Consider the following 57,671-nt stretch of genomic DNA (forward strand, 5'->3'; position numbering starts at 1 on the left):
TTGGCTCTTCTACCTTTCGAATGCCGCTTGTCGTCTCATTTCTGCTGATTGGTTTCTTCATTTGGATTGCCGAAAATGTCACCACCTTTTTAGGAGCATGGCAATATCCAAATCAACAGCACGCTTGGTCTCTCGTACATCTTGGGAAAATCAGTTCTTGGTTTTTACTTGTTGTCATCAGTATTGTGCTGGTGATCGAACAGCGCAAACAAAAAAACGTTCAGCCCATTTGACCTGGCTGAACGCTTTTTTCAATCTCGATCGACTTCCTTGCGGAGATCATCTGCGACAAATTCTACATTCGTTCCAATGATGATTTGTACGGAGGTTTTCCCTGAAGTCAGTACCCCTTTGGCACCTGCTTTTTTCAATGTGCCTTCATTTAATAAATGTGTATCTTCTACTGTTAAACGTAGACGAGTGGCACAATGATCAATCGTGGTGATATTGTCTTTGCCGCCAAGTCCCTCTACAAGCATACTCGCACCTGCCGTCTTCGTATCATCGGCTGCAATATCTTCAATGTGATCATCTTCCCTGCCTGGTGTTTTGAGCTTTAACAGTTTAATGAGGAAATAGAAAACGACAAAGTACACAATGCCATAAAGCACCCCAACTCCGAGCAGCATGAGTGGTTTTTGTGCGATGCCAAAGCTTAAAACGTAATCAATCGCTCCTGCTGAAAAGGCGAAGCCACTATGAATTCCAATGGTGTTCACAATAAAGAGCGAAAGACCTGTTAGCACAGCATGGACACCATATAAGAGTGGAGATAAAAACATAAATGAAAATTCAATTGGTTCAGTGATCCCTGTAATAAATGACGTAAGCGCCATCCCAATCATCAAGCCAGCTGTAGCTTTTCGCTTTTCAGGCTTTGCGGTCACAACCATGGCTAGACATGCCGCTGGCAGACCGAACATCATCACTGGGAAGAACCCGGTCATAAAGACACCCGCACTTGGATCTCCTTTAAAGAATCGCGCTAAATCCCCTGTTGCCCCGCTGAATTCCCCGAATTGAAACCAAAATAAGTTATTCAGCACATGATGAAGCCCTAATGGAATGAGCAATCGGTTAAAGAAACCAAACAGCCCTGCACCCGTCGCACCAAGACTTAAAATCCATTCCCCTAAACCATTGATCCCGCTTTGAATCGGAGGCCAGACATATCCGAAAACGGCTGCTAATAGAATGGTGAAAAGTGCGGTCATAATCGGCACAAGCCGTCTTCCGCTAAAGAACCCTAAGTATTCCGGCAGTTTTGTATCCTTGAAGCGATTGTACACATACCCTGCCAATAGCCCGCATAAAATACCGCCCAATACCCCCATATTGTTCGTTGAGTTAATCGACGTTGTACCAGCTGATAAAATAAAATAAGAGATCGCACCTGATAATGCCGCTGCCCCATTACCATCCTTTGCAATGCCGATCGCTATACCCATTGCAAAAATTAAAGCCAAGTTTGCAAAAATAGCATTCCCTGCCGCATGAATAAACGGGATATCGAATACATCCTCCCGCCCAATAGCCAAAATAATCCCTGCTGCCGGAAGCACAGCGATTGGAAGCATAAATGATTTGCCTAGCTTTTGAAAAAACTGAAACACCATTTGCCTTCTCCCCCTTTGTCTTCATCATGACCAAACGTTCATGATGTTCATAAAAAATATATCATATGCACATCTAGTTATCTATACCAATTTGTCCACATTCATTTGACATTCCGCTCTTTACTCTTTTCGCGTAAAATGTGGTAAGCTATTGAATAGAATGAAGTTATAGAAAGCGGGAATGAACAGTGATTGTCAAACATGATCATGAGTTAGAAGCCTTAAAAAAAGTCGGTCGAATTGTCGCTTTGGCAAGAGAAGAAATGAAAAGCCAAGCGAAACCAGGCATGTCTACAAAAGAATTAGATTTGATTGGAAAAAAAATATTAGAAGAGCATGGGGCCAATTCGGCGCCTGAAAAGGAATATGACTTCCCTGGAACGACTTGTATCAGCGTGAACGATGAAGTTGCACACGGTATTCCAAGTGAAAAAACCATTTTACAAGAGGGCGACCTCATCAATATTGATATCTCAGCAGAGCTGGACGGCTATTATTCTGATACCGGCATTTCATTCGTATTAGGTACAGGTGATGCTCGTCTTGAAGCATTATGCCAGTGTGCAGAGGATGCGTTCCTCGAAGGATTAAAGCATGCAAAGGCCGGTAAAAGACAAAATCAAATTGGCCGTGCAGTCTACAATACAGCCAAAGAACAAGGATTTACCGTCATTAAAAACCTAACAGGACATGGCATCGGGAAAAGTCTGCATGAAGCACCCAACCATATTTTGAACTATTATGATCCATTCGATAATGCTTTGTTTAAGAATGGCACAGTGATCGCCTTCGAACCTTTTATTTCAACAAATGCTGAATCGATTTATCAGACTGATGACGGCTGGACATTTAAAACACCAGATAAAAGCCTAGTGGCACAGATTGAACATACTATTGTGATCACAAAAGACGAACCCATTATTTTAACGAAGCTGTAAGCCAGCAGGTCCCCTTCTTCACTGGAGGGGTTTTTTTCGTTTCCCTTTCACGAATCTGTCACGACTAAACAAAAATGCCTGTGGTAAAATAGGCAAAGATATGCGAAAGGGGTCTTATTTGATATGTGGTTCATCATCATAGGAGTTATCTTTTTGATAGAAAGTATCATCTTAACGGTTGTAGGTATTAAGAAAAAACAATCCATGATGACTTATCTTGGTATTGTCATCATGATTATGACGGTCGGCATGATCATCGTTACCCTCAACCCGCCAAATTCATAAATGATTATTTCCAGCATATACATGGATCATAGGCAGATAGAATCAGTTTTCATTTCTTAACCCCTGCACACTTTTCACGTCCTTTTTTGAGATGTTACAATGCAGGCAGTTTCAATTGAAAGGAGTTTTCTATCATGCATTATGGTAGCAAAGGCTGGTATGTCGAAGAATTAAAGAAGCTTGGTGTGACCAAGCATGAAGGAAGAAAGCTTCAAAGCTTAAAAACATATTTCCTTGCAAATCTTCTTGAGCAAAAGAAACCTAGCTCATAAACGCTTAAAGCCGTACATCAGCATAAGGTGTACGGCTTTTTTTAAATGTGCTGAATTCGTTTTTCTAAAGACTTCCTCACCACATCTGCTAAGGCATCTACTTCAAGAACGGCTTTCAGCCTCTCTGGACTTGTTTGACGATATTTGACTTCGTTCACTTCATGGACTGTAATGTGATGGGGCGCTTTTTCTACTAATACAAGAGAACCATCAGGCGGCACTATGCCTTCTTTCAGCACCCGTAAATAAAAGCCGGTATACCCCGTTTGCTGTACTTCCTTGACAAGCTTCATGTTAGCGTGCTTAAAAGATAGTTTCACACACGGCTGTCTTGGCTGGCTCACTTCAACAAGTGCTTCTCCAAGTTGAAAGACATCGCCAATACGCACCTTCGTCTCGACTAGCTTGCGCACTGTCAGATTTTCGCCAAACGCAGCTTCCTGTAATGTAACCCCTAAAAATTGCTCGAAGTAAGCATAATGATCATATGGAAAGACGCAGACTGCTTTATCATATCCTCCATGATGAACCAAATCACCTTGGCCATCTCCCTCAAAATTGACCTTACTCAAAAACACAGGCTCATGAATACGCTTTTTGTTGATGGCTGTTTTGATTTCTTTTCCGTTCTCATAGGTCGTGATGGGTTGTCCTACTTGGATTCCTACTATGTCATATCTCTTCTGTCCCACGATGACCATCTCCTTTGGTTGTCTCATGCCTATTATTTTACATCGTTAGACAATTAAATCATAGTCGATGCGTGAAGGTCAGTTACATGCTATGGTACGATGAGAAAAAAGGAGAGATGACATTGATTCATTATCATGCCATTGTCGCAGGACGGGTGCAGGGAGTCGGTTTTCGCTATTTTGTTCAAGGAGAAGCCGTCAATCGCGGGATGAAAGGCTGGGTACGCAACACAGATGAAGGTCATGTCGAGTTAAAGGTAGAGGGTGAGCAGCAAAAGGTGCTTGATTTCTTAAAGACCGTTCGAAAAGGAAGCCCTTTTTCAAAGGTCACAGATATGCAGATGGAGCCGCTCACTGAGTTAGCTCATTATAAGTATTTTCGAATAAAGTAATCAAAAAACCTAGCTCTCGCTAGGCTTTTTCTGTCCCATGGTAGGGCTTTTCCTGATAAAAATAATTCGGCTTCACAATGGTATTGTCGTAATGCTTGTGGAAGATGTGGGTAGCAGCTGGTGATACTGGCGGAATCAGCCATGTCCAGTCCCCAGTCAGCTTGCGGTCAGCCTTTTCTTCCTGCTTTTCAAACTGTTTGAATTGATGTGCTGCTGTATGGTGATCAACAATGGTCACCCCTGCTTCTCGGTAAGAATGGAGAACCGCCACATTCAACTCAACAATGGCTTTGTCCTTCCAAAACGCATTCTTTGTCGTGTCCAGCCCTAAAATAGAAGCAACTTTTTTCAGCATATTGTAGCGATTTTCATCGGCTAGGTTACGTGCGCCAATTTCTGTACCCATATACCATCCGTTAAACGGTGCCGCATTGTAATGAATACCGCCAATCTCTAATTTCATATCAGCAATAATCGGAACGGCGTACCATTTCAATCCTAAATCACGAAATCCTTCATATTCAGGATGGGTAATCTCGACTTCTTGGACGATTTCTTTCGGAAGCTCATACAGAACTGGCGGCTGATCCTTTAGCTGAAACATGAGAGGCAGAATATCAAAATGCGTGCCCTCCCCTTTCCAGCCATGGGCTTCACACAACTTTGTTAATTCAAGAGATGCCTCGTCGCCAATGATGCCATACTCCGTCTCATAGCCTGCATAACGAACGAGCTGATGATTATAAATGACGACTTCCTTTTGCGAATGATTTTCTGGAGGAAAGATCGTAATGGATGGTTTGATTTTCCCGCCATTTGTCGCATACTCAATATGATGAAAGAGTGCCTCTTTCACCTCTTCTTCTGTCTTCACATGCCGGCAGTCGTGAACATGCAAGGTTGACCAAAACAAACGGCCAATGCAGCGGTTGCTGTTGCGCCACGCCATTTTCGCCCCGTGCGCCAATTCCTCTTGTGTGTGAGTATACATCCCTTCAGAGTCAATTTCTTGTTTTATTTCATGCAGACGTGCTGCTTTCTCTTCATTTGACTTGCTTAATTCTTCATAGCATAAAGAAATAAAAGCTTCTGCTTCATTCCACAACGCTTCTTGATTACTCAAACATACTCGCCTCACTTTAATACGAATATATCCATTGTAGCGGTTTCTATTAATAAATTCACTGGTTTCAAACCATTTTTTATCATATCATCCGACCATTGTCCTTAGAGCGCGGATGAATCAATCCGTTTAAGGGTCTGCTCGAGCCAGCGGACATAGCCTTTTTCTCTTTCAATTGCCCTTGTCAGCACTAAGTAATGCCCAAATTGCGCTGAATGAAGCGATTCAGCGGCAGGGTCTTCCTCCGTTAAAGCGTGCAGCTTCTGTTCTAGCATGTCTATTTTTTTGGTGCGCTCTAGCAGTTGATGTGTAAACAAGTCAGCCGCTTCTTTGTTGTCCATGGAAGAGATGAAAAATGTTTTGAGCATGAATTCATCCTTTGTTGTTTCTGGTATCGGGTCTTTTGTCCTTAACCACTGATGCAATTCTGCTTTCCCTGCCTCTGTGATTTGATAGACCTTCTTCTCCAGCTTCTTTCCTTGTATACGAATATCAAATTCAATAAACCCTTCTTCTGTGAGACGCTTCAGCTCAGGGTAAATTTGGCTGTGCTTCGCGCTCCAAAACTGTCCAAGGGAATCCTTAAAATGTTTGGTTATATCATATCCCGTCAGCTCACACTGATCTAGTAAACCAAGAATGGCATATTTTAAAACTCTCATAATGTGCCTCCAACGCTTATTCTTTGACAATATTATACCATAGACTTTAAAATAAACATGTAAATCATGACATGTTTGAAATAACATCATTCTAATGAAAGAAGGAATAAACATGGATCAATTCGTTGGACTTCATATGATTTATACGTATGAAAATGGCTGGGAATATGAGATTTACATTAAAAACGATCACACCATTGATTACCGCATTCATAGCGGAATGGTTGGAGGCCGCTGGGTCCGTGATCAAGAAGTGAATATTGTGAAGCTGACAAAAGGCGTTTACAAAGTTTCTTGGACAGAACCAACTGGGACAGACGTCTCTCTGAACTTTATGCCTGAAGAAAAACGCATGCATGGCGTCATCTTCTTCCCAAAATGGGTGCATGAACGTCCAGATATCACAGTTTGCTATCAAAATGACTATATCGATCTCATGAAAGAATCTCGTGAAAAATACGAAACCTATCCAAAATATGTTGTTCCAGAATTTGCGGACATTACGTATATCCATCATGCAGGTGTAAATGACGAAACCATTATCGCCGAAGCACCATATGAAGGCTTGACTGATGAAATAAGAGCTGGACGAAAATAAAAAAGCGGCACGCACTGTGCCGCTTCTAGATTGTAGACAAAGGGCTAAAATGATGTTTATTTTAGCCCTTTTTTATTTAATGCCTAACGTCTTTTTAGATAGCAAGAACCGGTACACTGGGAGTTCATCGCCTACTTTTGAAGCAATAAACCCAGATGACATATAGCTGTCTTTTGATTCTGGTTCAAGGGCAAGTGACAATAAATTCGTTTGCGGCTGCGCCGTGATATATACCTTTGTCCCTTTTGGCAGCTGACGTTTCTTTTGGGTGAGTTTTGTTTCAAGCTGAATATCTGTTTTGCTCTTTTCGTCTCGTTTTGTTACTTGATAGGCTTGTACCGGTACTTTCACGCCGACAGGCAATGTGACACTCTTTAACCCTAAGGTTTCAAGCTTCCGTTCTACCCCTTCATGCCCAGGTAAAACGAGATAAGCTGTCGGTCGTTCTCTCGACATGACAGGAACAGCATCGCTCGCACTGTGAAAGCGTACAGGGACATTGATGGTCTGTCCTTTTTCAATATCCACCATTTCAAGCGAATCATCCACAGGCGCTTTGAAATCATCTTGAATAACCACTTGATCGTCATCATTTGATTGAAGTCCTTTTTTCACTAGCTTCAGTCGCTCCGTCACCATTTGCTGCTTCACCTGCTTAGCATGCTTCACCGTTGTTTCAATGATTTTTTCATGTGTGGTGACTTGTGCTGCGACGCGGCGGGTAAAATCCTCTCTTCCAATTCCAATCCCTCTGCTTTCTACAAGAAAGGATAGCGCTGGCGAGAGCGCCAAGGCATTTCGGCCAATTCGTGCATCCGTTCCGCCTTCATAGAGATCGATCTTTCCATCCTTTCCTCTTGTGCTTGTATAATATAAATCATTCGAAAATCCTTGATTTGTCAGCGTTTCACGGACGCCGCTCACATATAATTCATTTGACGTGAGCCGGATGCTTTCTGGAATATTCAAGTTCTTGCCTGATAATATCAGTAAATCGTGATATTTGAGGGCACCCGCTGAGCCGATATCATCAAACTGCTTTTGTCCCACATCGTATTCATGGGCATCAATGACTACTTCTGGTGCATACCGATTAAATTCTTGATGCAGGGCTGTGAGCTCTGGAGATTCTAATGTCATATGATCACGGTTTCCATCCGTTCCGTTTGCAAGCCTGCGGTCAAACGCATAAGAACCATCAGGATTGATTCTCGGGACAATGATCATATTCACATGATTGAGTATACGCTCTCCTTGTTCACCTGCTAATCGTTTTGCGATGACGAGAGCAGATTCACCGGAGGCTGGTTCATTTCCGTGTATTTGTGCTTGAAGCCAGATCGTTGGCTTTTTTGAAAGTGGAGAGATATGACGATCCTTTGTAAAGTAGAGAGCTGAAATGGACCGTCCTTCAATGGATGTTCCAATCTGTTTCTGCGTAGCGTAAGGACTTTTGCGGACAATATCACGTAAGAATTCTTGAAGCTCTTCTTGTGTCGTAAAGGCTTCTCCTTTTTTCTGAAAGGCAGGGGTGTCGAACGTCTTGTCAGGTTCAGGGTATAGCTTCTTCACTGAGGCCGGCTGTTCATAACTCTTTCCAAAATAAGGGGTATCTGCATGAGCTGAAGCTGGGCTCACCATCGACAAACTTCCTGCTATGAGGCATACAGCAGTAAAAAGAATCGTGCCTTTTCGGTTGGACATGCTATCCTCTCCCTTCGTTGATTTGCATTATAAAGAAAAAAACAGTAAAAGTGTCAGTATTTTTCAAAAATATATCTTTTGGAGGAACAAGAGTGTCTTTGTATAGGGCAAATGAATCGAGCCTGCTCGGCAATATGACCTAAAAAAAGTGCCTGCTCAAGTAGCAGACACTCTTTTATTTACCAAATGGAGATGGCCCCAATAAGTATCGACATGACCGTCATGGCGACGACTGCAAGTACAGCCCATTTCATGCCAAACTTCTGATGCTGATCCAGTGATACCCCAACAAGTCCAACAAGTAAATGAGTCGATGGAACAAGTGGGCTTAGCATATGAATCGGCTGACCAATAATAGAAGCTCTCGCGATTTCGATTTTATCAACACCGTATGCTGCCGCTGTTTCTGATAGGATCGGCAGGACCCCATAAAAGTATGCATCATTCGGCATAAAGAACGTAAATATCCCGCTCGTTAACGCAACAATGACTGGAATGAAGCCGCCAAGCTGCTCTGGAATGGCAGATACAATCGAAATCGCCATTTCATCGACCATTTTCGTTCCAGTTAAGATGCCTGTAAAAACCCCTGCCGCAAAAATCATGGAAGCAATGGCTAAGACGTTGGTTGAATGAGCCGCAATCCGTTCACGCTGCTGTTCAAGGTTCGGATAGTTCACGATAATCGCCACACAGAAAGCAAGAACAAATAGAACCGTTAAGCTGACTTTTCCTGAGACAAGAAGGAGCACCAATAACAACGTAAGCGTCAAGTTAAACCACCAAAGTTTCGGCCGCTTGATGTCATCCTGTAGTGCCGCTGCCATTTCATTTGCATGAATCGGCTGGTCGAGCTCAATGACACCAAGACGTTTTCTTTCAGACTTCCCAAGAAAGTATGCCACCACAATCATGCTCAAAACCCCTGCACCAATGACTGGAATCATCGGGCCAAATAAAAGTGAAGGATCAACGCCAAGTGCACTCGCCGCTCTAGGTGTGGCACCTCCCCATGGAATCGTATTCATAATCCCCATGCCAACTCCGGCAATCCCCGCTAAAATAATCGGACGGATGCCAAGCAGCGTAAATAACGGAAGCATCGCTGTTGTTGTAATCATGTACGTTGTTGTCCCGTCACCATCAAGTGCAACAAGCATGGTCAGGACAGCTGTTCCGACGACAATTTTTAATGGATCACCTTTGACAATGTTTAAAATTTTCGCCACCATTGGATCAAATAAACCAGCATCAATCATAATGCCAAAGTACAAAATCGCAAACATAATCATGACCGCTGTCGGCGCGACTTGCTGCACACCTTTGACAATCATGTCTGAAATTTCAGTAAAATGAAAACCTGCAATAAGAGCAAATGCAATTGGTGTTAACACCAATGCCGTTAAAACAGACATACGTTTCGTCATAATCAAAACCATAAATACAACCATCATAAGAAATCCTAAGATTGCTAACACTTTGTTCACCCCTTACGTTGTATACGCTTTCATTAAATGTTGGTATCCCATTTCCAACCCTTTCTGTCATGATATCTGACGTTGAAATTGAAGTAAATATTATGAATTTTAATTCTTTTTCGGTCGATAAATGCTTTTTGTTCATTTTGTTCAAACTTTGATTTTGATGGATTCCATGAAAAAAAGCGGTCTCACTCGACCGCTTGTTCTCCTTGGATAAACTGCTCATATCGCCTTAATTGCTCCTCCATAAAGATCTTTGCCTCTTTGCTGTTCATATAACGACTTGTCCAGCCCTTTTGCTTTAATTGCTTTTTCCAGGACTTCGTTTGTGTCATTTTTTGAAGAAGCTGATCCCATTCACGAATATCATGCTGATTCATTTGCTTTGGGCCCATCACACCACGCCAATGAGAGAAGATGAGCGGGATGCCTTGCTCTTTCCAAGTCGGCACATCTTCAAATCCCGCTAAACGCTGATTCGTTGTGGTTGCTACTAGCTTTAGCCTCTTCTTTTCATAATCATGACGAACTTCTGTAATCGTGGTAGTTGCTGCATCGACTTCATGATCTATGAGCGCTTGGAATAAATCATCTGCACTGTCAAATTTCAAAAATTGAATGCGATATGGATCAATTCCTGCCATTTCTGCCGCTCGTGCGAATGAGATTTGATCATCATTACCGAAGTCTGGGGCAAATCCAATTTTTAAGGAATCGGGTTTCTTCTTTAGTGAGTTTAATAGCTCCTTCCCATTTGAGAAAGGAGAATCCACTGGGACTGCGACGACCTGCCACTCTTCTGCCAAAATGGCGAGCGGTGTGACATCGTTCATTGTCATGTTACTGCTGCCAAGCAAATTACGGCTTAACAATAAGCTTGAATTCAAACTAACATAGTTGGTATCTCGCTCCATCATATATGTCCATCCTTTATCCACCGTTCCGCCTCTTTGATAAAGGATATTCACCGGCCGCTTCACCAGCTTTTCTTTCTCGAGCACTGATTTCATCACTTGAGCTGTTTGGTCAAAGCCGCCGTCAGGGACACCAGACACCACAATATATAATGGGCTGTGCTGCAGGAAAGAGTCGCCTCCCTTTTTTTCATTAAAGGTGAGCGTCATACAAAGACAGATCATAATGACAAGGCATATTCCTTTTTTCATCTTTTATGACTCCGCTTGCTTTATGGCAGGATAATATTTCCGTTCTGGTCTGCCAATGATTCCGTACGCAAGCTCTGCCCGGCATTCTCCTGTTGTCACGAGATACTCGACGTACCGTCTCGCTGTTGTGCGTGAAGCCCCCATCTTTTCTCCGAGTTCTTCCGCTGTAATCCCATTATTCTCTGATGCCATCAATGTTTTCACCTTGTCCAAAGTCAGCGAATTGATCCCTGTAGGCAGGTCCCTGCCATCCTTTTCTTTTGGCTCTTCTTGCATCTGTCCAAAAAACAAATCAATCATCGTTTGATTGACTTCATCCTTAGAATTGATGATGTCTTTTTTCTCTTTATATTCGGTTAAAACTTGCGCAAACTTTTGTGCGGTCACTGGTTTGATTAAATAATGAACCACTCCGTAATGAAGTGCATCTCTTAAAAGTGTCGTTTCTGTTGCAGCCGTGATAATAATCACATCTATTTCTGGATAGTGTTCTCTTAAAAGCGGCAACAGGTTTGTACCGAGCTCATCGGGCATATATACATCAAGCAAGATGAGGTCGACTTGTTCCTTTTGGAGCGCCTCCCACATATCTTTTGCACTCTTTGCCTTTCCGGCGATTTGAAATCCTTCTATTTGTTGTATATAAGATTCATGAATGGCTGCGATTCGAAAATCATCCTCCGCAATGAGTACCTTCATCACCATTTATTCCCCCTTTGTGCCTTTCGGTATGTATGCAGTGAAGATGGCACCGCCTTCTTTTTGGTTCGTCACTTCAATCCAGCCCCCAAGTTCGTTCAACACTTCTTTCACATTCGCTAGCCCGTAGCCTCGTCCTTCCCCCTTTGACGAATGGCCTCTTGTGAAAATATGTGAAAGTTCTTCCTCGTTTACTCCATCACCTGAATCAGATACTTCTATGATAATATCAAACCCAATATCTGTAATGAACAGGCTTACCTCGCGCGTCTCCTTATTTAGTACGGCCTCAAAGGCGTTATCTACAAGATTACCAATGATGGTAATAAAGTGAGATAGACTTAAATGTGGTGGAAGCGGCTCCAATGAACTATTTTCATCGATGTGGAAATGAACCTTCTTCTCAGATGCTTTCCCTAACTTGCCGAGTAAGATGGCTTGTATTTTAGGAGATCGAATTTGCTTCATGAGTAAATCGTGCTGACGGTTTTGCAGCGTATATTCTTCCTTTATTAAGTCGATGGCCTCATCCACTTGCTTCAGCTCAAGCAAACCTAAAATGGCGTACAGCTTATTTGAGAATTCATGCGTTTGTGCCCTCAGGTCTTCTGAATATTGGCTGACCTCTGTTAATGTATCCAGCAGCTTCGTCAGCTCTGTTTTCTCTCGGAAGCTCACAATTCCCCCAAAAACTCGATTGTCCTGGACCACTTTTTTCACATTTAAGACATAGGTTTTATCATTGACGACGGTTTCGATGTTCGGTTCAATCGTTTCTGCCTTTAAATAGAAAAGGAGATTGGCTTTTGGCAAGACTTGGTCAATATGAAGCGGCAGCTCGGATGAAACGCGCAGCATGTGTTCAGCAGATGTATTCATCATCGTTATCGCGCCTTTGCGGTCAAATGCAATAATCCCTTCTTTTATAGCAAGCAGCATCGCTTCTCTTTCTCGAAATAATGAAGCAATTTCGTGCGGTTCAAGCCCTAATGTATCTTTGCGAATACTTCTTGTTAAAAAAATCGCTCCGAATATACCAGGCAAGAGCACAAAAAGGGCAATATAGCTAAGCTTGATTAGTTGATGGGCTGTCGCTTGATCAATTTCCTTTTTTAAAAATTCGACGGTGACTGTGCCAATAATTTCTTCATGCTTGCCTGTTTCTTTCATAATCGGGGCACTGCCTCTGACAACGATTTCACCATTAGAATCACCCGTTGATATGGAGGTTCCCCCAAATAGCAGGGTACTTCTTCCTCTAAATACACTGATGGTTTTTCCTACATTCTCATGATTCGTATGAAAAAGGACCTTCCCTTTTTGATTGGTAATGAAGATGGCATGTGCTCTGACTTGATCCTTCATTTGCTCAAGCACTGCCTGTTCTTCATACTCAGACACTGATGAGGTGCCCACCGATGTTTTAATGGGCGGCATATATGAGATTGTTCTAGCGGTTTGCACCGCCAGCTGTTCAGCTTGCCGCTGCCTTTCTGATGTCTGCAGAAAACCAAAACAAATGGTCAATAACGCAATGACAACAAGCAAAAGCCCGATAATTAACCCCAAAATTTTCGTTTGTAAAGTGACTTTCCTTTTGCCCATCCTCACCTCTACAACCCCTAATTCAAGTAGATTCATCGACTAGACTCTAAGAAAATCATATCATTTTTTCTTACGAAGTTAAGAGAAAATTCATTCAAACAAAAAAGGACGACTCAAATCGAGTCATCCCTGTTTCAATTACGTGATAGATAAGCCTGCACTCGCATAGCCTGCTACAGTGTTAATTAAAGATAAGCCTGTTGCAGTCGCAGAGAAAACAACCAGTAATCTTGTTTCTGCTGTAACTGGCACATTCAGGCCGGTAGCGATTCCGTTTGAAATAGCACCAATAGTTAAAATCCCCGTTAATGGTGGTGCCAATGTGACACTCGCTACTTGAGTGAAGCTGTTATCTGGTGTCGGTGAAGCAAATAAGCTAGCTGTCACTGTAATACTCGTGCCGACTAAAGCCAATGCTGCCGTAGTACTAAAGTATCCGGCAAATGAAGTAATAGTGCCATCCCTTGGTACAGAGAATGCCATATTTAAAAGAGTACCTGCTGCTCCTGTTAAGTCGATGATACCACCTAGTATGCTAACGCCTGTTGCAGAGCTACCAAAGCCGACCAAACTAGAAGTTCCGACAAGACCCCCTGCAATTGTAGTCAAGACAGCAGGGGTACCTGATGCAAATGGAATAATCGCACTCGATCCAGTTGCTCCGGTTGCTCCTGTAACTCCGGTGGCGCCGGTATCTCCTGTTGCTCCAGTTACTCCAGTCGCTCCGGTGACTCCGGTGGCGCCGGTATCTCCGGTCGCTCCTGTGACTCCGGTGGCGCCAGTATCTCCTGTGGCTCCTGTGACTCCGGTGGCCCCGATATCTCCTGTGGCTCCCGTTACTCCGGTCGCTCCGGTGACTCCGGTATCTCCTGTGGCTCCTGTGACTCCGGTGGCGCCAGTATCTCCTGTGGCTCCCGTTACTCCGGTCGCTCCGGTGACTCCGGTCGCGCCAGTATCTCCTGTGGCTCCCGTTACTCCGGTCGCTCCGGTGGCGCCGGTATCTCCTGTGGCTCCCGTTACTCCAGTCGCTCCGGTGGCGCCGGTATCTCCGGTCGCTCCTGTGACTCCGGTATCTCCGGTCGCTCCTGTGACTCCGGTCGCGCCGATATCTCCGGTCGCTCCGGTGACTCCGGTCGCGCCAGTATCTCCTGTGGCTCCGGTGACTCCGGTGGCCCCGATATCTCCTGTGGCTCCCGTTACTCCAGTCGCTCCGGTGACTCCGGTATCTCCGGTGGCTCCTGTGACTCCGGTGGCGCCAGTATCTCCTGTGGCTCCCGTTACTCCGGTCGCTCCGGTGACTCCGGTGGCGCCGGTTGCTCCGGTAACTCCAGTCGCACCTGTATCTCCTGTTGCACCGGTCGCTCCTGTACCTGTTGCTCCTGTGATCCCGGTTGCTCCGGTAACTCCAGTCGCTCCCGTATCACCTGTTGCACCGGTCGCTCCTGTACCTGTTGCTCCTGTGGCTCCTGTGATCCCGGTTGCTCCGGTAACTCCAGTCGCACCTGTATCTCCTGTTGCACCGGTTGCTCCTGTACCTGTTGCTCCTGTGGCTCCTGTGATTCCGGTTGCTCCGGTAACTCCAGTCGCACCTGTATCTCCTGTCGCACCGGTCGCTCCTGTACCTGTTGCTCCTGTGGCTCCTGTGATTCCGGTTGCTCCGGTAACTCCAGTCGCACCTGTATCTCCTGTCGCACCGGTCGCTCCTGTACCTGTTGCTCCGGTTGCACCCGTTTCACCAGCAGCTGCTAACAATGTATAATCTGGTGACGTACCTGGCGTACCTGTTGGCGGCGCTGAATTCACCACATACGTACTTCCATCGAATGTCACGACTTGACCTACTGGATAGGTTGGGGCTACCGCTGGATCAAATGCCACGATGCCCGTTAAGCCTACACCAGTGGCTCCAGTTGCTCCTGCCGGGCCTGCTGGGCCTGCTGGGCCTGCTGGACCCGCTGGACCCACTGCACCTGCTGGACCTGCTGGGCCTCTTCTTCCTCTCCCGCCTGGCGGACCTTGAATCACACAAACACAAGGATCTTTTCCGCAGCAAGGATTTTTCACTGGTTTCCCTGGCTTTCCAGATTTCCCTTTCTTACAACTATCACATTCCCAGCCGTCATCCTTATACGCATCATACCAGCTTCCTTTTTGGTAGTGGTCTGTCGAATGAGTTGGATATGTCTTTCCGCATTGTCTACATCTTCTCATGGAATCACCCCCCATCCATCGTATTCATCATTCCTTGGAAAGGTGTATGTACACTTTTATTTTTATCAAGAAGTATTGAAAAGACCTTGCGCTCGATGCACAAAGTCTTACATTTATTAGAATTTTATTGTCATTTTGATATCTTTTCCAACCATACTATATTCAATATCTGCTGGACGGATCGCTTCTTTTAGTTTTTTCACCCCCTCTCCTTCAAAAAAAGTAGGTGCATGTTTTCCACCGATTAATAAAGGTGCCATATAAATGACGGCTTCATTGACTAGTGATTCTTCTAAAAAGGACGCACTCACATTTCCTCCTGCTTCAACGAGAACTGACATGACAGAACGTTCCTTCAGCATTCGTAACACGTCATGAATATTTGTCCGCTGCTCTCCGCTTGTGACATAGACTTGATGCCCTTTATCTACCAGCTGTTCATACTTTTTCTGATCATACATGTGCGAGGTGCAAATAATGGTTTCGGCCATATGATCTGTTAAACATTTCGCATGAAGCGGAATCCTTAATGTGGAATCTAAAATGACACGAATGGGCTGGGTCGCCATTGAATCTTTCACAATAAGACCTGCATCATCTTGAATAATCGTTTCGACACCTGTTATCACAGCATCGGCTTCTTGACGCAATTGCTGCACTTCTTTCCTCGCTTCTGTTCCTGTGATCCATTTGCTTTCAAGATGAGATGTTGCAATTTTCCCGTCTAACGAAATGGCTGATTTTAAGATGACGTAAGGAAGGTCTGATTGAATGAAATGAAAAAAAGGCACATTTAAGCGATCCGCCTCCTGTTTACATATTCCTTCATCTACTTCGATCCCTGCTTGTTTCAACATGGTAACCCCCTTACCTGCGACAAGCGGATTTGGGTCTTGCGTCGCAATGACTACACGTTTCACACCACTTTTGATAATGGCTTCCGTGCAAGGACCCGTTTTCCCATGATGCGAACAAGGTTCAAGCGTCACATACATGTCAGCTCCCTTTGCCTTTTCCCCTGCCATTTGCAGCGCATGAATTTCAGCATGAGGTTCGCCCGCCTTCATGTGAGCACCAATCCCAACAATCTCACCTTGCTGTACAATGACTGCACCGACAAGCGGATTTGGGGAGGTTTGCCCTTTCATTGCCTTTGCGTTGGCAATCGCCAGCTTCATATAAAAAACATCGTCTTTCATGTGAGTCTCCTTTCTTCTCTTTCAAGGGAAAGAACTCCTTCAGGAAATGAAGGAGTTCTATTCTCATGTGCTATATTTTTTCCATCCGTTTCTTTTCAGATCGATCATAGTAAGGCAAGGAATAAAAAAGTTTATATGATGCTCGTTGTTTACAAAAACAGCATTTGCGTAATTCATATTTATTAATGAGGAGCACATGCGGACAATTGAGTACAGTCAGGCCTTTTTTCATATGTTCCTTGCAAACACTTATCATGAGAATCCCCCGCTTACATTCTTTTTCTTAATGAGAGATTACTTCTTTCGGAAATTGTTCAAATAAGCGCAGTACTTCAGTATGTGTGCCATCTTCTCGAATATGATAAATCCCGCCGTCATATGAGCTTGCGTATACATCATTGCCTAATTGTCTGATGGCACTAATCCCATTCTTGGCAATTCTAATTGGGCCGGTATTGACATCTAGCTCTGGATTCCACACAACGACATAGCCCCAATAATCTCCGCTCACAATATAGCCAGAGTCTGTGACAGAGACAGATTTAATAGAATACTGGTGTTCATTATGCTGGTCTAAAATTCTTCCTGTATGCAAATCAAACAATCTCACATTCTTGTCACGGCTGACAATGGCAATACGATCTCTTTTACTATCAATGAATACATCATTTAACAGCTCTGTCGCTCCGATATATTTCGCTTTTAAAGACAAGCTCTTCTTATCTAAAAGACAGATGGTTCCTTCTACCGCGGCTGTGATGATATGATCTCCTTCTACTTTTAATGCTTTAACAGCACAATCGTGTGCTTTGGAACGGCCAATTTCCTTTAAATGTTCTGTCGAAATGACATGTACATAACCGCCGTAAGTTCCAATATAGAATTGCCGATCCTCCTCGTGGAAATACACACTGTTGACCGGCCCTGTGTTGAGATCAAACGAAACCATTTGCTGTAATGATTCATGAACAATATGCACCTGACTTGCATGATCTCCCCACGCATAATAGCTTCCATCTCGTGCGACAGCCACTCCATTTGTTAAAACGCCTGTCGATTTAGCGATTTCAATCCCGTTCTTTCTGAATTTTCCGTCATCTGATGCTGTGATGATATCTCCCGCATCAGTCAGCGCAATATCATTAATAGATGGTGTCGCCATTTCAATCTCATCTGATACAACTTTTCCCTTTTCAATAGACCATTCACAATACGTTTTTCCAAAACTGGCTCCTAGGATGGATTTCTCATCCTCCGTCCAGACAAGCGAACGCTCCCACTGATATTTATGAGGCAGCAACGTATCGACTAAATCCCCTGTTTCATAATTCCACAGCTTAATTAAATGGTCATAGCCTGCTGTCAGCAAGTAATTGCCGCTTGGAGAAAAGTTCACCCGCTTGACGCCCTGTAAATGGGCTTTAATGATTTTTTTCTCCTGTAAAGTAACCGCATCATAAATAATGACGGTGCCATCGTCTCTGCCAAGTGCGAACACTTCTTTTTGATTGCTGCCGCTGATTGTGTCCAGCTCATAATCAAACGGACCAATTTCCCCTACAATTTCTCCTGTATCGTACAGCCATACAAGAACGTAGCCATCATCACCTGTTGTATAAGCTTTATCGCCATGTATCCATACAGCTAATACATCTTTGCTATGTCCATGGAATTCTCTTAAAACAGCTCCTGTTTCGATATCCCACACTAAGCACCTTCTATCTCTAGACACCGATACTAGTAAGGTATCCTGTTTGGCAAAGGCGACGGCTTCTACATCATCTGCATGACCAAACAGGGTGCGAATTCGAGTATGAGTGTCTGTATCATACAATTGAATGGTGTAGTCTGACGATGCACTCGCTAAATACTTTCCGTTTTCAGAAAGAGATAAAGAGTTAATGATATGCTCGTGACTTCCAATAAACGTTCCTTCTCCTGTTGCCCGGTTCCACTTATAAATACAACGGTCATAGCCGCCAGTGTAAACAATTTGGTCCTGCTGAGTTGATAAAACAGATGTAATCGGTCCTCTATGCATGATTTTACACTCCCACCTTTATATGTTGTTTTTGACGAGTCACTATACGAAAACCAGTAAATCGGAAAACGGGATCTGGATGCTTCCCGTGTCTTCTGGCGACTCTGCATAAATCTCCGCCTCTTGCAAAGGAGCCGCCTTTTAAAATGTAGTAATTACTGCCAAGCGTCTCCGTTAAATCATCTACGACCTCGATGCCGCCATCGTATACATGATATTTGGTGTTGACCCATTCCTCGACGTTGCCCCCCATATCATAAAGACCAAATAAGGATCTGCCCTTTTTGTATTGACGGACAGGCGTCGTTTTTTCAATATTTGATTCGAACGTATTACATAAAGAAGGATCAAACTCATCTCCCCACGGGTATTGATTTCTCGTATTTCCCCGGGCAGCATATTCCCATTCTTCTTCAGTAGGAATCGACACGTCTATCCCAAGTTTCCCGCTCAGCCACTGGCAGAACGAGAAGGCTTCCTCGATATCCATGCCCCAAGCCGGATGATCTTTCCCGCCACCAAGCTCTTGATTCGTTAAGCTCTCCGGGTACGCCTGGCCTGTTTCATCACAGTAGCTTTGATACCATTCATTGGTGACGACCGTATCTGAAATAAAAAATTCATTGATATACGGCTGATAGGATGGAAATTCTTTGTACAGCCATTTTTGAAATTTTTTCTCACGGCCGTAGGTTGGATTGAGAAGCTTGTCCTTCCAGAATTCTGATGCCTTTTTCATATCTTCTTCATTACTTCCAATCGTTGCATAGCCGCTTGGGATTTGAATCCAATTGATTTCAGGTTTCACGCTTTTCTCCCGCCTTCTTTAAAGTAAACTCATCTACTGATTAATTAATTTTTTCTCATCGACCATATGCCCTGAGGCTGCTTTTGCCTTTAAATAGGCTTCATTATATAGAGAGGCTTCGACCGTATGATCAAATCGCAATACAGGAAGACCGTAGGCAGCAATGGAATCGACTTTATCTGGATTGTTCGTTAGGAGGTGCATTGGTTTCCCTTTGTTTAAATAGTGCAGAACAGCCGCTGCCTCCTCGTAATGCCGGTCATCATCTCCGCAGCCAATCAGGCGGTTGGCTTCAAATGTATCCAGCTTCATTTCCTGTAATTTATACGTCAATGCTTTCGCCATCAGCCCAATTGACCGCCCTTCTTGATTGGCCATATATACGAGCATGCCTTTACCGTAATCGGTGATTTTCTTCAGCGATAACGCAAGCTGTGGACCGCAGTCACATTTCAGTGACCCAAACACATCCCCTGTTTGGCAGACACTATGAATGCGCACTAGCGGCGGCACCTCATTTTCAAAGTCGCCAAATAAGAGACAAGAGGAAAAGGTTTGCTGCGCGGTACTCATTTGGACAATAGATTCGATCGTTGGTTTTGTCTCCCCTTCAACAGGTGCGAAGGCATACCATTTAAATGGCACTTCTTCATGTTGAATGGAGATCGGCAGGTTCACTGGCCCCACGAGCAAATAGTTTTTTTCTTGAAAGGTAAAATGATGAATCATTGATTGTAATTCATCTACAAACTTGTTCATTTGTCTCCCCCCTATTCATCGCTGCACCCAAGTCGACTCTCATAGCGCAGTGATGGAGTGATGAATATGTGTCCGCACTCCCTTAGCATATGTGCTCCTATTTCAAGCGGCACTCATGCCTAAAAAGAATATGGATGTGCGATTCCTCTCATCGTTCAGACCCTGATTGTCGCAAGAATGACTCCGTTCCCAGCTCTTCTAGCGATGTTTCAATCTAGGTCTTGTCCAGTACAAAGGAGCAGAAATCTTGGTTCATACGATGTTAACGCCTTTCGATTCTTACATGATGCATGCTCTTTATTAGAATGAACACCTCTGCTAGGTTTGAGTGATCACCTTTGTACTAGATTTTGACGGCAATGACATGATGCTGGCTAATGCCGGCCTTTGCTTTTAATGGTGTAATCGATACAAGCTCCAGACCTGATGAACAAATTCTTTCTCCAAGCTGAGAGTCTGAAAATGAAAAGTGGAAACGGCCATCTTCTCCGATTAACCCTGTTCTCCACTCTTCTCCCCATACAACAAGTGAGAAGACGCCGCCTTCATGAAGCAAAGAGGAGACCTGTTTTAAATAACGCTCATGATCATCAGGATGCTGGTGATGAAAGCAGCCATGATCTAAAATTAAATCAAACTGCATCCCGCGTCCCTGATCCATCGACCAGGACATAAAATCTTGATGAACAAAATGGACAGGAACCGTTTCTCTTTTCTGTAATCCTTCCCACTCCTCATGCTCATACAGGTCGATACCGACATATGCAGAAAGCCCCCTTAAATGTTCAAGTGCCCGGCCGTTCCCGCACCCGATATCGAGCACAGAAGCAAGTGCATTCTTTTCCCGTGAATGCCATGCCTTTAATGACATCACGGCTGCATCTGTTAAGGATGGATCAGTAGACCACATATCTGTTCTTTTCTCATAATGTTCTTGAAATGCCATACGCATTTTTTCTAGATACAACCCACTGTCTTCATGGTATAAAGCTTTTTTCATCACAGGACCTCCTTCTATTCAAAATCGGCTTTTCGGGCAAAGGTCATTTTCAAGCTAAAAACCTTATGTTAAAATGAAAGATGGATTTTTTAGGAAAATCTGTTTTCTGAAAAAGGAGAGAAGCATCCCACATGTTCACTCTTCTTTTTCAGCATGCATCCTCATATGCAGCCATTTGAGAGCTGCAACGCCTCAGCTTATTGTCTCTTTTTTTCATATGAGTTCACCTCCTTCACCGTTCGATCAACTCACAGCCCTTATTGAAACCGCTTTCTCTCTTGGACAAGAACATAACGCCTTTTGAATATCTCTTGCAAAGTGATCATAGTAGAAAGGTCAATCTACTGTTTAGATCGGCTACCATTGTAAAAGACCGTTTTCTTATGTTTTAGTAGAAATATTCCAAGCAAGCTTTTTCTCTTAAAAGCGCTTGTACCTTGGTTTTATGACACCACCTCTCACTAGAATGTGCCTTGAATAAACCCATCAGAAATTTAACAACTACTTCCATAATGACTGGATTAAGCCAAATATATTGTTTTTAGATTATTTTGTCAACAAATTATTTCCTAAACATTAAAATGAATTTTCTAATTGAAAATACAGGTATTTTTCGTGGTTTTTTGACCTCAAAACACTTATTTCTACACAAAAATACAACATAAACCAATAGAACTAAGAAATTTATCTACTAAATTACACAAGATTTTTATTTCATTTTGAAACAAAATTGAAAGATACAATGATTATTTCCCGAATGGATTTTTGTGATATTTTGACTATTTTTTTCTCATTTCCGATCATTTTCTTTGGTATATCTGCATTTTCAATTAGGTGATTTACTGTTTATTCCAATCTGCTGTTTTTTCTTATTATAGTAAAAAAGATGTGTCCTCTCCTTCAGAGATGATGGCATGAAAAAAAGCCCCTTACGAAAGTAAGAGGCTTTTTTCAGTTGGCGTTTATGCCCAAGTTTTCACTTTTTCATGGTCTGTCACAAAGAGAAGGACTTTTCCTTCATCTAAATGTTCTTCAAATTTCACAGCTTCTTCTTTAGAGAAACCAATTTCATGGATTTTATTTCGGAGCTCATCGCCCTTTTTACTAAAGATGTTCCCAACAGCATGTTTAAGTCCAACTTCTCTTTGACCTATCGTATTAGCATCTGCATTTCCAGCAATACGCTCTGTACGATCATCGTCATGGGACAGAACATAAATGTCCTCTCTTGCAACACCGAGTGCTTTTAATTGCTCTACATCTCTTTGAAGTGTCTCATCATTTGAATACTCTCTTACAACAGGTTTCATTTTATATTCCTCCTTTAGCGTCTTACGAATCTTTTACCCGTCACTTTTGTCATTAAACCTTCCTTGAGCACATCCATTTTACATTGTGTACTAACCGTGCCTATTGGCTTATTTTTGACAAAAAGCCCGAAAAAATGACTAAATTTTCTGAAATATTGTATTCATCCCTGCTGTTTTGTTGTACAATTCTTATACTGGAGGCTAGAAATGAGGTAGAGCTGATGTATTACTTTTCAGCGGAGCAGCAGTTTAATGCTTGGGTTGTCAGTGATTTGGTGAAACAGCTTTTTCAGAAGTGGAATCCTGAAGAAGCAAAAGCAAAGCCGCTTACATTGTTTGCTGAACAGCACTTTCGCATCTCCATTGATTATCTCTTTTCAATCATCATTAACATTGGAGATATCGAGTCGATTGAACAAGATCCACAAGACCTGTTGTCCTCATACTTGAATATCCTTTTTCCTTTTGTGACGCGCGATATGATGAAAGCCTCCATGCAAAATGCGAACGAATATTTGTTAAAAGAACGTGATGCGGACGCGTATCAGCTGTTTGGCTGTCTGCCGCCGCTCCTCTCTGTTGACTTCCAAAAAAGTAGTCCTCATCTATGAGATGGCGGCTGCTTTTTTGTATGTGTTTGAAAAAGACCGTATGTTTTGAATGAAAAGAAGCATCATGTTAATGTAAATCTAGGCTGCAAGTGAAAGGGAGGATTTGACATGAGTCAACAAAAGCAAATTCAATTAGCCAAACGTCCAAAAGGATTACCTACAAAAGATGTTTTTCATTTTGAAACAGTCGATATACCTGTGCCGCAAGATGGCGAAGTCTTGATTCAAACGAAATATGTTTCTGTAGATCCTTATATGAGAGGACGAATGCAGGATACAAAATCCTATACACCTCCATTCAAGCTAAATGAAGTGATTCAGGGCGGTGTTGTCGGAGAAATCGTTGAATCCAAATCGCCTCAATTTGAAAAAGGGGATTTTGTTCTTGGATTCCTTGGCTGGCAAGAATATTCTACAGCCAAAGCTGAATCTCTGACTAAAATTGATCCATCCATTGCGCCATTATCCTATTATTTAGGCATTTTGGGCATGCCAGGGCAAACCGCTTATTTCGGACTTCTTGCGATTGGCCAGCCAAAAGAAGGCGAGACCGTTGTCATTTCTGGAGCCGCAGGTGCCGTTGGTTCCGTTGTGGGACAAATTGCTAAGATCAAAGGCGCTCACGTCGTTGGGATTGCGGGATCTGATGATAAGCTGGCTTATTTAAAAGAACTAGGCTTTGATGAAACGATTAATTATAAAACAACAAATGATTTAGATGATGCCATAGCAAAGGCCTGTCCAAACGGCGTCGATGTGTATTTTGACAATGTTGGCGGCGAAATTTCTGATGCCGTGATGAATCATTTGAACCGCTTTGCACGTATTCCAGTGTGCGGCGCGATTTCGTCTTATAACATTAGCGCAAGCGAGGACATCGGACCGCGTGTGCAAACAAAACTCATTAAAACAAGCGCATTGATGCAAGGCTTCATTGTTGCCAACTATTCAGATCGTTTTGAAGAGGCTGCAAGAGATCTCGCACAATGGGTTAAAGAAGACAAACTGACTTATAAAGAAACAATCATTGAAGGCTTTGACAACATTCCTGATGCATTCCTTGGACTATTTAAAGGGGAAAATGTCGGAAAACAGCTTGTCAAAATTTCATAATAAAAAAGGACCCTCCATGTGGAAGGGTCCTTTTTTTATGCTTGCTTGGGCGCAAGATGCAGCTGGCCTTGCTTATAAACAATTTCCTGAAGCGTGAGATTCAGCTTTTTCGCCATTTTTTTGAGCATTGCATGCTCTTGAGATGTGACAAGACTGATGACAGCCCCTTCTTTTCCTGCGCGCCCGGTTCTGCCTGAACGGTGGATATAGCCTTCTTCGTTTGGCAGGTCGGCATGGATCACGTACGGCAGATCGTCAATGTCGATGCCTCTTGCTGCGATATCTGTTGCAAGGAGAAGCGGAAATTCACGCTGTTCAAATTCCTTTAAGATGATAGCACGCTCTGCTTTTTTCGCTTCACTATGAAGCACACCAAGGTCGACATGGTGATACGCTAATTTCTCTGCATAAATGCTTAAATTCGTAATATCACGCACAAAGACGAGCGCCTGCATGTCCTCAAGCCGTGATAGCTTTTGCAATAATTTCACTTTATCACGCTGATCACATAACAGATAATAGTGTCCTACTTTCTGCGCTTCTTCCTCACTTCTGGCAATTTTCAATACTTCTGGTTCAGACGTCATTTGTTTAATCAGTTGAACCGTTTCCTCTTTTAACGTCGCAGAAAAACAGAGGATTTGTCTTTCTTTTAATGTGGATTTAATGATCGCTTGGATCGTTTTCATATGCTCTGGCACAAGAAGCTGATCTGCTTCATCTAGCACGACCGTTTTGACTTCGTGCATTTTCAGTTTCTTGATTTTGATTAATTCCTGTACACGGCCAGGTGTTGCGACAACGATGTTCGGGTGTTTCTTTAGTTTTTCCTGCTGCTTTTTGATGTTCGCTCCACCAATCAAGGAGACCGCTTTGATATCTGACCCTTGTTTGAACTCTTGCACGACATCAAAAATTTGCATCACAAGCTCTCTTGAAGGTGCCAAGATTAAGACTTGCGGGTGTTTAATATTCACATCGATTTTATTTAAAAGCGGCAACACATACGCCAGTGTCTTCCCCGTTCCCGTAGGCGATTCCGCGATCACATCACGCTTCTCCGTAATCCACTCTGCTGTTTTTTCTTGTATAGCTGTTGGTTTTTCGAAGCCAGCCGCTTGAAAGTTTTCCTGAATAAATGGCTTTGCTTCTTTCAAAAATGCCCAATTTTCTATCATGTCGATCTCCTTTATCCTCATTCAATCTATCCTTTAGTATCTCAAAATCAGCTTTGAAACGCAATTTTTCTTTTGATGCTTTTATCGAGCCGGACAGTTCGATATAATCATGAGAGGCACTAGCCGTTTTGAATCTATTTGAGGTGTAAAAAAATGATATTATCTGTTAAAGATTTAAGCCATGGCTTTGGCGACAGAGCCATTTTTCACGAAGTCTCCTTCCGTTTATTAAAAGGCGAGCATGTCGGCTTAATTGGCGCCAACGGTGAAGGAAAGTCAACGTTTATGAATATTATTACTGGCAAGCTGGAGCCAGATGCAGGAAAAGTCGAATGGGCAAAAAATGTCCGTGTCGGCTACCTTGATCAGCATACTGTACTAGAAAAGGGAAGAACGATCCGCGAAGTGCTTCAGGATGCATTCCACTATTTATTTTCCATGGAAGCAGCGATGAATGACATTTACGGCAAAATGGGTGAAGCCGATCCTGATGAGCTGGAAAAGCTGTTAGAGGAAGTTGGCGTCATTCAAGATGCGCTCACAAACAATGATTTTTATATCATTGATTCCAAGGTCGAAGAAATTGCGAGAGGTCTTGGGTTAACGGATCTTGGGCTGGACCGTGATGTGACGGAGCTGAGCGGCGGACAGCGTACAAAAGTATTGCTTGCGAAATTGCTGTTAGAAAAGCCAGAAATTCTCCTTCTCGATGAGCCAACCAACTATTTGGATGAGCAGCATATTGAGTGGCTGAAGCGCTATTTACAGGAATATGAAAATGCGTTTATCCTCATTTCACATGATATTCCGTTTTTAAACAGTGTCATTAACTTGATTTATCATGTTGAAAATCAAGAGCTCACGCGCTATGTTGGTGATTATGATCAATTTAAACAAGTGTACGAAGTCAAAAAGCAGCAGCTTGAAGCAGCTTATAAAAGGCAGCAGCAGGAAGTCGCTGAATTAAAGGATTTTGTTGCAAGAAACAAAGCGCGTGTCAGCACAAGAAATATGGCCATGTCCCGTCAAAAGAAACTGGATAAAATGGATATGATTGAACTCGCAGCAGAAAAGCCAAAGCCTGAATTCCACTTTAAGCCGGCACGAACTTCCGGGAAATTGATTTTTGAAACAAAAGATTTGGTCATTGGTTATGATGAACCGCTCTCTCGTCCATTGAATCTGAAAATGGAACGCGGGCAAAAAATTGCGTTATACGGCGCTAACGGGATCGGAAAAACGACATTGCTGCGAAGTCTTCTTGGAGAAATCACGCCAATTTCTGGTGAGGTGGAACGCGGAGAATTCCTGCATATTGGCTACTTTGAGCAAGAAGTAAAAGAGCAAAACAGCAACACTTGTATTGAAGAGGTGTGGAGTACCTTCCCTTCTTACACGCAATATGAAGTCAGAGCCGCTCTTGCAAAATGCGGATTAACGACAAAGCATATTGAAAGCCGCGTGTCTGTCTTAAGCGGAGGAGAAAAAGCAAAGGTCCGTCTTTGCAAACTAATCAACGAAGAAACCAACTTACTTGTTCTCGATGAGCCGACCAATCACTTGGATGTCGATGCAAAAGAAGAACTAAAACGTGCATTAAAAGAATACAAAGGGAGCGTCTTATTGATCTCTCACGAACCTGAATTTTATCAAGATGTTGCAACCGACACATGGAATTGTGAATCTTGGACGACAAAAGTACTTTAACAAAAAAGCCTTATATCTGCATAAGATATAAGGCTTTTTTCTATTTAATGACCTGCTTGAATATTGACGAGATGTTTACGGCCAAGAAGCAGGATGATCATGCCTAACAGAACGACAGCCGCCCCAACATAGTAAGGGGTGCTTGCTGTATAAGATTCAGCAAGTACGCCGGCAATCCAAGGAGCAATCGCGCCCCCAATAAACCGTACAGCACTATAAGAGGATGAAGCAATCGAACGTTCAACCGGCGCCGATCCCATCACAGCGGTCGTGAGCACTGTATTGATCATGCCAAGGATGCCCCCAGCAATAACAATTCCGCAGATGACGACTACAACATGTGAAGTCCATACCCCAATGCCGAATAAAATCACAGCAAATGAAGCAAACAGAACCACAAGGGAAGTCAATGTCCCAAGTTTGCGATGAATGACCGGCGCTGAGAAGACGGATGTCACGGCCAAAAATAGTCCCCATCCAAAGAAGACATAACCAAGACCATGCTCATCCAGATGAAGCACAAATGGCGAATAGGCTAAAAGCACAAAGAAACCAAAATTGTATAAGAAAGCGGCAGATGCCATCGTTAAAAGCCCTTTATATTTTAACGCCCCGACAGCCTCGAATAATTTCACCTTTTTCTGAGGCTTTTGCATCGGCGGGAGCATAAACGTAATGGCTAAAAGAGCAACAAGCATTAACACCGCAACGCCAAAGAATGGTCCGCGCCAAGAGATCGTCCCAAGCTCTCCGCCAAGCAGCGGTCCAACCGAAATCCCAAGACCTAGTGCAGCCTCGTATAAAATAATGGCCTTCGCACTTCCTCCAACAGACACACCGACAATCACAGAGAGGGCAGTTGAAATAAATAAGGCATTCCCAATGCCCCATCCGCCTCTAAAGCCGATTAATTCATTAATCGTTGAAGAGGTACCGCCTAAAGCAGAAAAGACAATAATAAAAATAAGTCCTATTAATAACGTCCATTTCGCACCAATCCGACTAGAGATAAAGCCCGTAAAAAACATGACAAAGCCGGTCACAAGTAAGTAGCTCGTAAATAAAAGAGAGACCTGACTTGGAGATGCATCTAATTGTGATGCAATGGCTGGCAAGATCGGGTCCACAAGTCCTATCCCCATAAATGAAATCACACACGCAAAGGCAACAGCCCAGACGGCTTTCGGCTGCCTAAGCAGACTTGTACGCTGTTTCAACACTTCTTCTTCCTTCATTCCATCAGAACCTTTCCTTCAAATGTTGACAAAATAAAATAAACACGCAGAGGTGTTTATTTTTGTAATTGCTCAATTGCATGAGCCGCTCTTTCTTTCATCGCTTCAAGATCCTTTTTAAAAGATTGGATCGTTTCAAGCTTTTTTGTAATCAATTGATGCTGTACAGACAGCTGCGCCTCAATATCTAACAGCTTCTCTAATCGTTCCTTCGGATCAAGCGACAGCAAGTAACCTTCTTTATTCAGCTCAAGCTGCTTTCCTATTTCCATAAACGATTGAAGCTCTTGTAAAGAAAATCCAAGTACCTCTTTTGCCTGCATCACTTTCTCTAGTTCTTCCATGTCGTCCTCTGAGTAAAGTCTGACACCGCCCTCTGTCCGCTTTGGTGCTGATAATAAACCAATCTCTTCATAGAAACGTATCGTCCGTTTGGTCAGTCCGCTTCTTTTCGCCACTTGATCAATTTTCATCCATTCCATTGCCAGTGCCTCCTGCTCATCAATTCATGATTTATTATACACCTTTATAACCTTAACGTAAACGTAAATGTTCTCACTCTTGATTTTTCTCGTGTTTTGATGCAAAATAAATAGGAATTATTACGATTTAAAGGAGGGATCTCATGTTTTCTTTTCCACCCAAAAAAGAACGACACCAACAATTCGGATCTGTACCGCCAAGCCTTGGAACGAAGCCTTCTCAAAAAGAGAACATGACTGACACCCAAAAGACGGAGCAGGACTTTTATTTTCATCTTGAACAAGTCGGCATCTGCCGCGTGTCTTATCCTGTACGAATTTTGTCTAAAACGGCACCGCAGGACCAAATAACTTCTGCTGACTTTGCACTGAGTACCTCCCTGAGAGCTCACGAAAAAGGCATTCATATGAGCCGTCTCACTGAACAGCTGCACTCGTTTTACGAAAGCGGAAAGCCGCTTGATGTGAATAGCTTAAAAGCATTGACAGCAGCGCTTGCCCGTCAGATGAATCAGTCATCTGCCTCGGTTCAAGTTTCCTTCCCTTGGTACATGGAAAAGCAAAGCCCAGTCACCGGGAAATCGGGTTTGATGCATGCGACAATCACATATGACATTCATTTTCATGAAAAGGATGGATGGACCTGTCATATTGGCTGCGATGCACAAGTCACCACATTATGTCCTTGTTCTAAAGAAATTAGTGAATACGGTGCACATAATCAGCGTGGCTCTGTTTCCATTCAGGTAGAGTTGTTTGAACAAGCATCATTCCCTAACGACATGAAAGCAGCTCTTTTACATATCATTGAGTCCAATGCGAGTGCACCGCTGTATCCTGTGCTTAAAAGACCTGATGAAAAGAAAGTGACAGAAGAGGCTTATGAAAATCCACGCTTTGTAGAAGATCTCACAAGGTTAATGGCCATCGAATTATATGAGCAGCCATGGGTCAGGGGCTTTCAAGTCGAGTGTCGTAATGAGGAATCCATTCATCAGCATGATGCCTATGCGAAATGCTCTTATCAAAAAAACCTGTAGATCAACTCTACAGGTTTCTTATTTCTTAGTCATGACTCTCTAATTCCTCAATCATCAGCGATAGTTCTGTCCAGCGGTCCATTGCTTGTTCTAGTTCTTCAGCAACGGCTTTTTGTTCGTCCATCAGCTCTTGAATTTTTCCAAAATCACTGCCTGCCTCCGCAATGCTTGCTTCAAGCTGCTGGTGTTTTTCCTCTAATGCCTGAATCCGGTCTTCAATTCCGTCCCATTCAAGCTGGTCTTTATAAGAAAGTTTTTTTCTCTTTTTAGGCGCCGCTTCTACTTGTTTCTCAGCAGGCTTTGTCTCTGTCCGCTTCGCCTCTTTTTCTTGCTCCATGTAATCGCTGTAAGCACCTTGGAAGTGTGAAATGCGGCCATTACCTTCAAAGACAAGCAGACGGTGAACCACTCGGTCTAAGAAATAACGATCATGCGATACGGTCATAACAACGCCAGGAAACTGTTCTAAATAATCCTCTAAAATGCTGAGGGTCTCCGTATCAAGATCGTTCGTCGGCTCATCTAAAAAGAGAACATTTGGTTCTTCCATTAAGACTTTCAATAAATACAATCTGCGGCGTTCTCCCCCTGACAGCTTGCGAATAAACGTCCGCTGCATGGATCTTGGGAATAGGAACCGTTCTAGCATTTGCTCTGCTGTCACGATAGCGCCATCAGATGTCTTGACGATCTCAGCTGTTTCCTTGATGTACTCAATGATGGTCAGTTCTTCATCCATTTCCTTGTGATCCTGCGTGTAATAGCCAATGCGAACGGTTTGTCCAATCGTCAATTGTCCTGTAGTCGGTTCTATTTTACCCGCTAGACAGTTAAGAAGAGTCGTTTTGCCGACTCCATTCGGTCCGATAAATCCAATCCGGTCGCCCGGCACGACTAAATCTGTAAACCGCTCCACAAGGGTCTGGCCAGCAAATGAAATTGATAAGTCTTCTGCCTCTATGACTTGTTTTCCTAGGCGGTGCGAGCCGATAGCGAAATCAAGCTCTCCTTTCGCATCAGGCCCTTTTTGATCCATCAGCTCTTCGGCTCTGCCGATGCGAGCTTTTTGCTTCGTCGTTCTTGCTTTTGCCCCTCTTCTCAGCCATGCAAGTTCTCGTCTGAGTAAGTTTTGACGCTTCGTTTCTTTCACCTGAGCTTCTGCTTCTCGTTCGGCTCTTTTTTCTAAAAAGACTTCATAATTTCCTTTATACGTATAGAGCTGCCCTTGATTCAATTCATAAATTCGGTTGGCCACACGGTTTAGGAAATAACGATCATGCGTCACCAGAATGACAGCACCGCTGTATTGACTCAAATATCCTTCGAGCCATTCAATCGTTGCATTATCGAGATGGTTGGTTGGCTCGTCTAAAATCAGCAATCCCGCGGGCTGAATTAAATTTTTAGCAATCGCGACACGCTTTTTCTGTCCGCCTGATAATGCATGAACAGAGCGGCTCACATCTTTGACACCAAGCTTTGTCAAAATCGTTTTTGCTGACAGGTTCGCATCCCATGCGTCTTCCTGATCCATTCGATTTTGCATGCGCATGAGCGCTTCTTGTTTTGCTTCATTTTGCGGATCATGCTCTAAATCGGCTAGCGCCTTTTCATATGCCTTCATCGTTTGAATCATGGGTGCCGTTCCAGAAAAAATGTAATCAAGAATCGTTTCATTCCCGCTCATTTCAGGGTCTTGCTCAAGAAATTCGATATCAAGTGTCCCTGCCTTCGTGATGTCACCCTCCTCAAACGATTCAAGTCCTGCAATGACCTTTAGGAGCGTTGACTTTCCTGTTCCGTTTGGTCCAATCAATCCGATGCGTTCCCTTGGTTCTATATGAAAAGAAATATGATCAAACAGCGTTTTCTCGCCATATGTTTTATATAATCCTTCAACATTCAATAAACTCATTTTTATCAGCCCTTACATAGATTCTCCCTTTATTTTAAATCAGCCGGTAGCAGAAAACTAGTTTTAAAAAACCCGCTGCTGAAAAGAATGTTTCCTTTTGCTGCTCGATACACTATGAAGAGGTGATCTAAAGATGGTAACCATTAGCTTATGTATGATTGTGAAAAATGAAGAGGAGGTGTTAGCGGACTGCCTTTCCTCTGTCCAAGACATTGTAGATGAGATGATCATCGTTGATACAGGGTCAACAGATCGTACGAAGGAGATTGCTCACTCCTTTTCAGCACAGGTACTTGATTTCGAATGGGTTCAGCACTTTGCAAAAGCCCGCAATTTCGCTTTCTCACATGCAACGAAAGAGTATATTTTATGGCTTGATGCAGACGATGTTCTACTAGAAGAAGACCGTCAAAAATTTCTTCAGCTCAAAGAGACGCTTGATCCTTCGGTGGATGCCGTCTCAATGTTTTATCATGTGGGATTTGATCAAGACGGTCGGGTGAATTTTAAATATAGAAGAAATCGCCTTGTGAAACGTGTCTTGAACTTTCAGTGGTACGGGGCCGTACATGAGTTTCTTCAAGTGTATGGCAACATCTTTCCAGCCGATATAGCCGTCACACATCAAAAGCGCAAGAAAACAACCACTGGTGAGCCTGGGCGCAACCTGCGAATTTATGAAGACATGCTCGCAAAAGGAGAGGACATGACGCCACGTGATCTCTTTTACTTTGCCAATGAATTAAGAGATAACAGGCAGCATGTCAGGGCGATTCGTTTTTATCATGAATTTTTAGCGACAAAACAGTGCTGGATTGAGGATGAAATTCGCACATGCCAATATTTAGCCGACTGCTATTATGCGGTAGGCTTCGAGGAAGCGGCTTTATCCTCATTATTACGTTCTTTCTTATACGATCAGCCCCGTCCAGAATTTTGCTGCCGGATCGGGGATCATCTAAAAATACAAAATAAACATCAGGCAGCGATCTTTTGGTATGAGCAGGCGCTGAAGGCTCCTGAAAACGAAACAGCCTTCACACTCACACAGTATAAAACGTGGTATCCACATCTCCAGCTTTGCTATTGTTATTATCAGCTCGGCGATTTGGAAAAAGCCAAGACACATCATCTTGCCTCCTCCGCCCATTACCCCACTCATCCAAGTGTGCTGTTCAATGAAAAAATATTTGCTGAACAGACATAGATCCCCCCGTCACCACATCCGCCTTCCACCTGCCAGCGGATGTCTCTTTTTATGCACAAATTCGATTGTGATGTTTAACACTTTAGTGATTTAAAGCGTTTTTCAACCAATTGACTAAATTGTCAATTACGCATATACTAACATTCGTCTTACGAAAAGATTTATCCATTAGGAGGTCAACATGAGTTCTTTATTTCGAAAAAAGTCTCTCGACCAGCTCATGCTTGAAAGTCAAACGAAGCGGCTTAGCCGATCGTTAAATACGTTTGATTTAATCTTGCTTGGCATTGGCTGCGTGGTCGGGACTGGTATCTTTGTGATTACGGGGGTTGCGGCAGCAAAGGATGCGGGACCTGCGATTATTATATCTTTTATTTTGGCTGCGATCGCATGCGCCCTTGCTGCTTTTTGCTACGCTGAATTCTCCTCGTCCATTCCTGTGTCAGGAAGCGTCTATACGTATTCCTACGCCACACTTGGGGAATTTCTCGCCTTCTTAATGGGCTGGGATCTCATGCTTGAATATGTCATTGCGCTCTCTGCTGTAGCAAGTGGATGGTCGTCCTATTTTCAATCACTGCTCAGTGGATTCGGTCTGCACATACCGAAGGCTTTATCAGCTGCACCTGGAGCCGCTGATGGTGCCGTCTTTAACCTTCCAGGCGCACTTATTATTTTACTCATCACCTTTATCGTCTCAAGAGGCGTCAAAGAAAGCACGAAGCTGAATAACATCATTGTGTTAATCAAAATTGCCATCGTCCTTCTCTTTATCATTTCAGGCTTTGCTTACGTCAAACCTGAAAACTGGACACCCTTTATGCCGATGGGCTTTGAAGGAGTAATCGCAGGCGCGGCAACAGTCTTTTTTGCTTATCTCGGATTTGATGCGATCGCCAATGCATCTGAAGAGGTCAAAAATCCGCAAAAGGCGATGCCGGTTGGCATTATCGGAGCGCTCGGTGTTTGTACCGTTTTATACATCGGTGTGTCCTTTGTCTTAACCGGCATGGTTCACTATACGAAACTGAATGTCAGTGACCCTGTCGCATTTGCTCTTCAAGTCGTTGGCCTTCATAGTGTGGCAGGTATCATATCAGCCGGTGCCATTATTGGGATCACAACGGTTTTAATTGCCTTGGTCTATGCGCAGGTTCGCTTAACCTTTGCGATGAGCCGCGATGGACTCATGCCAAAAATTTTCTCAAATGTTCATCCAAAATCGCAAACACCCGTTGCCAACACTTGGCTGACAGGTGCTGTCGCAGCATGTATCGTAGGTTTTGTGAATTTATCGACGCTTGCGAATTTAGTGAGTATCGGTACACTTGCAGCCTTTACAGTGATTTCAATTGCCGTCATTGTTTTACGGAAAAAGCACCCGAATGTCAAAGCAGCGTTTAAAGTACCATTCGTGCCTGTTCTTCCGATTATCAGTGCGGTCATTTGTATCACACTTGCGACGACCCTTTCATGGGTGACTTGGAGAGCCTTCCTTATCTGGGTAGCCATTGGTGTCGTTGTTTACTTCACCTATGCAAGACGAAAAAGTCATCTTAATGAAACACATTAGAAAAGAGACACGGGGTTTCCCGGTCTCTTTTTTTTGCTTAAATCACGCTGTTTTTGGCTGAATTTGAGTCCACCATGTCTGGATCTAACACGCTTATTACACGCCAAAGGACACTCACATCAAAAATCCACACCACCACCGAAGCCAAAAGAAACAAAAACACCGACGGTCTCGATTCGATCAAAGCCATCTTCTTAACCCGCTCAGCTTTTAAACACAATCGGGAGCCAGAAATACACCGCAAGGACAATCGCCACAATACTGATGATATTTAACCAAAAGCCTGCCCTGACCATATCAGATATTTTCAGCACGTCCGCACTAAAGACAGCGGCGTTTGGCGGTGTGGAGATCGGCAGCATAAACGCACATGAAGAAGCCAAAGCAGCCGCAGCCATTAACCCATATGGCTCCATACCAATCGCAAGCCCAAGCCCTACCGTAATCGGAATAATCATATTGGCAACAGCTGTATTCGACATAATTTCAGTCATAAACAAAATCGCTCCCGTTAAAATGATCAACAGCACGATATACGAAAGCCCATTTAAATGCTGTAGATTTTCCCCAATCCATCCCGTTAGATTGGTTTCTGCAAAGCCCGTAGCGAGCGAAAGCCCACCTCCAAACAAAAGCAAAAGCCCCCACGGCAGCTGTTTCATATCCTGCCATTCTAATATTCTCTCTCCATTTGTTGCTGGAATGAGAAATAACAGCATGGCACCGAAAATGGCGATAGACGTATCAGATACGGTGATCCCTCCAAACAAAAAGAGCTTAAAAATCCACAAAAACGCCGTCATGAGAAAAACAACAAACACCCATTTTTCCTCTTGTTTCATTTTTCCTAAATTCTCTAATCCCTTTCGAATGAACGCTACACTCATTTCACCTGTGTGCTCTACCTTGAACTGTACCTTGGTCAAATACAGAAATAAGAGAATGAGCAGAATCATCGCAACAGGAAAACCAAACAAAAACCATTCAAAAAACATAATTTCCCGATCTAGCAGTTTTTTTGACATCGCAGCAAACACCGCATTTGGCACAGATCCGACAAGTGTTGCTAGACCACCAATTGACGCTGAATACGCAACCGACAATAAGATGCTTTTACTGAATCGATCAAGAGATGGACCAGATAAGATTTCATTAGCCTTGACCTCTTTAATCACTGCAAGTGCCACTGGGAGCATCATCAGGGCTGTCGCTGCATTCGAAATCCACATAGATAAAAAAGCAGTCGCGATCATGACACCTAATACAATGCGATCACTTCTTGTGCCAATCACCCTCAAAATGTGTAAGGCCATTCTTCTATGTAAGTTCCATTTTTCAATGGCAATAGCAATCATAAATCCTCCCATGTACATAAAAACGATCGGATCTCCATAAGCCCTTGATGTCTGTTCCATAGAAAGCCCGCCAAGTGTCGGCAGTAGGATGATGGGCAATAAAGATGTTGCAGGTATGGGCAGTGCTTCTGTCACCCACCATGTTGCCGTCCAAGCCGTAATGCCCAAGACTACCCTCGCAGCATAGGTCAATTCATCTTCAGGTATGAGAAACAGAACGAGCAAGAAGAGTGTCGGTCCAAGAATAAGTCCAATTACATTCACTTTTTTATAAACGATAACAATTCCCCCCTATTGAAAGCGCTTGTCATATTTTTTCTAATTTTCCACATTCGATGATCTCTTAAGAAATCCTTTAAATCATATGAAAAAATGAAGATATCTTTCATAAAAACAGCTGTCATTTTACTCCCATTTCCAATACCATGACATGATGCCTTGGTCTATTTTCATAGGAGAAACTATACAAATCATGTGCAATCACTGTAAAATATAGAAGATCTAATCAAAAATTGAGGTGTTTTCATTGTATAAGGATCAAAGAAAATCATTTTGGAAACAGAAAAAATTCATTATTCCTCTTCTTAGCATCATCGTGATAGCAGCTGCTCTCTTTTTCTTAAAAGATACTCTTTTCTCAAAAGAAAAAGAGGCTTTAAAAGCGGCTCAATCCTTTACGAAACAATTGGAGAAGAAAGACTTTACGAAGCTGGCTGATGAGGTAACGAGTACGTCTTTGAAAGCCAATGACTTCTCAAAAAAACAACTAGCCGAAAAATATGACAATATCTTTAACGGAATTGGTGCTTATGATCTGAACATATCAAAGCTCAACGTCGAAAAACAGGACAAAGGAAATGAGTATCAATTTTCCTATGATGTGACAATGAAAACGTCTTTTGGCAAGCTGCACAAGCTTTCTTACAAGGGCGTTCTCTCAGAAGAAGATGACAAGTGGAAAGTGGACTGGAAGCCAAATCTCATCTTCCCGCAAATGGAGAAGGGAGATACTATCAAAGTCAAATCAGACCCTGCTGTCCGTGGAAACATTGTAGACCGAAAAGGGCGTACGCTGGCAGAAACAACTGGTGGAAACGCACTTGGCATCATCCCAGGTAAACTCGGGACAGGGAAAGAAAAAGAACGCAATATCAAAAAAATCAGCAAGGCATTTGATATAGATGAAGAACTAATCGACAATCAGCTGAAACAAGCATGGGTCACAGACGACACGTTTGTCCCGCTCAAATCAATGTTAGAGCAAAAGCCGATTCCAAAGGATGTAAAAGGCGTCACCTATCAAACGAAGGAAATGCGTTACTATCCTTATAACGAAGCCGCCGCCCATCTCACCGGCTATGTCGGAAAAGCAAATGCAGATGATATCAAAAGAAATCCGGCATTAAAAGCAGATCAAATCATCGGCAAAACCGGCCTTGAATTCACGTTTGACAAAAACCTGCGTGGACAAGATGGCGGAAGCATTCTGATCGTCCATGATGAAACAGGCATTGAAGAAACATTGCAAAAATCAGATCGAAAAGATGGAAAAACAGTGAAGCTGACCATTGATGCTTCTTTACAGAAAAAAACCTATGAACAGCTAAAAGGTGAAAAAGGGGCCGTCACGATCATGAATCCATCATCGGGGGATCTATTAGCGCTTGTCAGCGCCCCTTCCTACGATGTCAATCTCATGACAAACGGGATCACACCTAAGCAATATCAGGTATACAGTGAAAACCCAGACCTCCCATTCCAAGCTCGGTATGCGAGCCGGTATGCACCAGGGTCTACATTCAAAACCATTACAGCGGCCATCGGGCTGGAAACAGGTGTCACAAAACCTAATAAAGTACGCACCATTCATGGACTGAAATGGCAAAAGGATCAATCTTGGGGCAATTATCGAATTACACGGGTTCACGATAAAGAAAACGTAAATATGGTCGATGCCCTCGTGTACTCAGACAATATTTACTTCGGACAGGAAGCACTGGAAATTGGCAAAGACACCTACGAGAAAAAAGTAAAAGCATTTGGGTTTGGCGAAGATTTGCACATGCCATTTACAATGAAACCAGCACAAGTATCGAACGATGGCATTCAATCGGACATCTTACTTGCTGACTCTGCCTATGGCCAAGGCGAATTACTCATGTCACCGATTGAACAAGTACATGCCTATTCTCCATTTGCAACAGGAGGCAAGCTTGTCTATCCTCGAGTCGTTCAAGATGAAAAAACAGCATCACCAAAACAAATCATCAAAGAAGACTCGGCAAACTCAGTGAAAGACGCGCTGACTCAGGTCGTGACCAGTCCAAACGGTACAGCTCACTCCTTACAAATTGAAGGAGCTGATATTGCCGCTAAAACAGGAACGGCAGAGCTGAAGAGCAAACAAGGGGCAACAGACGGTTCTGAAAATGGATTTTTACTTGCATTTAATCCTAAAAAAGAAGATTACGTCCTCGTCGGCATGATTGAAGGTGTGAAAAACCGCGGCGGAAGCGGACTCGTCATTCAAAAAATGAAGCCTGTGATCGCATCTTTTTATCAATAACCCTTTAGAGACACAAGCACTTGTGTCTCTTTTTTCTAAATCATGACAATTTGCTATTGTTTTATAGTTCACCTTATGAATAAAATGAGAAGAATGCAAAATAGAAAACAGTTGAATGAAAGGAGGAAGTCTCATTGGCTATTGCTGCTCGTACAAAGGATAAACCTCAAAATTCTGTCACCGGATCAACGGTTTACCCCATTTTATTGATTATTGGCATTTGCCATATGCTGAACGACACATTGCAAGCCGTTATTCCTGCGATGTTCCCTATTTTAGAACGCTCAATGGGGCTGACCTTTACACAATTAGGGCTGATTGCCTTTACATTAAATATGGTCTCCTCCGTCATGCAGCCCGCTATTGGGTGGTATACAGATAAACGGCCGATGCCTTATGCACTCCCGATTGCTTTATTTTCTAGTGCTGTCGGTATATTCGGGCTTGCGTTTGCGCCTTCCTTTGCCACCATTTTGCTTTGCGTTGTCTTTATCGGACTCGGCTCTGCAATTTTCCATCCAGAGGGCTCTCGTGTTGCCAACATGGCAGCTGGTCCAAGACGAGGACTTGCACAGTCCATCTATCAAGTAGGCGGAAATACAGGTCAAGCCTTTGCTCCGCTGATCGCTGCATTAATGCTCGTCCCTCTCGGTCAGCCAGGCGTGGCTTGGTTTACGATTGTTGGAATGATTGCTGTCGGTTTCCTTCTTTATATTTCAAGATGGTACGCAGGAAGACTTCAAACCATTCGAGCTCAAGCGAAAAAGGCTCCAGCAAAAGCTGCAAGATCTGATATTCATCGTAAGTCAGCACTCACAGCACTTGGCATTATCGTCTTTCTCATCTTTGCCCGCTCTTGGTATGGGAATGCGATATCGAATTTCTATGCGTTTTATGCGATTGAACAATATGGATTGACGATTAAAGAATCACAGACTTATATTTTCTTATTTCTCATTCTAGGTGCAATTGGGACATTTTTAGGCGGACCGCTTGCAGACCGCTTCGGCAAGAAAACCGTGATTTTAATTTCCTTATTGGCATCCTTTCCACTTGCCCTGCTGCTGCCATTTGCCGGACCTGTTTTTGCTTATGTTTTACTTGGACTGATTGGGGTCATTCTGACATCAAGCTTCTCTGTCACAGTCGTTTATGCTCAAGAACTATTTCCCGGGAAAATTGGCACAATGTCTGGTTTAACTGTTGGGCTTGCGTTTGGTATGGGTGCAATTGGATCAGTCGCTCTAGGCTCATTCATTGATGCCTTCGGTTTAACGCCTACCATGATCGGAGTCGCCTTTTTACCGATATTAGGCATCCTGGCCTTCTTACTACCTAGCGATCAAACCATCTCCAAATGGAATGAATCATAAAAAGGAGAAAACCGCTCAGTTATTGAGCGGTTTTTTCATATCTCATAAAAATGCGTGTCAGGAACGTGCTTCTTTGCAATAAACCCTTGCTGAAATTCTGGAAAGACCTTTTGCACCTGTTTAATTTTTTGATGAACCAAATCGGCATACGGAATATATAGATGATCCACTAGATTTTGTTCTGTCATATAGTAATACCAATTAAGATTAAAGGTATTCTCATCAATGATCGTAAAGGCAGAAAAATGATAGAACAAGAGTGGACATTCGTCGAGATACATATCCCCTTTCACAACTGAAAGCTTGTAGTTTTCAATATTCCAAATGGCGGCATTGGCTCCTTTAGATGTCACCACATGGACCCCTTCAAAATCATCGATCCATCTTTCAACATACCGCTGATCTCCATAAGTCTTATTTTCTGTATCCATTTCTACTGTACAGTGTGCAAGACAGTTTTCCTTCCATTGTGTGACCGCCTGTTTGGCAACGTCTGTGTTGCGGCAGCCGACAAATCCAGTATTAAAGCGGCCAGACAACTCATAAAAGTGATAGAACCGCTTGGAATTCATATGATCCGTCAAAAATAAATGAGCGAGCGGATTCTCTGCAAATACCGCCTCTGGATCATGATAAAAATACAAATCCGTATCCAAATGGGCGAGATAATCCGCTTCTGAGGACTCAAGGATTTTGAGCAGAAAAGCAGGCTTTAACGTCCAGCAATACTCATGGAACGTCCGATCATCTTTTGCCTTTCGCAGCGTGTCATCTTCAATGTCTTCAAGCTGTTCATATTGAACGTGCGGATGAGGGAATTCACTTAACACCTTGTAAGCCAAAGGGTCCGCACATAAAACCGACAACTTGAATGAATGGGCGGTTTGTTCAAGCGAATGAATCAGCGCCAAAAGCTTAAAAATATGGGTATTCGACACAATGGTTGTAAAATGATAAGACGCCATCTACAACACATCCACTTGAAACAAATCAACGCGTAATAGCTCTTTCGTCAGCCCTTGAATGGCTTCTACAAGCACTGTGCAGTCATATTCCTGCCGTGCAAGCTGCGCTGCTTCTGACAACTTTTTCAAAGGGACACGCTTTGCTGTCAGCTGATCTTTTTTATCGCGTTTGATGCCTACATTCCGCTCTGTGATCAAATGAAGCAGCTCTAAAAAATAAGAAAGCAGACCATCGAATGCCGGATTTTCACGCAGCTGCCGGACCTCTTTCACAATGTCATTTGTGACGGTGTGAGAAAATGGACCAGAGAAAGCCAAATGGACATCAATGGCATCAATATTGTTGTACTTCTCGCACATATACAAAATGTTATATTTGATGTCATCAAATGACGTTAAATTACTTGGATGCTCCTGATGCACACTCATGATATCCTCTCGCAATTCAAACGAGAGACCAAGCTGATGCAGACGAATTCCTAAATCATAATCCTCAAACCCGTACCGAACGATATTTTCATCAAACATCCCGAGTGCCATGACATGCTTACGTTTGACAGAGGAGTTATTCGTAATAAAAAATCGCCACGGCAGCTCATAAGAGCCTAAATCATAGTTATACGTGCGCAAAATGTCTTTGAGAATATCAATAAACTCAGACTGCAAATCGAAGCTTTTCTCTAGAAATCCACCATTTTCAACTTCCTTCATTGATAAAAGAGGCGTTTTATCTTTCATTTTCCGCTTATACAAGCCTTGCTTTTTCAACCGATTGATATGATCCTGATCAAATGCTTCGTAAAAATAACGATAAATCCGCTTCCAGCATACACCACAAATCACAAGGTCCTCATGAACAGCATGTGCCTCCGCATGCTTTTGAATAAATTGCGGCTCTGCCAGCATATCGCTGTCATGGAATATCAGCAGGTCTCCCTCCGCCTCGCGAATGGCATGATTGCGACCCTTGGCAATCCCTTGATTGACAGGAATACGTACCTTTTTAAACGGGAAATTCACCTCAATGTTCTCAAGCATTTCCATCGTGCCGTCCGTTGACCCATTATCAGCGACAATCACCTCAAATGGAATATCCGTATCCTGAAGCGTTAAGGAAAAAAGACTCCCTTCTAAACGCTCTTTGGCATTATAGCTTGGAATAATGACGCTTACCTTTGGCTTCTCATTCATGCGTCATCCCCCTCCAATTTGGCATAGCCGTTAAACAGCGGATCGACCTTCTCAACAGATTCAATCACATGGCGCAGCACGTTTCGATAGGCTTCTTGGAAAAACGGCAGATCATTTCTCCCTTTTTCATGAATTTGCTGCATCTCATCCTTGCTCACGATGCGAAAGCCGCTGAAATGATAGCAAATGAGCGGATGCCCATCGTCCAGCAAAATACGTCCATTCTCTTCCCGATAAGAATGCTGCCCATAGTTCCAATGACCAATATTCACGCCTTTTGTTTGAATATCTTCCACTTTTTCAAACAGCTTCGGCATATGATCCAGATATCCTTGATCGCCAAACTTGCCTTCTCCCGGCGCATTTTTGCATTCCTTCAAGCATTCTTCTTTCCACCAGCTGAGGCATTTCCGGCCGGCTTCATCTCCTTTAAAATACAGGAAGCCTGAGTTATATCGTCCTAAAAGCTTCTGAAGCATCTTCACTTCCTCAGGATCGAAGCTCGGAATCACAATATCCCCTCTCGAGAGTAAAACAGAGGCATCCGGCTGATGTTGAAAAATCGCTTTCGGGCTCTCATAAAAAAATAAATCCGCATCAAGATAGGTTACGCCCTCTGCCTGCTCCTGTTCAAATAACCACTCAATCCAAATCGGCTTTAATGTCCAGCAATATTCCGAGGCATCCCGTTCCTCTTTTTTCTCCAGCAGCTCCGGCGTTTCGAGCTCCCGTACATGAACAAGATCGACATGAGGAAAATTCATTTGATGAAGCAGATCAAATGCAGCATCATCCATACATAACGTCTTGATGACAGCATCATCTTCTACTTGCTTCAATGATAAGAAAAACGCAATGGCTTGATAAAGTCTTCCACTTGATAGAACCGTACAATATATGCTGTTCATCTACTTACACCTCTATTTTTGAAAGAATTCGCGGTACCATTCAATCGTCTTCTCTAAACCTTCATCAATGGAATAGTCAGGCTTCCAATCAAGCAGCTTTCTCGCCTTTTCTGCCGACAAATATTGATGCTTAATCTCATGCGTTCCTTGGTTTAAAATACGCGGCTTCAGTTCACTGCCCATTGCCTTTAAAATCTTATCCACGAGCTCAAGCACCGTCAGCTGAATTTCATTACTAAAGTTAAATGCTTCTCCAGCGAGCCCTTTTTCCTCCATCTTCTCAGCTAGCAGCAAATAAGCCTTGACCGCATCTTCAATGTAGAAGTAATCACGAATAAATGTCCCGTCACTTCTAATTTCCGGTGCCTCTCCTTCTAACACAAGCTGGATGGTTTGCGGAATGATTCTGTTGAAATTTAAATCCCCGCCCCCGTATAAATTGCCGCAGCGTGTAATACAAACCGGAAGACCATATGTGTTGTAATACGTGTGAGAAATTAAATCTGCACAGCTCTTCGATACATCATACGGATGTTTCCCATTTAACGGCATATCTTCATCGTATGGAAGCTGCTCCTGATCGCCGTATGCTTTGTCACTTGATGCCACGATGACTCGTTTGATCAGCGGCTGTCTTCTGCAAGCCTCCAGTACATTCCATGTCCCTAAAATATTGGCTTCAAATGTAGAAACAGGGTGTCTATTTGCGACCCCAACAATGGCCTGCGCCGCCAAATGGAAGACAGTATCAATTTCGTATTCTCCTAACGCACGTTCAATCGTTTGCATATCCTCCAATGCACCTTGCACCACATTCATCTTTTCGAATTGACTGCCTTGATATAAATTCGATCGAGGCACCTGATCACGCACAAGCCCAGTTACGTTTGCACCTTGATCAATCAATTCCTTGACGAGATAGCTTCCCAATAGTCCTGTACATCCAGTCACAAATACGTTTTTCCCATTCCAAAATCCGCTCATGCCGTCACCAAACCTTCCATGGTTGTTTTCCATTTGTCCACATGCCATTGATTTCCTTCAGGTTCTTATACGTATCGATCGCTGTCCAAAATCCGTGGTGCTCATAAACCGCAAGCTCTCCATCATTCGCCAGATTTTGCAGAGGCTCCGCTTCAAACACGCATTGATCATCGTCTGTCAAATAGTCAAATACCTTTGGAGACAACACAAAAAATCCTCCATTGATCATCCCGATACTGTCTGTCTTCTCAGAGAAGGATTGTGCCATCCCGTTATATACCTTCAACGTCCCGTACTGTGACTTCTTTTCAATTCCTGTGACAGTCGCAGCTGCCCCAAGATCCTGATGACGCTTCAGCAGATGAAACATATTGATATTGGCAAGTCCATCACCATACGTCATCATGAATGTCTCATCCCCAATGTAGTCCTGCGCCTGCTTTAACCGTCCGCCTGTCATCGTCTCCTCACCCGTATCTAAAAAGGTGATTTTCCAGTTCTCTGACTTTCCTAAAAGCTTCATTTCTCCTGTTGCCATATCCAGCTGCATGCTGTGATGCCGCCAGTCGTAGTTCAGAAAATATTCTTTGATCTTCTCTCCTTTATATCCAAGCAATAAGATAAACTCATCTACTCCGTAATACTGATAGATTTTCATAATATGCCATAGAATAGGCCGATCTCCGATCATAGCAAGTGGTTTAGGAAGCGCTTGTGTGACCTCACTCATTCTCGTTCCCTTTCCTCCGCAGAGAATGACTGCTTTCATCTTCTCCCCTCATCTCTCTATGAAAATTTTTGATTGAAAACCTTATCTTTATGCGGAAAATCAGTACATGTACCCTCAGACTTTGTCCGACATCAGGTTTTGAATCTACTCTATTCATATGTCGAAATGAGAGATGGTGCCACCTAGCATTTAACTATTTTTACAAATAAAAAAAGAGCGAGATTTGTATTCTCGCTCTTTCAAAGTTTAAATTGTATATTATCAGGGTAGATGGTATGATAAACATGTGCATCATCAGCACAAACAGCCTCTTTTTATAAAGAGACTACTAGATGGAATGAATTCAAGTGGCAGCTTGCTTCATTCTCAATATGAATCACGGAGGTGAATTCCCATGGCACAAAACGTACTTTGTGAAGTGAACTCTTGCCGTTTTTGGGCTGATAACAGCTGTACAGCTTCTACCATTAAAATTGGTAAAAACACAATGACTGATGTGACTCGCAATGCTGAAACTGATTGCGAAACATTTGAAACAAAATAAGTTGTTTTTCTGAGATGAAGGAACTGGCAGGTTCCTTCTTTTCTTTTATCATTCTATCAAGAATGATAATTATTATCAAGTGTTTTCCACTAAACATTTCTCGGGAAATAATGACACGATATTTCTCCATTCGTTGACGATTTTCACTCCTTTTTCTATACTCAACATATCCGAAGAAGAAAAAGTGGTGACCAATCAATGGATTTTACGATACGTTTTCTATCATTCTTTGTCGTAGAAATCGAAGGCAAAGATGAACAAGCAAATAAACGGTTCAAGCATTATCAAACATTAGATCAAGAGGAATTTGAACAAAGTGAGCTGAAGGACTTTTTAGATGGTGAGCTAAAAAAAATCGTCAAACGAAAAGTGGACAGACACCCTAAATCAGAACAAGTACCGACCAAAATTGGCCGATTCATTGTCGAACCCGGTCATGAACTCGATTCAAATCCAAACTACAATTTATTTCATCAGACGAGATTTGCCGATACAAAAGAAGTATTTAATGAATGCAGCGAACAGTTTGTTCGCACGTATTTAGATACAAGTGCTGTCAGAGGCGGCGTTTTTTTAGTTGCGTCTGCCGTTCCTAAAAAGTACTTCGATGACTCCTTTGTCTTTATTATGAAATGCGATTTTGAACAGAAAGTGGCTTCTATCGCTGATACATCTACCTTGATCAAAAAAGTCGAAATGGCCATTACAACAAAAAATATGAAATCGATTCAATATCCGTTTATGCCAGAAGAGGGCATGACAGAGGAAGCTGAAGTGAAAATTCACCAATCCTCACATGCGCGTTATTTTGAGGACTTTCTGAAATTCGTCGAATACGGGGAATCTATGCCCGAAATCATGAAATCACAGGTCATGAATATGGTGCAGGAACAAGTATTTGAAACATTACAGGATGAAAGTGAAGAATTAAAGCAGTTCGAAGAGGATCTTGAAATATGGGAAGCGAGTGAAAAACGAGAAATTAGAGAAACACTCGATACAGAACAGGTCACACTAGCAGCTTCTCACATTGTGGAACAAACCCCTGATATCACAATGAAAATGCGTCTAGGTGAAACAGAAATCAAAGGACTTCTCGCGGACTTTGGCCACTCGATCCATATTGCGAAGGTCAACAATCGATATGTCGTGCTCGTTGAAGCAGACCAAATCGTCTTCGAAAAAGGAAGCACACCTGTTGAATTCCATAAACCAAATGGATTAAAAGAGGTTGTCAGCCACCTGACGCAAAAAGCCTACGATTCAGACATAGAATAAGAGAATATGACTGCCTCTGCGATCAGCTGCATGAGGCAGTTTTTTTATATAACGCTTCATTTTTTACACTGCACGAGAAGAAACATGCAGCTGCCCGCCTCTTGCCCACATGCTGACAAGCATTAAGCTTATGATGAGCATCAGCCAAAAGACACTGTTTGTTCCGAAAAACTGAATCAACGTATATCCGCACAAAGGCCCTAAAGCAGCACCCATATCTTGAACAAAAGAATAGCTTGCGAGAAAGCGGTTCTTATCTGTTTGAGCAGAGGCTTTTTGAAAGGCAAGTGTATCGGTGAACGTTGTTACAATCGTTGCCAGCAGCTGAATCAAAAGCAGCATCAATAGGAACCAGCCGCTTACCTTCAGCATGACCCCAAGAAAACTGAGCCCTCCAAATGAAAGAAACATCCAGCTTAGCATTCGTTCCTTCATCACAAGCCGATCAAACCATTTGCCTGTTCTCGGTGCGACAAATGGTTCCCACCCCCACCTGATTGCTTGAATGACACCGCTTAAAGCCGAAGCTCCGATGACAAAGCCAAATAGAGCAAATTCATCCTGATCGATCTTTGCTTCAATGACATGACTCAGCGTGGATGCGAATAAACCTTGTATAATAAGTGCGACCAGCATGCCTGTTATCAGTACTTTTACAACATCTCGTGCAAACCACTTCTGTTTGATGCCATGATACATCTGCGTGCCTTCTCTCTTTTCAATTTCATCCAAAGATACATAAAAAACGCACCCTATCAATGTGAGTAAACCAAAGACAAGCGTCATGGACTGGAAGCCGAACAAGCTGGCGAAAATCCCGCCAAATAACATACCAAATAAACTGCCAAGCCGGTAAAGCCCATTATAAAGACCCGTCAAATGTCCTTGTGAGCCTTCGTCCATTTCAGCCAAAACCCTCATCCCGCTCATACGGAGTAACGTCCAAGCAAGCCCCCATGCGCAGCGGCAGATCAGCAGCAGCCAAAAACCACTCATCCCATATAATGCCGTGGTCACTGACGCGATCAAAATCGCCATTAATACACCGGTCTTCATTGGGATATAGCGATAGAGCCACCAAACGACAGGCGCTAGCGGAATGCGAATGAATCGGTTGATGGACAGCAGTAACCCGACCTCCCAAATAGATGATAAACCAATCTCTTTCCAATAGACTGGAAGAACAATATAGAGCATTGAATCCCCAATAAGTGCAAATGCTGTGATGAGCGATATTGACACAACTTGCTTTTGACGATGATCCATTTTCCCTTCCCCCTTCGCTATCTTTACGATAAGGGATGCTTTATAATAAATCTAATGAATGTTTTTGATTAAACCATTAAAATAATTGATAGGTGGTGCAAAGTTGAATTTACATGCCCTTCGGATTTTTGCAAAGGTCGCAGAGACTAAAAGCGTCACACAAACAGCAGACGCACTATCTTTGACACAGCCAGCTGTGACGGCTCAGCTTAGAAGCATTGAACGAGAGATCGGTTTTCGCCTTTTTAAACGAAACGGCCGAGGAATTGCGCTCACAGAAATGGGAAAGATGCTGTATCCTTATGCCCGGCAAGTGTTCGAGGCTGAAAAGGAAGTAGAATATCAGATCACACTATTACAAAACGGGAAAAAGGGACGCCTCCGCATCGCTTCTACCTACGTACCACTCAACTTTTTACTGCCTGATTGGCTCGCTGCTTTTAAATCGTCTTCACCACAGACAGAAATTGAATTAAAAAGCGGAAACTCCGCTCAAGTGATAGACAGCCTGCTTCAATATGAATCAGATGTGGCCATCGCTGTAATTGAAGATTTGGATCATGAGGAGATCGTTACCTCCCATTTGACGAATTTAAGCTATGATTTTATTGTGCCAGCAGACCATTCGTTAAACGGAAAAACCGTCCCGCTAGAGCGCCTGAGCCTGGAGCCTTTTTTAATGCGTGAAGAAGGCAGCTCCACAAGAGATAAGCTCTTTTCCCTTTTCACCTCGAAAGGAATTAAAAAACCGACTGTTGATTTACAATTCAGCGGTGTTCATGAAGCGATTCAAATGATCAAAGCTGGCTATGGGATCACACTTGTTCCCCGTGATGCGGTTCAAGGCAGTCTCAAGCGGAAAGAGATTGGGCGCGTATATATCGAAGGCATAGAAATCGTCAGACCCGTTGTTATCTGCAAACGGGCGAATGATCTTGAAGAAAATAGAACAGTGGATGCCTTTCTGCAAATGAAAGATATCGGTCCATTTAAGGCGCCTGCTGCAAATTAAAAAAGTGCCTGCATAAGAAACAGGCACTTTTTTTCTATTCGGCTGGTTGAACAATGTCATACGGTACAGCCTTTGAGGCTTTCACTAATTGTTCTGGTGTGATGAGGATTTCATTTCCCCATTCGCCTGCTCCAACGCCTAATACCTCTTCCTCTAATAACGAAGCTTCGATGATGGTGCGGAAGCCTTCTGGCTGCCAGCAAAATGGCGGTATCGAGCCAATTCGGTAGCCCGTCACTTCCAGAACCTTCTCTGGTGATGCCATTTTAATATTACGAGAGCCGGCCGCTTTCTTTAGTTTCCCTGACTTAATATGCTGGTCTGCGCCAACCATTACAAGCAGCTGCTCCCCTTCCCCTGTTTCAAAAATCAATGTTTTGATCATTTGTCTTTCACGAAAACCAAGGGCTGCTGCTACATTTGCTGCTCCCTTCTCTGTTTCGGAAGAAAATGCTTTGATCTCATATGGGATGCTGTGCTGATTCAAGAATTCATGTGCCGGTAGTACTTTCATTGATTTGAACCCCTTTCCTTGCGATGTCTTTCATTTAGCTTATCACAATCCTCTCATCCTTAAGATGTATTTTTCAATGAAAAGCCTCTAGGTCCTTCATCACCATGCTATACTGAACTTGTTTTTGAAAAGGAGCCGGTTGGATATGGGAAACAAGTTTTGGTATTATACAGGCAGTAAAAGCCTTCTCATGCTAAGTGATATTCTATTTGTGATGACGATCACGTTTGTGATCTATCAAGATACACAATCTGTTGCGTATGCGGCTTTATTTCCGCTAATAAGAACATTATGCCAGCTATTAGCTGGGCTCATCTCTCCTGTTTTGGCAGATCACTTTCAAGCGGGCCGGCTGTTGAAATGGGTCCCGCTTTTACGTCTTGTGATGCTCATCGTGTTTACATCCCAATTTCATTTCTTTCAGCAGCATATGGTCTGGCTGTTTGGTGCGCTTATTCTCATTTCCATCACAGGTGGAGTCATTAGTCCTTTATTACAGGCCATCATGCCGATGCTTGTGCCAGCAAATCAGCTTGTGAAAGCGAACAGTACAGCCTCCATTTTTCATCAAACGGTGCAAATCGCCGGTTATTCGTTTACTGGAATGCTCGTCCTGTTGATTGGTCCTTTTTATTTAATGTGGATTACTTGTTTCATGATTGTGTTGTCTTATTTGTTTTTCATCCCTGTTTTTCCTCTTCTCAAGCAAGAAGACACGGTTCGAAAAGCAAATAAGATGAACAGTTTCAAGGATGGCTGGGCGATTATTTGGACAAATAAAACGATTCGCACTCTGACCTTTATGGATGTTTGTGAAAATATGGCGGGCGCTGTGTGGATCGGGGCGATTACCCTTGCCTTTGTCACCCATGATTTAAACGAAAGTGAGGAATGGTGGGGTTTTATCAACGCCGCTTATTATACAGGCGCCATTCTAGGCGGGCTCTTGGCTGCGTGGATAAGCCGGTTGATTCAAAAGCAGCTTCTTCTCTTTATGGCAGCTGGTTCATTCATTTATGCAGTGCTGACTATTGTCTTTTCACTGAATAGCCTGCCGTGGCTTGCTTTGCTGCTTTGCATTTTGATGGGGCCTGCTTATCAAATTCGAGATGTTTCGCAGCAAACCATTCTTCAAACGGAAACGCCCGTCCGAGATTTATCAAAGGTGTACTCGGCTCATTACGTCCTTTCTTCTGTATCTGTCGGTTTATCTATTTTCTTTGTTGGATTGATTGCAGATGCATTCGGAGCGAGGACTGTGTATTTGCTAGGCGGTTTGTTTGTGCTCATCTGTTCGGGGATTGCCATCCTCGCTTTTATGAGACAGAAAAAAAAGAGCGGCTGATTCATGCAGCGGCTCTTTTACTTTTTCTTTAACATCGCGAACATGTCACGAGCCATCGCTTCTAAAATATACACAACTGGCGTCTGTGTCGTAATATTGGCTCTGTGAACCCGTTCGTCTGTCACGTAATAAGCAATATTTAAATCGGAAATGCGCGAAATCGTACAGTGCTGATTGTTTGTAATACTAATGATTTTGCTTCCTTCTCTTTTTAACTTCGAAATATGATCAATCGTAATACGGTTCTCCCCTGATACAGACAGCACAATGGTGACACTATTGTCTAAATACTGCATATTCATCGGGAAAAACGGATCATTGATGTAAAATGAAAATTTCTCAAGACTCGAAAAATACCTCGCCCCATACTGTGCCAAAATACCAGAGCTGCCAGTTCCGATAAACAGCACATTTTTTGCATCGGCAATGAGCCTTGCTGCCTCCTTAATTTTCCCTTCAAAGTCCCCTTTCAGTGTGCGTTCAATAAATTCATATAGAAAGTGCTGTGTGCTTTTTAAAGTAGGAGTTTGCTCTGATTCTAAATACATTTTGAGTTTCACTTTAAACTCTGAAAAGCCTTCACAATTCACTTTTCGGCAAAAGCGAAGGACAGACGAGGTGGAAATATGGGCAGCATCTGCTAAATCCCGAATTCTCATATACACGACCTTTTCACTGTTTTCCATGATGTATCGGTATAAAGCGCTTTCTAGTTCATTAAAGCTGGAAATGACCTCACTTGAAAACATCTGACTTCCCCTTTCTCCAACAGCATGTCACAATGTGTTTCTTTTATGTAACAAATCTCTAAATAGGGCACCCTTGCCTAAAGACGCTGAAGTCATTTACGCACTAGATGCTCTCACGATAAGCTATAGATGTACAGACAAAAGAATTGGCTTTTCTCTATTATAACATTGCGCGTTACATTATTCGGAGGTGCAGCACATGGCAAAAGGATTAAAGGTTGTCACAATTGGCGGAGGATCAAGCTATACACCAGAGCTTGTAGAAGGATTTATTAAACGATACGATGAATTTCCGATTAGCGAGCTTTGGCTTGTCGATATTGAAGCAGGAAAAGAAAAGCTTGAAATCGTCGGAAATCTTGCAAAACGAATGGTGAAAAAAGCAGGACTTCCAATCGAGGTTCATTTAACATTAGATCGCCGGAAAGCGCTTGCGGGCGCTGATTTCGTTACAACACAATTCCGTGTCGGACTTCTTGAAGCACGTATGAAGGATGAACGCATTCCTTTAAAATATGATGTCATTGGTCAAGAAACGAATGGTCCAGGAGGTCTATTCAAAGGACTTCGCACCATTCCAGTCATTCTTGATATTGTCAAAGATATTGAAGAACTGTGCCCAGACGCATGGCTTGTGAATTTCACCAACCCAGCTGGTATGGTCACAGAAGCCGTTCTTCGCTATTCAAACCATCGCAAAGTCGTTGGCTTATGCAACGTGCCAATCGGTATTCGCATGGGAATCGCCAAAGGACTTGATGTAGACGCAAGCAGAGTCGAAGTCAGCTTTGCTGGATTAAACCATATGGTCTTTGGACTCAATGTATTCTTAGATGGCAAAAGCATCATGGATCAAGTCATCGAAGACATGGCAGATCCAAACTCCAGCATGTCGATGAACAACATTCAAGCCATTCCGTGGAATGCAGATTTCTTAAAAGGGCTTGGCGTCATTCCATGTCCATATCACCGCTACTACTACAAAACAAGTGATATGCTGGCTGAAGAAAAGAAAGCAGCAGAGAATGAAGGAACTCGTGCAGAAGTCGTTCGTGCACTAGAAAATGACCTGTTCGAGCTTTACAAAGATCCTGATCTTGATATCAAACCGCCACAGCTTGAAAAACGAGGCGGTGCTTACTACAGTGATGCGGCTTGTAACTTGATTGCATCCATTTATAACGACAAGCACGACATTCAGCCGGTGAACACCATCAACAATGGTGCCATCAGTGACATTCCAAATGATTCTGCCGTTGAACTGAACTGTGTCATCACAAAAGACGGTCCTAAACCAATCGCTGTTGGCGAGATGCCTGTCGCAGTCAAAGGACTTATTTCTCAAATTAAATCTTTTGAACGTGTTGCCGCTGAAGCAGCCGTGACAGGCGATTACAACACAGCACTTGTCGCAATGACGATCAACCCGCTAGTCCCATCTGATGCGATTGCAAAAAGCATCCTAGATGAGATGCTAGAAGCACACAAAGAATATTTACCACAATTCTTCAATAAAGTAGAAGCATAAAACAGAACCGCACTTGTCAAAAGTGCGGTTTTCTTATTTCACTGCAAAAAGCCTGTCCATCTGAGCACGATCATAGTCTAATAGCCAGTGCTGTAAGCCCTCATAGACTGGCCGAAGACGCTCAGCATCTGCCGCAATAAGATCACAGCCTCGATCATCATATAAGTGGAAAATCATCTGTTTTGTGAGATTGATGAGATAAATTTCATAACCAAGCTTCCCGTTCATAATTTGATTCGGTGCATAGAAATCCTCTTGGCATATGGCTTGTAGAAGTGGGCGTAATCGGATATCTTGCAGCTGACAAGTTAAGGTAAATCTCTCCAATGTCAGTGGCTCATCTAGTTCTGGTCTAACATAGGTCAAAAGCTCGTGACGCAATCGATTGCGTACTTGCTGGCGGACATATTTCTGATAAACTAGGAGCTTTTGCTTCGTTAATTCATGTTCATGCTGCGTATAGACATCCGTGACAAACAGAATATCGTCTTCTGGATCAAAAGCATATCTGACAATTTTCAAAGCACGATCCCCTGCTTTTTCTAATACAACTGATTCTTCTCCTAATGACCAATCTGCCACTTCAAAGCGAAGCCCAAAAGGCCATTGATAAAAAAGGGACGGTATGAGGACAAGATCAGGAAAATGACTTTTTAAAAAGCTATTGGTTTTATGGCTCATTTGCTTTCCTTTCATTGGCTTTATTTCTTATTTTACCGTTGAAACTTATGGGAAAACAATTGGAAATAAACTGTCATTTTTTATATGATGGAAAGAGATGGAGGTGTGACCAATTGAAAAAAACATCAACAAGGTTTTTACAAGTGTTCCTTACAGCACTGATCACTATGTGGGTACAGACTGGACTTGATCAGGCGAACATCATTCATATCACCAATGTATGGGTCGATGCCAGCAGCTGGATCCTTATCTTCTTTGTCATCTACGCACTTTTTGAATGGGCAGCTCACGTCTTAGCAAAACGGAAAACCGCTCATCGCTGAACATCTCTTTTCATAGAGATGTTTTTTGTTGAAATTCCTCTTGCACAAGTTCATGGATGACGCCCATTCCTGCCTGGCTTCCAGCAGCTGCTGCAAGTACAAGCTGAGCAGGGCCGCCTAAATTGTCACCGCATGCAAAGACACCGCTGACGGTTGTACGTCCAAGAATATCTGTTTCAATACCCGCATTTTTCGTCATTTGGCAGCCAAGTTTTTCAGCAAATGGAGCTGACTGCTTGAAATCACTTGCGACAAAACCCCCTTCTCTTTTCACCGTTTCTCCATTCGTAAGGTGTAGAGAGAGCATTTGTCCATTCTCATGATGAATTGACATAATCGGTACATCAGTGACTTGAATAGAATGTGCTGATAGCAGTGCCTTATCCTCTTCAGCAAACACTTGCTGCCCATTCGTAAACACGATCAAATCCTTTGTCCAATTGGAAAGAAGTTTAGCCATATGCAAGGCGCGTGGATTCTCAGCAATTAGGGCAAGCGGCTTGTCCTTTAGCTCCCAGCCATCGCAGAAAGGACAGCTAAACAACGTCTTTCCATACACGTCATGAATTCCCTTAATCTCTGGCAGTATATCCTGAAGTCCTGTTGCCAATATGATTTTCTTCGCTTCGAATCTTTCTCCCTCTTGTGTCAGTAACGTAAAGTTGTCCTCATTGTTTTGTATCTCAACAATTCTGCTTCGCTTTATTTGGATATGAGGGTAGTTTTGAATATCTGCCTCTCCCGCTTGTCTGATCTCAAACGGTGTCATTCCATCGTTTGTAATAAATCCATGTGATTTCTGTGTCACTCGATTTCTTGGCATCTCGTCATCGAATACAATGACCTGTTTTCTGCCCCGCCCCACAACAAGTGCTGCACTTAATCCGGCTGGCCCGCCTCCGATAATGGCACAATCTAATAACATGTAAATCTCTCCTTTTTATCAAAGATTTTAAAGACTCTTAATATCTATAATTAGTTCAAAAAAATCACATGTTGAAAAATGGATTCTTTTCTGTCTGCTCAATTTGGCTTGCAATATCAACTAACCGCTTTTGACTTAACGTCTCCTGCATTTTTGTTTCAACATCCTGCATGACCTGTTCAATCAAACAGTCATCATGAGGCATGAAAGAATCATGCTCTAAAGAACAGCGAAACAAATTCGTTTGCCCTTCTACAGCCTGAATGACGTCTAAAAACGAAATGTCTTCCTTCTGTTTCATAATGGCGTAACCACCTTTTGCACCAGGTGTTGATTCAATCAATCCTGCCTTTACAAGCTTTGTTAAAATTTTAGATAAATAGGTGGGTGAAAGTTCTTGCATTTTAGCAAGAGGCTCAACGCCAATTGCTTTCCCCTTCGGCGCAAGAGTTAAAAACACCATCGTATGAAGTGCATAGTTGGTCGCTTTAGAATATTTCATAGGAACATTCCTTTCTATCTATTATAGACCTTTTATATCTGTAATTGATCATAAAAGATTCAAGAAGAAAAAGCAAGTGTTGTGGATCTGCTTCTTTTTTCATTCCACATTTCGCATTTTCTTCCGATAATAAAGGTAAGCACGAATAAAATTTTGATGAAAACTAGAAGGAGTGAAGAAAATGTCAGATCAACAGCACAATGCAGCACACGAAGAAGAAGAAGAGGAATTCAATGTATACGACATGCTTCCGCCCGCAGGAACAATCATTGGTGAAGCAACAGAAGAAGAAATGGAAGCTGCGGCAGCATTAGAAGTGAGACATGTCGCGTTCATGCGCCTTCAAGATATGTTCATTCAATTTGATGGCTCGTCTTACAAAGACTTATTAAAAGACTTCCAAGAATTCGAATATGATTCTACAAAATTCTGGAGAGGTATTGCTAAACGACTTCAAATTCCATACGAATGGCCAATCCGACTCGACCACGCAAACGGCCCTATTTATATTGGTGAAACAGAAGATAGCCGTGAGGTTGAGGAGAGTGCAGAGTAAGGAATTGGGGACCCCCTTTTTGGTGAGGGGGTCTTTTAGTACCAAGTGAAAACCGCTTTGTCGCCATCACAAAAAAAGCGGAATACATCGGTTGAAAAAACAAATAAGCATATGAGCGATGTAACGCCCATATTGCTTATTCTCATGTTATGTTAACTCTGGCCAAAATGCTTTATTTGCCAAAATTAAGTCGTCTAATATATCTTTTGCTACTTTAGCACTCGGCACCGTTTTCGATAATGTGATGGCCTGCCATAGTTTTTGATAGGAACCTTCTTCAAATGCTTCTACTACTAATTTTTCTACGCCAACTTGCTGCTCCATGAGACTTTTTTGAAATCTAGGAATTTCTCCAACCACTAATTTTTCTGGACCGCTGCTGCCAACGATACAAGGAATTTCGACCATGGCTGTTGGGTCAAAGTTCATGATGGCGCCATTGTTCTCTACAATCATCAGCATCCGTTCTTTTTTATTAAAAGCAATGGCTCTTGCTAAATCAACGATATAGGAAGCGTGTTCATCGATGGTTAGCTTTGTTTCCTTCGCACTCCCTTTATCAATGATGGCCTGACATTCACTAAAAACAAAAGCTTCTCGCCCCTCCATCACTTCATTGGCACGCGTGAATTCTATATTTGAATGTGCCACTTCTTCATCTGGAAATAGATAGTATTTCAAATACGTATTCGGTACCGTTTTTGGATCAAGTGCTTGAATATCTTTAGCCTTTTTTAATGTGCTGTTCCAGCTCTTCTGCTGTTCTAGTTCAGATGTTCCATCTGTTGCATAACCATGCTGGCTTACATGCTTAATCACCTCAGGCATTAAGCTATTTCCTGCTTTATCTCTAATATCTGTCCACCAGCCAAAATGATTCAAACCATAGTAATCTACTTCTAGTTCTTTACGTGAAGTTAAGCCTAAATTCTTTGCAATCAATTCTTCGATTCCAATTGGCATATCGCATATGTTTAAAATTTTGGCATTAGGTCTTAGCTTACGTGTTGCCTCTGCTACTATCGCTGCAGGGTTAGAATAGTTTAACATCCAAGCTTCAGGTGAGTATTTTTCCATATAATCGACAAGTTCTAATACACCTGGAATGGACCGCATTCCATAAGCTATTCCGCCTGGACCGCATGTTTCCTGTCCGACGACTCCATGCTTCAATGGAATTTTCTCATCTAATTCACGCATTGCATATTTGCCGACACGGATATGCGCCATCACAAAATCGACTTGAGTAAACGCTTCTTCTGGGTCCGTGCTTGCCAGTAACCGCACTTCTGGCGCTCGTTCTTTTAACATAATCTCACATGCATCTGCAATCGTTTTTTGTCTAGCTTCATCATTATCATAGAGTTTAATTGTATGAATTGGGAACTCCTCTAGATAGTCTAACAGCATCAAAATGATCCCTGGTGTAAATGTACTTCCGCCTCCAGCAATGGTAATATTAAATGTTTTTTTCATGATATCCAGCTCCTTTTTCAATCTAATGAAAGTTTTGTCTCAAACGACTCTCTCACTTGCGGTACACTTAAGCCAACAATGATTTGAATGCTTTGACCACTCTTAGCCATTCCGTGTGCCCGTTTATTTTTTGTAAAGTATTCCCTATCTTTCACCAAGCTAGGGTCAATCACTGTGATACGCAGACGCGTGGCACAGTTTGTCACATCTTTAATGTTTTCTTTACCGCCAAGGCCTTCTAAGAAATAAACGGCTTTCTCTTCATACTCAGACGCATA

General features: G+C 42.8%; 55 protein-coding genes (2 of these 55 running past the window's edge). 21 read left to right on the forward strand and 34 right to left on the reverse strand.

The window, feature by feature from the left end; translation table 11 throughout:
• Positions 1 to 233, forward strand: the 3' end of a protein-coding gene (locus tag C6Y03_RS13160; RefSeq protein WP_106039447.1) for a DUF817 domain-containing protein. Its footprint begins 526 nt before the window's first position; 233 of the gene's 759 nt are visible here — the last part of the coding sequence; its start codon lies off the left edge, out of view; its stop codon occupies positions 231 to 233.
• Between the two features lie 18 nt (positions 234 to 251).
• Here the strand turns inward: C6Y03_RS13160 and nagE are convergent, their stop codons facing one another.
• Positions 252 to 1,616, reverse strand: a complete 1,365-nt coding sequence (nagE, locus tag C6Y03_RS13165; protein ID WP_106039448.1) for an N-acetylglucosamine-specific PTS transporter subunit IIBC — start codon at positions 1,614 to 1,616, stop codon at positions 252 to 254.
• 188 nt (positions 1,617 to 1,804) lie between these two features.
• Here nagE and map point away from each other — a divergent pair, with 188 nt between their 5' ends.
• The 3 genes from map to C6Y03_RS13175 all read left to right on the forward strand — a co-directional run bounded on the left by map (position 1,805) and on the right by C6Y03_RS13175 (position 3,111).
• On the forward strand, positions 1,805 to 2,554 hold the full coding sequence (map, locus tag C6Y03_RS13170; RefSeq protein ID WP_044139748.1) for a type I methionyl aminopeptidase: 750 nt from the start codon (positions 1,805 to 1,807) through the stop codon (positions 2,552 to 2,554).
• A gap of 123 nt (positions 2,555 to 2,677) precedes the next feature.
• Positions 2,678 to 2,839, forward strand: coding sequence for a hypothetical protein (locus C6Y03_RS19375; protein ID WP_003214360.1), 162 nt, complete (start codon positions 2,678 to 2,680; stop codon positions 2,837 to 2,839).
• A 134-nt stretch (positions 2,840 to 2,973) separates the two neighbouring features.
• Positions 2,974 to 3,111: a YflJ family protein gene (locus C6Y03_RS13175; protein ID WP_003214303.1), complete on the forward strand. Its 138-nt coding sequence runs from the start codon at positions 2,974 to 2,976 to the stop codon at positions 3,109 to 3,111.
• Positions 3,112 to 3,152: 41 nt separating this feature from the next.
• Here C6Y03_RS13175 and C6Y03_RS13180 read toward each other — a convergent pair whose 3' ends face one another.
• Positions 3,153 to 3,803 carry an MOSC domain-containing protein gene (locus C6Y03_RS13180; protein WP_106039449.1) on the reverse strand — a complete coding sequence of 217 codons (651 nt, stop codon included), beginning with the start codon at positions 3,801 to 3,803 and terminating at the stop codon, positions 3,153 to 3,155.
• A 122-nt stretch (positions 3,804 to 3,925) separates the two neighbouring features.
• Here C6Y03_RS13180 and C6Y03_RS13185 point away from each other — a divergent pair, with 122 nt between their 5' ends.
• Positions 3,926 to 4,195: an acylphosphatase gene (locus tag C6Y03_RS13185; protein ID WP_189318328.1), complete on the forward strand. Its 270-nt coding sequence runs from the start codon at positions 3,926 to 3,928 to the stop codon at positions 4,193 to 4,195.
• 19 nt (positions 4,196 to 4,214) lie between these two features.
• Here C6Y03_RS13185 and C6Y03_RS13190 read toward each other — a convergent pair whose 3' ends face one another.
• Both C6Y03_RS13190 and C6Y03_RS13195 read right to left on the reverse strand, forming a co-directional pair.
• Positions 4,215 to 5,318, reverse strand: coding sequence for a nitric oxide synthase oxygenase (locus C6Y03_RS13190; protein ID WP_106039451.1), 1,104 nt, complete (start codon positions 5,316 to 5,318; stop codon positions 4,215 to 4,217).
• Between the two features lie 104 nt (positions 5,319 to 5,422).
• A complete protein-coding gene (locus C6Y03_RS13195) occupies positions 5,423 to 5,980 on the reverse strand; it encodes a PadR family transcriptional regulator (RefSeq protein ID WP_034665213.1) in 558 nt (185 codons plus the stop codon).
• Between the two features lie 112 nt (positions 5,981 to 6,092).
• Between C6Y03_RS13195 and C6Y03_RS13200 the strand changes: the two genes are divergently transcribed.
• Positions 6,093 to 6,578, forward strand: coding sequence for a phenolic acid decarboxylase (locus C6Y03_RS13200; RefSeq protein WP_025206914.1), 486 nt, complete (start codon positions 6,093 to 6,095; stop codon positions 6,576 to 6,578).
• 72 nt (positions 6,579 to 6,650) lie between these two features.
• Here the strand turns inward: C6Y03_RS13200 and C6Y03_RS13205 are convergent, their stop codons facing one another.
• The 12 genes from C6Y03_RS13205 to C6Y03_RS13260 all read right to left on the reverse strand — a co-directional run bounded on the left by C6Y03_RS13205 (position 6,651) and on the right by C6Y03_RS13260 (position 22,561).
• Positions 6,651 to 8,282, reverse strand: coding sequence for a M14 family metallopeptidase (locus C6Y03_RS13205; protein WP_106039452.1), 1,632 nt, complete (start codon positions 8,280 to 8,282; stop codon positions 6,651 to 6,653).
• Positions 8,283 to 8,461: 179 nt separating this feature from the next.
• The gene (gene citM, locus C6Y03_RS13210; protein WP_034665220.1) at positions 8,462 to 9,760 is read right to left on the reverse strand and encodes an Mg(2+)/citrate complex secondary transporter CitM; all 1,299 of its coding nucleotides are present in this window, start codon (positions 9,758 to 9,760) and stop codon (positions 8,462 to 8,464) included.
• Between the two features lie 191 nt (positions 9,761 to 9,951).
• Positions 9,952 to 10,929 carry a tripartite tricarboxylate transporter substrate-binding protein gene (locus tag C6Y03_RS13215; RefSeq protein WP_066031176.1) on the reverse strand — a complete coding sequence of 326 codons (978 nt, stop codon included), beginning with the start codon at positions 10,927 to 10,929 and terminating at the stop codon, positions 9,952 to 9,954.
• A 3-nt stretch (positions 10,930 to 10,932) separates the two neighbouring features.
• The gene (locus tag C6Y03_RS13220; RefSeq protein WP_066031780.1) at positions 10,933 to 11,631 is read right to left on the reverse strand and encodes a response regulator; all 699 of its coding nucleotides are present in this window, start codon (positions 11,629 to 11,631) and stop codon (positions 10,933 to 10,935) included.
• A gap of 3 nt (positions 11,632 to 11,634) precedes the next feature.
• Positions 11,635 to 13,233, reverse strand: coding sequence for a sensor histidine kinase (locus C6Y03_RS13225; RefSeq protein ID WP_106039453.1), 1,599 nt, complete (start codon positions 13,231 to 13,233; stop codon positions 11,635 to 11,637).
• A 138-nt stretch (positions 13,234 to 13,371) separates the two neighbouring features.
• A complete protein-coding gene (locus tag C6Y03_RS13230; RefSeq protein ID WP_106039454.1) occupies positions 13,372 to 15,444 on the reverse strand; it encodes an exosporium glycoprotein BclB-related protein in 2,073 nt (690 codons plus the stop codon).
• Positions 15,445 to 15,560: 116 nt separating this feature from the next.
• Positions 15,561 to 16,643 carry a bifunctional diaminohydroxyphosphoribosylaminopyrimidine deaminase/5-amino-6-(5-phosphoribosylamino)uracil reductase RibD gene (gene ribD, locus C6Y03_RS13235; protein WP_060595748.1) on the reverse strand — a complete coding sequence of 361 codons (1,083 nt, stop codon included), beginning with the start codon at positions 16,641 to 16,643 and terminating at the stop codon, positions 15,561 to 15,563.
• 283 nt (positions 16,644 to 16,926) lie between these two features.
• Complete coding sequence (locus C6Y03_RS13240) at positions 16,927 to 18,684, reverse strand: WD40 repeat domain-containing protein (RefSeq protein WP_060595747.1); 1,758 nt, start codon at positions 18,682 to 18,684, stop codon at positions 16,927 to 16,929.
• Between the two features lie 4 nt (positions 18,685 to 18,688).
• Positions 18,689 to 19,492: a formylglycine-generating enzyme family protein gene (locus tag C6Y03_RS13245; protein ID WP_060595746.1), complete on the reverse strand. Its 804-nt coding sequence runs from the start codon at positions 19,490 to 19,492 to the stop codon at positions 18,689 to 18,691.
• A gap of 33 nt (positions 19,493 to 19,525) precedes the next feature.
• Complete coding sequence (locus C6Y03_RS13250; protein ID WP_034664517.1) at positions 19,526 to 20,251, reverse strand: GTP cyclohydrolase II; 726 nt, start codon at positions 20,249 to 20,251, stop codon at positions 19,526 to 19,528.
• Positions 20,252 to 20,594: 343 nt separating this feature from the next.
• The gene (locus C6Y03_RS13255; protein ID WP_034664521.1) at positions 20,595 to 21,251 is read right to left on the reverse strand and encodes a class I SAM-dependent methyltransferase; all 657 of its coding nucleotides are present in this window, start codon (positions 21,249 to 21,251) and stop codon (positions 20,595 to 20,597) included.
• A gap of 962 nt (positions 21,252 to 22,213) precedes the next feature.
• Positions 22,214 to 22,561 (reverse strand): YflT domain-containing protein, encoded by a 348-nt coding sequence (locus tag C6Y03_RS13260; RefSeq protein ID WP_106039455.1) that lies wholly within the window; start codon positions 22,559 to 22,561, stop codon positions 22,214 to 22,216.
• Positions 22,562 to 22,782: 221 nt separating this feature from the next.
• On the opposite strand from C6Y03_RS13260, the gene C6Y03_RS13265 reads away from it, so the two are divergent.
• Positions 22,783 to 23,172: a YfmB family protein gene (locus C6Y03_RS13265; RefSeq protein ID WP_060595743.1), complete on the forward strand. Its 390-nt coding sequence runs from the start codon at positions 22,783 to 22,785 to the stop codon at positions 23,170 to 23,172.
• Between the two features lie 108 nt (positions 23,173 to 23,280).
• The gene (locus C6Y03_RS13270; RefSeq protein ID WP_106039456.1) at positions 23,281 to 24,285 is read left to right on the forward strand and encodes an NADP-dependent oxidoreductase; all 1,005 of its coding nucleotides are present in this window, start codon (positions 23,281 to 23,283) and stop codon (positions 24,283 to 24,285) included.
• A gap of 35 nt (positions 24,286 to 24,320) precedes the next feature.
• Here the strand turns inward: C6Y03_RS13270 and C6Y03_RS13275 are convergent, their stop codons facing one another.
• Entirely contained in the window at positions 24,321 to 25,463 is a 1,143-nt protein-coding gene (locus tag C6Y03_RS13275) for a DEAD/DEAH box helicase (RefSeq protein WP_106039457.1), read from the reverse strand.
• Positions 25,464 to 25,616: 153 nt separating this feature from the next.
• Here C6Y03_RS13275 and C6Y03_RS13280 point away from each other — a divergent pair, with 153 nt between their 5' ends.
• Entirely contained in the window at positions 25,617 to 27,170 is a 1,554-nt protein-coding gene (locus C6Y03_RS13280; protein ID WP_106039458.1) for an ABC-F family ATP-binding cassette domain-containing protein, read from the forward strand.
• Between the two features lie 44 nt (positions 27,171 to 27,214).
• Here the strand turns inward: C6Y03_RS13280 and C6Y03_RS13285 are convergent, their stop codons facing one another.
• Together C6Y03_RS13285 and C6Y03_RS13290 are read right to left on the reverse strand one after the other, a co-directional pair.
• Complete coding sequence (locus C6Y03_RS13285; protein ID WP_066031184.1) at positions 27,215 to 28,405, reverse strand: MFS transporter; 1,191 nt, start codon at positions 28,403 to 28,405, stop codon at positions 27,215 to 27,217.
• 56 nt (positions 28,406 to 28,461) lie between these two features.
• Positions 28,462 to 28,887: a MerR family transcriptional regulator gene (locus C6Y03_RS13290; protein WP_060595739.1), complete on the reverse strand. Its 426-nt coding sequence runs from the start codon at positions 28,885 to 28,887 to the stop codon at positions 28,462 to 28,464.
• Between the two features lie 143 nt (positions 28,888 to 29,030).
• Between C6Y03_RS13290 and folE2 the strand changes: the two genes are divergently transcribed.
• Positions 29,031 to 29,927, forward strand: a complete 897-nt coding sequence (gene folE2, locus C6Y03_RS13295; protein WP_066031185.1) for a GTP cyclohydrolase FolE2 — start codon at positions 29,031 to 29,033, stop codon at positions 29,925 to 29,927.
• A 25-nt stretch (positions 29,928 to 29,952) separates the two neighbouring features.
• Here the strand turns inward: folE2 and C6Y03_RS13300 are convergent, their stop codons facing one another.
• Positions 29,953 to 31,842 (reverse strand): ABC-F family ATP-binding cassette domain-containing protein, encoded by a 1,890-nt coding sequence (locus C6Y03_RS13300; RefSeq protein ID WP_060595738.1) that lies wholly within the window; start codon positions 31,840 to 31,842, stop codon positions 29,953 to 29,955.
• Positions 31,843 to 31,975: 133 nt separating this feature from the next.
• On the opposite strand from C6Y03_RS13300, the gene C6Y03_RS13305 reads away from it, so the two are divergent.
• Both C6Y03_RS13305 and bcaP read left to right on the forward strand, forming a co-directional pair.
• A complete protein-coding gene (locus C6Y03_RS13305; RefSeq protein ID WP_060595737.1) occupies positions 31,976 to 33,049 on the forward strand; it encodes a tetratricopeptide repeat-containing glycosyltransferase family 2 protein in 1,074 nt (357 codons plus the stop codon).
• Positions 33,050 to 33,230: 181 nt separating this feature from the next.
• Positions 33,231 to 34,622, forward strand: coding sequence for a branched-chain amino acid transporter BcaP (gene bcaP / locus C6Y03_RS13310; protein ID WP_106039459.1), 1,392 nt, complete (start codon positions 33,231 to 33,233; stop codon positions 34,620 to 34,622).
• Positions 34,623 to 34,825: 203 nt separating this feature from the next.
• Here bcaP and C6Y03_RS13315 read toward each other — a convergent pair whose 3' ends face one another.
• The gene (locus tag C6Y03_RS13315; RefSeq protein ID WP_060595735.1) at positions 34,826 to 36,241 is read right to left on the reverse strand and encodes an SLC13 family permease; all 1,416 of its coding nucleotides are present in this window, start codon (positions 36,239 to 36,241) and stop codon (positions 34,826 to 34,828) included.
• Positions 36,242 to 36,503: 262 nt separating this feature from the next.
• Here C6Y03_RS13315 and pbp4 point away from each other — a divergent pair, with 262 nt between their 5' ends.
• Positions 36,504 to 38,543: a penicillin-binding protein PBP4(5) gene (gene pbp4, locus C6Y03_RS13320; protein WP_106039460.1), complete on the forward strand. Its 2,040-nt coding sequence runs from the start codon at positions 36,504 to 36,506 to the stop codon at positions 38,541 to 38,543.
• A 134-nt stretch (positions 38,544 to 38,677) separates the two neighbouring features.
• The gene (locus tag C6Y03_RS13325) at positions 38,678 to 39,916 is read left to right on the forward strand and encodes an MFS transporter (protein WP_034664564.1); all 1,239 of its coding nucleotides are present in this window, start codon (positions 38,678 to 38,680) and stop codon (positions 39,914 to 39,916) included.
• Between the two features lie 35 nt (positions 39,917 to 39,951).
• Here C6Y03_RS13325 and C6Y03_RS13330 read toward each other — a convergent pair whose 3' ends face one another.
• The 5 genes from C6Y03_RS13330 to rfbF are packed head-to-tail and all read right to left on the reverse strand — an operon-like array spanning position 39,952 to position 44,733.
• Positions 39,952 to 40,881: a putative nucleotide-diphospho-sugar transferase gene (locus C6Y03_RS13330; protein ID WP_106039461.1), complete on the reverse strand. Its 930-nt coding sequence runs from the start codon at positions 40,879 to 40,881 to the stop codon at positions 39,952 to 39,954.
• The gene (locus C6Y03_RS13335) at positions 40,882 to 42,072 is read right to left on the reverse strand and encodes a glycosyltransferase family 2 protein (RefSeq protein WP_106039462.1); all 1,191 of its coding nucleotides are present in this window, start codon (positions 42,070 to 42,072) and stop codon (positions 40,882 to 40,884) included.
• Positions 42,069 to 42,980, reverse strand: coding sequence for a putative nucleotide-diphospho-sugar transferase (locus tag C6Y03_RS13340; RefSeq protein WP_060595731.1), 912 nt, complete (start codon positions 42,978 to 42,980; stop codon positions 42,069 to 42,071). The genes C6Y03_RS13335 and C6Y03_RS13340 overlap by 4 nt, the downstream gene beginning before the upstream one ends.
• 12 nt (positions 42,981 to 42,992) lie before the next feature.
• Positions 42,993 to 43,964, reverse strand: a complete 972-nt coding sequence (locus C6Y03_RS13345) for a GDP-mannose 4,6-dehydratase (protein WP_041816148.1) — start codon at positions 43,962 to 43,964, stop codon at positions 42,993 to 42,995.
• Positions 43,965 to 43,968: 4 nt separating this feature from the next.
• Positions 43,969 to 44,733, reverse strand: a complete 765-nt coding sequence (gene rfbF / locus C6Y03_RS13350) for a glucose-1-phosphate cytidylyltransferase (protein ID WP_095285997.1) — start codon at positions 44,731 to 44,733, stop codon at positions 43,969 to 43,971.
• 355 nt (positions 44,734 to 45,088) lie between these two features.
• Between rfbF and C6Y03_RS13355 the strand changes: the two genes are divergently transcribed.
• Complete coding sequence (locus tag C6Y03_RS13355) at positions 45,089 to 45,238, forward strand: DUF1540 domain-containing protein (RefSeq protein WP_003213883.1); 150 nt, start codon at positions 45,089 to 45,091, stop codon at positions 45,236 to 45,238.
• Positions 45,239 to 45,436: 198 nt separating this feature from the next.
• On the forward strand, positions 45,437 to 46,516 hold the full coding sequence (locus tag C6Y03_RS13360; RefSeq protein WP_060595729.1) for a DUF3900 domain-containing protein: 1,080 nt from the start codon (positions 45,437 to 45,439) through the stop codon (positions 46,514 to 46,516).
• Between the two features lie 63 nt (positions 46,517 to 46,579).
• Here the strand turns inward: C6Y03_RS13360 and C6Y03_RS13365 are convergent, their stop codons facing one another.
• Positions 46,580 to 47,782 carry an MFS transporter gene (locus C6Y03_RS13365; RefSeq protein WP_106037195.1) on the reverse strand — a complete coding sequence of 401 codons (1,203 nt, stop codon included), beginning with the start codon at positions 47,780 to 47,782 and terminating at the stop codon, positions 46,580 to 46,582.
• 103 nt (positions 47,783 to 47,885) lie between these two features.
• On the opposite strand from C6Y03_RS13365, the gene C6Y03_RS13370 reads away from it, so the two are divergent.
• Positions 47,886 to 48,794, forward strand: a complete 909-nt coding sequence (locus C6Y03_RS13370; protein ID WP_106039463.1) for a LysR family transcriptional regulator — start codon at positions 47,886 to 47,888, stop codon at positions 48,792 to 48,794.
• A 34-nt stretch (positions 48,795 to 48,828) separates the two neighbouring features.
• Here the strand turns inward: C6Y03_RS13370 and C6Y03_RS13375 are convergent, their stop codons facing one another.
• Complete coding sequence (locus C6Y03_RS13375) at positions 48,829 to 49,308, reverse strand: aminoacyl-tRNA deacylase (protein ID WP_060595726.1); 480 nt, start codon at positions 49,306 to 49,308, stop codon at positions 48,829 to 48,831.
• 145 nt (positions 49,309 to 49,453) lie between these two features.
• Here C6Y03_RS13375 and C6Y03_RS13380 point away from each other — a divergent pair, with 145 nt between their 5' ends.
• The gene (locus C6Y03_RS13380; RefSeq protein ID WP_106037196.1) at positions 49,454 to 50,653 is read left to right on the forward strand and encodes an MFS transporter; all 1,200 of its coding nucleotides are present in this window, start codon (positions 49,454 to 49,456) and stop codon (positions 50,651 to 50,653) included.
• Between the two features lie 17 nt (positions 50,654 to 50,670).
• On the opposite strand, the gene C6Y03_RS13385 is transcribed toward C6Y03_RS13380, so the two are convergent.
• Entirely contained in the window at positions 50,671 to 51,402 is a 732-nt protein-coding gene (locus C6Y03_RS13385) for a MurR/RpiR family transcriptional regulator (protein ID WP_060595724.1), read from the reverse strand.
• 199 nt (positions 51,403 to 51,601) lie between these two features.
• On the opposite strand from C6Y03_RS13385, the gene C6Y03_RS13390 reads away from it, so the two are divergent.
• A complete protein-coding gene (locus tag C6Y03_RS13390; RefSeq protein ID WP_034664592.1) occupies positions 51,602 to 52,930 on the forward strand; it encodes a 6-phospho-beta-glucosidase in 1,329 nt (442 codons plus the stop codon).
• A 33-nt stretch (positions 52,931 to 52,963) separates the two neighbouring features.
• Here C6Y03_RS13390 and C6Y03_RS13395 read toward each other — a convergent pair whose 3' ends face one another.
• Positions 52,964 to 53,626 carry a DUF3885 domain-containing protein gene (locus C6Y03_RS13395; protein WP_189318327.1) on the reverse strand — a complete coding sequence of 221 codons (663 nt, stop codon included), beginning with the start codon at positions 53,624 to 53,626 and terminating at the stop codon, positions 52,964 to 52,966.
• Between the two features lie 98 nt (positions 53,627 to 53,724).
• Between C6Y03_RS13395 and C6Y03_RS13400 the strand changes: the two genes are divergently transcribed.
• Positions 53,725 to 53,934 (forward strand): hypothetical protein, encoded by a 210-nt coding sequence (locus C6Y03_RS13400; RefSeq protein ID WP_106039464.1) that lies wholly within the window; start codon positions 53,725 to 53,727, stop codon positions 53,932 to 53,934.
• A gap of 10 nt (positions 53,935 to 53,944) precedes the next feature.
• On the opposite strand, the gene C6Y03_RS13405 is transcribed toward C6Y03_RS13400, so the two are convergent.
• Positions 53,945 to 54,859 (reverse strand): NAD(P)/FAD-dependent oxidoreductase, encoded by a 915-nt coding sequence (locus tag C6Y03_RS13405; protein ID WP_106039465.1) that lies wholly within the window; start codon positions 54,857 to 54,859, stop codon positions 53,945 to 53,947.
• Between the two features lie 64 nt (positions 54,860 to 54,923).
• On the reverse strand, positions 54,924 to 55,361 hold the full coding sequence (locus tag C6Y03_RS13410; RefSeq protein ID WP_106039466.1) for an Rrf2 family transcriptional regulator: 438 nt from the start codon (positions 55,359 to 55,361) through the stop codon (positions 54,924 to 54,926).
• A gap of 181 nt (positions 55,362 to 55,542) precedes the next feature.
• Here C6Y03_RS13410 and C6Y03_RS13415 point away from each other — a divergent pair, with 181 nt between their 5' ends.
• Positions 55,543 to 55,917 (forward strand): hypothetical protein, encoded by a 375-nt coding sequence (locus tag C6Y03_RS13415; RefSeq protein WP_106039467.1) that lies wholly within the window; start codon positions 55,543 to 55,545, stop codon positions 55,915 to 55,917.
• 147 nt (positions 55,918 to 56,064) lie between these two features.
• Here the strand turns inward: C6Y03_RS13415 and C6Y03_RS13420 are convergent, their stop codons facing one another.
• Positions 56,065 to 57,393 carry a 6-phospho-alpha-glucosidase gene (locus tag C6Y03_RS13420; protein ID WP_106039468.1) on the reverse strand — a complete coding sequence of 443 codons (1,329 nt, stop codon included), beginning with the start codon at positions 57,391 to 57,393 and terminating at the stop codon, positions 56,065 to 56,067.
• Between the two features lie 17 nt (positions 57,394 to 57,410).
• Positions 57,411 to 57,671 carry the final stretch of an alpha-glucoside-specific PTS transporter subunit IIBC gene (locus tag C6Y03_RS13425; RefSeq protein ID WP_106039469.1) on the reverse strand. Its footprint extends 1,326 nt past the window's final position, so the window shows 261 of its 1,587 coding nt (coding positions 1,327–1,587); its start codon lies off the right edge, out of view — the gene reads right to left on this strand; it ends in the stop codon at positions 57,411 to 57,413.

Source organism: Bacillus sp. LNXM65 (assembly GCF_002998575.1).
In the GTDB taxonomy this organism is placed as follows: Bacteria; Bacillota; Bacilli; order Bacillales; family Bacillaceae; genus Bacillus.

Coding starts and splice junctions, on each gene's coding strand:
- C6Y03_RS13395 (WP_189318327.1), bottom strand. CDS start 53,626: ATGAAAGGAAAGCAAATGAGCCATAAAACCAATAGCTTTTTAAAAAGT.
- C6Y03_RS13255 (WP_034664521.1), bottom strand. CDS start 21,251: ATGAAAAAAGCTTTATACCATGAAGACAGTGGGTTGTATCTAGAAAAA.
- bcaP (WP_106039459.1), top strand. CDS start 33,231: ATGAGTTCTTTATTTCGAAAAAAGTCTCTCGACCAGCTCATGCTTGAA.
- C6Y03_RS13240 (WP_060595747.1), bottom strand. CDS start 18,684: ATGCATAGAGGACCGATTACATCTGTTTTATCAACTCAGCAGGACCAA.
- C6Y03_RS13305 (WP_060595737.1), top strand. CDS start 31,976: ATGGTAACCATTAGCTTATGTATGATTGTGAAAAATGAAGAGGAGGTG.
- C6Y03_RS13380 (WP_106037196.1), top strand. CDS start 49,454: ATGGGAAACAAGTTTTGGTATTATACAGGCAGTAAAAGCCTTCTCATG.
- C6Y03_RS13225 (WP_106039453.1), bottom strand. CDS start 13,233: ATGGGCAAAAGGAAAGTCACTTTACAAACGAAAATTTTGGGGTTAATT.
- C6Y03_RS13300 (WP_060595738.1), bottom strand. CDS start 31,842: ATGAGTTTATTGAATGTTGAAGGATTATATAAAACATATGGCGAGAAA.
- C6Y03_RS13275 (WP_106039457.1), bottom strand. CDS start 25,463: ATGATAGAAAATTGGGCATTTTTGAAAGAAGCAAAGCCATTTATTCAG.
- C6Y03_RS13195 (WP_034665213.1), bottom strand. CDS start 5,980: ATGAGAGTTTTAAAATATGCCATTCTTGGTTTACTAGATCAGTGTGAG.
- C6Y03_RS13360 (WP_060595729.1), top strand. CDS start 45,437: ATGGATTTTACGATACGTTTTCTATCATTCTTTGTCGTAGAAATCGAA.
- nagE (WP_106039448.1), bottom strand. CDS start 1,616: ATGGTGTTTCAGTTTTTTCAAAAGCTAGGCAAATCATTTATGCTTCCA.
- C6Y03_RS13200 (WP_025206914.1), top strand. CDS start 6,093: ATGGATCAATTCGTTGGACTTCATATGATTTATACGTATGAAAATGGC.
- C6Y03_RS13330 (WP_106039461.1), bottom strand. CDS start 40,881: ATGGCGTCTTATCATTTTACAACCATTGTGTCGAATACCCATATTTTT.
- C6Y03_RS13345 (WP_041816148.1), bottom strand. CDS start 43,964: ATGAGCGGATTTTGGAATGGGAAAAACGTATTTGTGACTGGATGTACA.
- C6Y03_RS13340 (WP_060595731.1), bottom strand. CDS start 42,980: ATGAACAGCATATATTGTACGGTTCTATCAAGTGGAAGACTTTATCAA.
- C6Y03_RS13415 (WP_106039467.1), top strand. CDS start 55,543: ATGTCAGATCAACAGCACAATGCAGCACACGAAGAAGAAGAAGAGGAA.
- folE2 (WP_066031185.1), top strand. CDS start 29,031: ATGTTTTCTTTTCCACCCAAAAAAGAACGACACCAACAATTCGGATCT.
- C6Y03_RS13285 (WP_066031184.1), bottom strand. CDS start 28,405: ATGAAGGAAGAAGAAGTGTTGAAACAGCGTACAAGTCTGCTTAGGCAG.
- rfbF (WP_095285997.1), bottom strand. CDS start 44,733: ATGAAAGCAGTCATTCTCTGCGGAGGAAAGGGAACGAGAATGAGTGAG.
- C6Y03_RS13205 (WP_106039452.1), bottom strand. CDS start 8,282: ATGTCCAACCGAAAAGGCACGATTCTTTTTACTGCTGTATGCCTCATA.
- C6Y03_RS19375 (WP_003214360.1), top strand. CDS start 2,678: ATGTGGTTCATCATCATAGGAGTTATCTTTTTGATAGAAAGTATCATC.
- C6Y03_RS13280 (WP_106039458.1), top strand. CDS start 25,617: ATGATATTATCTGTTAAAGATTTAAGCCATGGCTTTGGCGACAGAGCC.
- C6Y03_RS13260 (WP_106039455.1), bottom strand. CDS start 22,561: ATGAAACCTGTTGTAAGAGAGTATTCAAATGATGAGACACTTCAAAGA.
- C6Y03_RS13410 (WP_106039466.1), bottom strand. CDS start 55,361: ATGAAATATTCTAAAGCGACCAACTATGCACTTCATACGATGGTGTTT.
- C6Y03_RS13355 (WP_003213883.1), top strand. CDS start 45,089: ATGGCACAAAACGTACTTTGTGAAGTGAACTCTTGCCGTTTTTGGGCT.
- ribD (WP_060595748.1), bottom strand. CDS start 16,643: ATGAAAGACGATGTTTTTTATATGAAGCTGGCGATTGCCAACGCAAAG.
- C6Y03_RS13270 (WP_106039456.1), top strand. CDS start 23,281: ATGAGTCAACAAAAGCAAATTCAATTAGCCAAACGTCCAAAAGGATTA.
- C6Y03_RS13215 (WP_066031176.1), bottom strand. CDS start 10,929: ATGAAAAAAGGAATATGCCTTGTCATTATGATCTGTCTTTGTATGACG.
- C6Y03_RS13390 (WP_034664592.1), top strand. CDS start 51,602: ATGGCAAAAGGATTAAAGGTTGTCACAATTGGCGGAGGATCAAGCTAT.
- C6Y03_RS13290 (WP_060595739.1), bottom strand. CDS start 28,887: ATGGAATGGATGAAAATTGATCAAGTGGCGAAAAGAAGCGGACTGACC.
- C6Y03_RS13420 (WP_106039468.1), bottom strand. CDS start 57,393: ATGAAAAAAACATTTAATATTACCATTGCTGGAGGCGGAAGTACATTT.
- C6Y03_RS13175 (WP_003214303.1), top strand. CDS start 2,974: ATGCATTATGGTAGCAAAGGCTGGTATGTCGAAGAATTAAAGAAGCTT.
- C6Y03_RS13385 (WP_060595724.1), bottom strand. CDS start 51,402: ATGTTTTCAAGTGAGGTCATTTCCAGCTTTAATGAACTAGAAAGCGCT.
- C6Y03_RS13265 (WP_060595743.1), top strand. CDS start 22,783: ATGTATTACTTTTCAGCGGAGCAGCAGTTTAATGCTTGGGTTGTCAGT.
- C6Y03_RS13365 (WP_106037195.1), bottom strand. CDS start 47,782: ATGGATCATCGTCAAAAGCAAGTTGTGTCAATATCGCTCATCACAGCA.
- C6Y03_RS13230 (WP_106039454.1), bottom strand. CDS start 15,444: ATGAGAAGATGTAGACAATGCGGAAAGACATATCCAACTCATTCGACA.
- C6Y03_RS13405 (WP_106039465.1), bottom strand. CDS start 54,859: ATGTTATTAGATTGTGCCATTATCGGAGGCGGGCCAGCCGGATTAAGT.
- C6Y03_RS13375 (WP_060595726.1), bottom strand. CDS start 49,308: ATGAAAGTACTACCGGCACATGAATTCTTGAATCAGCACAGCATCCCA.
- C6Y03_RS13335 (WP_106039462.1), bottom strand. CDS start 42,072: ATGAATGAGAAGCCAAAGGTAAGCGTCATTATTCCAAGCTATAATGCC.
- C6Y03_RS13250 (WP_034664517.1), bottom strand. CDS start 20,251: ATGAACAAGTTTGTAGATGAATTACAATCAATGATTCATCATTTTACC.